Origin of the sequence: Kitasatospora sp. LaBMicrA B282 (assembly GCF_050325825.1) — a bacterium.
GTDB lineage: Bacteria > Actinomycetota > Actinomycetes > Streptomycetales > Streptomycetaceae > Kitasatospora.
Genome location: NZ_JBNQTI010000029.1, coordinates 1 through 53911, shown reverse-complemented (window position 1 = coordinate 53911; position 53911 = coordinate 1). Strand labels below are relative to the sequence as shown.

Below are 53911 nucleotides of genomic sequence, written 5' to 3'. Positions count from 1 at the left end.
GATCGTGGTGATGTCCTCGCCGCTGACCTCGCTCTGGGTGCTGACGCTCTTCACCGGCGTCTGGCTGCTGATCACCGGGGTGACCGAGATCGTCACCGCGCTGCGGATCCGCGAGCACCTCAAGCGGGGCCTGCCGCTGCGCGGCGTGGGCAGCGCCGACGACGCGCTGCGCCTGCAGTGACCAGGGCGTCTGCAGTGACCCAGGACGGCTGACCGGCCGGGGGTAGAAACGACGGAGGCCGGCCCCGACATGACGTCGGAGCCGGCCTCACCATGGTGCGCGAGGGGGGAGTTGAACCCCCACGCCCTTTCGGGCACTGGAACCTGAATCCAGCGCGTCTGCCTATTCCGCCACCCGCGCATCTGGTGATGAGGTAGATACTAGCGGATCTTTCCGGGTGCTCCGAACCACGGGTCGGGCAACAGTCCCGCGCGGACTCGACCGCGTCCTCGGCCTCCTTGCGCAGGGCCGGCGAGGGTCATGCGCCAGTCTTCTTTGTGTCATCTGCCAGTACGGTGGGCCGGATCGAGCGGAGCAGACTTTCCGCCACGACCGCAACCGGGCGAGCCTCCGGCATCCGGAGGGGCCGGTGCGGCCGCCTGCCGGACGAGTGCAAGAGGGGGAGCACGTGGGCGTGCAGCAGTACGACGAGATCGGCGAGGCGTTCGAGGGGTTCAAGTCCCTGCCGCTGATGCAGTACGGGGAGGTGCCGAGCTTCCTGGGCCTGGTCGGGGATGTGAGCGGGAAGTCGGTCCTCGACCTGGCGTGCGGCACCGGCTTCTACAGCCGTGAGTTCATCCGGCGCGGCGCCGCGGACGTGCTCGGCGTCGACATCTCGGTCGAGATGATCGCCGCCGCGCAGGGCATCGAGCAGCGCGACCCGCTGGGCGCGCGCTACGAGGTCGGTGACGTGGCCGAGTTGCGGCCGCTCGACCGGAGCTTCGACATCGCCCTGGGCGTGCAGTGCCTCAACTACGCCGAGGACATCGCCGGGCTGGAGCGGATGTGTCGCAACATCCACCGGAGCCTGGTGCCGGGCGGGGAGTTCTTCGTGCTCGCCCAGCGGCCGGACTACGCGTTCGACTGCGAGTCGCTGGAGAAGTACGGGTTCCGCTGCGAGCGCACCGGTGAGGAGACCGAGTTGGGCGCGCGGGTGCGGGTGACGGCCCTGCTCGACCCGCAGCCGATCAGCATTGTCGCCGGGGTCCCGCGCCGCGAGGTCTACGAGGGGTGCCTGCGGGCGGCCGGGTTCAGCGACCTGGAGTGGGTGCCGCTGCAGGTGTCCGCGGCCGGCATCAAGGAGTACGGCGAGGACTTCTGGGCGGACGTCCTCGCGCACCCGCCGCTGGTGATGCTGCGCTGCCGCGCCTGACCGGCCTGCTGGTCCTCCACCCCCGAACCCCCTTGGGCAGCGCGCCCAGGGGGGTTCGGCATGCCCGGCCCGGGTGCGCGCTCGGGTCACGGACCGCTGCGCCCCACGGCCACTCGTTCGGCCCACCGACAATCCTTCTTGCCTTGACAAATTTTTTTGTCGGTAGGACGCTGGAACGGTGCTCGATGTTGCTGTGATCGAAGAACCCGCCGCGGCCGAGGCGTCCCTGGACCCGATCCGGGCCCGGATCCTCGCCGCCCTGGCCGAGCCCGGCTCGGCCGCCATGCTGGCCACCCGCCTGGGGCTGCCCCGGCAGAAGGTCAACTACCACCTGAAGGAGCTGGAGCGGCACGCCCTCGTCGAACTCGTCGAGGAGCGGCGCAAGGGCAACGTCACCGAACGGGTCTACCGCGCCACGGCGGCCTCCTACGTGATCTCGCCCAGCGTCCTGGCCGGCGTGAGTCCGGACCCCGCCCGCGCGCCCGACCAGCTCTCCGCCCGTTGGCTGCTGGCGCTGGGCTCGCGGCTGGTGCAGGAGGTCGGGGCGCTGCTGACCGGTGGCTCGCGGGCCGGGCGGCGGGTCGCCACCTTCGGCATCGACGCGCAGGTGCGGTTCGCCTCCGCGGCCGACCGGACGGCCTTCGCCGAGGAGCTGGCCCAGGCCGTGGCGGCCCTCGTCAGCCGCTACCACGACGAGTCCGCCCCCGGGGGGCGCGACCACCGGGTGGTCGTCGGGCTGCACCAGATCCCGGCGAAACGGCCCGACACCCGCGCGGGCGGCGGTGCGGGCGCGGTAGCGGGCGCTGACACCGGCGCTGTCGCCGCGCCGCAGCAGGTCGAAGATGCGCGGCCGACCGTGACCGCGTCGGAGCAGGAGGACCCGCGATGACCCACCCGTTCGAGATCGAGCTGGAGACCGCCCTCCCGGCGAGCCCGGACCAGGTCTGGGAGGCGATCGCCACCGGACCGGGGATCGACTCCTGGTTCATGGGACGCAACGAGCTGGACCCGCGCGAGGGTGGGGTGCTCGTCATGGAGACCGGTGGGCACCGGGAGGAGGCGGTGATCACCGCCTACGAGCCCGGCAAGCGGCTGGCCATCCGCACCGCCACCGCCGAGGACGGCCGGTTCATGGCCTTCGAGTACCTGATCGAGGGGCGCGACGGCGCCGCCACCGTGTTCCGCGCCGTCCACAGCGGCCTGCTCGGCGACGACTGGGAGGACGAGTACGACGCGCTGCGCCGCGGCTGGCCCTTCCACCTCAACACGCTCCGCGAGTACCTCGCGCACTTCCCCGGGCGCACCGCGGTTCCCGTCTTCGCCGCGGCCCCCGCGCCCGGGCGGCCGGCGCCGGAGGTCCGGGCGGCATTCGCCGGCGCGCTGTCGCTGCCGCTGCCGGTCACCGTGGGCGCGCGGGCCCACGCCGAGCCGGCGGGCCTGCCCCCGCTGGACGGCGAGGTGGTCTGGGCGGACGACGAGCGGTTCGCGGTCCGCACCGCCGACGCGATCCACACCTTCCACCACGGCATGGGCATGGTGCTGATGTTCCATCACCTCTTCGGGCGGGACGTGGACCCGGCCGGCGCCGAGGCCGCCTGGCAGCGGTGGCTGACCGGGCTCCTCGCCTGAGGCGCCGATCCCCACCAGCCCCGCCAGCCCCATCAACCCGACCATTCGTACCAAGGAGTCACCGATGCGCACCCTGATCAGCACTGCCTTCGTCTCGCTCGACGGCGTCGTCGAGGCCCCCGGCGGCGAAACCGGTTACCGCAACGCCGGTTGGACCTTCAAGGAGGTCGAGTTCGTTCCCGAGGCGTTCGAGATCAAGGAACGGGAGCAACAGGAGGCCGCCGCGATCCTGCTCGGCCGGGTCAGCTACCAGGCGTTCAGCCCGGTGTGGCCGGACATGGCGGAGTTCGCGCGCTACAGCACCATGCCCAAGTACGTGGTCTCCAGCACCCTCACCGACGGCGACCTGGTCGGGAACTGGGGCGAGACCACCATCCTGCGCTCGCTCGACCAGGTCGCCGCCCTGAAGGAGACCGAGGGCGGCCCGATCATCGTCCACGGCAGCGCCACCCTGAACCGCGCCCTCTCGGACGCCGGCCTGATCGACCGCTACCACCTGCTCGTCTTCCCCCTGCTGCTCGGCGCGGGCAAGCGCCTGTTCAGTTCCGCGGACCAGGACGCCCGGAAGCTGAAGCTGGTCGAGCACGAGGCCTACCGGAACGGGGTGCAGAAGCAGGTCTTCGAGGTCGTCCGGTGACGGAGTCCCTGCCGCCCGGCGGCGAGGCACCCGACGAGGACGAGCTGACCGCGCGGTGGGCACACGCCTGGCGGCCGGAGCGGATCGCGCCACGGTTGGCCGACCTCACCGTGCCCTGGTGCGTGGCGGCGGGGTGGGCGCATCCCCTACCTGGCGCCGGAAAAGGTCCTGCTGTTCAAGGCGAAGGCGGCCCGGCCGAAGGACCAGGCCGACTTCGAGGGCGTGCTGCCGCTCCTGAGCCCGGCGCGGCGGGCCACCCTCGACCGGTGGCTGACCCTCGTCCACCCCGGACACGCCTGGCAGGCCCACCTGGCGGGGTAGTCCGCTCACGCGTCCGGGGTGGCGTCCGCCGCCGCGAAGGCCTGGCCGGCTGCGCGCAGGCCGGCGAGAGCCTTGGGGACGCCGACGTAGGGGGCGAGGTGGACCATGGTCTCGGCGATCTCCTCGCGGGTCATGCCGATCCGCAGGCTGGTGCGGACGTGGCCGACCAGTTGGGGTTCGACGCCGCCGAGGGCGGTGAGGGCGGCCAGGTTGAGGAGCTGTCGGTCCCGCAGGGTCAGGCCCGGGCGCTGGTAGGTGCCGCCGAACAGGGCGGTGACGATCCAGTCGACGAACCCTGGTGCCAGGCCCTCGAGTTGGGGGAGGGCGGCCTGGGTGGCGGAGTCCTGGAGTTCGTCGAGCAGTGCACGGCCGGCGTCGCGGTCGAGGCTCGTGGGGGCGAAGAGTTCCGGCACGGGGCTGCTCCGATCCGACATGTAACGGCTCGTCCGTTACTGGATGGGAAGACCGTAGCAGCCGTAACGGGTAGACCGTTACACTTTTTCGCATGCCCGCTTCCGAAGACCGCCTCGCCTTCCGCCTCGACTGCGGCGCCACCTGGCTGAACCTGCTCGCCACCGTCGGCACCGCCTTCGGTCCGGCGCCCGTGGAGCGGATCGCCACGCTCGACCGGTACGCCGAGTGGCTCGCGCTGAACGAACTGACGCCCGATCAGCCGGCAGCGGAAGCCGACCTGAGGTCGGCCCGAGAGCTGCGGGAAGTGCTGCGGGCGGTCGCGCTGGCCACGGTCGGGGAGCAACAGGCGCCCGCCGCGGCGGTGGCCGAGCTCGACCGCTTCCTGCGCACCCACGACGACCCGGTCCGGCTGACCGCCGAGGGCCGGCTGCGTCGGGCTGCACCGCCCACGGCCGCCGCCGCCCTCTCCCGGATCGCCCGGCAGGCGGTCGACCAACTGACCGGGCCGGAACGCCACACCCTCAAGTGCTGCCCCGAACAGGACTGCCGCGGGCTGTTCAGCGACCCCTCCGATCGCCGCCGCTGGTGCCCCTCGACCGCCTGCGCCAGCCGCGGCCGCGTTCGCGCCCTGCGCGCCCGGCGGGCGGCGGGGGCGACGACGGTCGAGTGAGACGAGCGGGCGGGGGGTGGTGGAGGGCGGCCAGAAGGGTCGGCTCCGGCGGCACGGCCTAGGCTGGCCGGTCTCATCCGACGCACCGAGACGAGGATCAGCCCATGCACAACAGCACCAGGATCCGCCTGATAGAGCCCGCCGATGCCGCCCCGATCGCCGCGCACCGGGTGCGGGACGTCGAGGCTTTCCGATCCTGGGAACCGGAGCAGCCGGCCGCCTTCTTCACCCCGGAGGGCCAGGCGGAGCGGATCGACAGGCTGCTGGCCGCACACCGGGCCGGCACGGTCTGGCCGGGCGTGGTGCTCGCCGACGACCAGGTGATCGGGCAGGTCACCGTCGGAGGCATCCTGCCGCAGCGACACCTGCGCCGCGGCTCCCTCGGATACTGGATCGCCAGTGTCGCCCAGAACCAAGGGCACGCCGGGCACGCCGTCGGGCTCGCACTCAAGGTGATGACGGACGAACTCGGGCTGCACCGCGCCGAGGCGTCCACCAACCTGGAGAATCTGCCGTCGCAGCGGGTGCTGCGCCGCAACGGCTTCAGCCCGTACGGCGTCGCGCACTCCTCGATCTTCCTCGACGGGAACTGGCGGGACTCGCTGCTGTGGGAGCGGGTCCTCGGCGACTGACCGACCGTTTTCACGGCGAAGTCCGGTCCGGTCCCGCACAAACGATCGGTCAGCCGAGTCGCGCCGAGCCGAACCGGTCGCCGAACCGGTCAGGAATCGAGAAGCACCGGCGACCTGGCCGAACCTAGCGTGAGGGACATGGAAATCATCGAATCCGTGATCCTCGAGGTGGCCGACCCGGACGCCGCCGCCCACTTCTACCGCACCGCCTTCGGCCTCGACGAGCAACTGCGGCTGCGGGCCGGACAGGCACCGTCGACCGGCTTCCGCGGGTACACCCTGTCGCTCACCGTGGCCCAGCCGGCCGACGTCAACGCCCTGCTCGACGCGGCCCTCGACGCCGGCGCCACGTCGCTGAAGCCCGCCGCGAAGTCGCTCTGGGGCTACGGCGGCGTCGTGCAGGCGCCGGACGGCGCGATCTGGAAGGTCGCGACCTCGGCGAAGAAGGACACCGGGCCGGCCGGCCGCCGGATCGACAGCGTGGTGCTCCTGCTGGGGGTCGCGGACGTGGCCGCCAGCAAGCGGTTCTACGTCGAGCACGGCCTCACCGTGGCGAAGAGCTTCGGCCGCGTGTACGTGGAGTTCGCAGCCGGTGCGAGCCCCGTCAAGCTGGGCCTGTACCGGCGCCGCGCCCTCGCCAAGGACGCCGGCGTCCCCGTCGAGGGCACCGGCTCGCACCGCCTCGCGATCGCCGGCGGTGCCGGACGGTTCACCGACCCGGACGGGTACGCCTGGGAGGCGGCAGCGCCGGCGCCCGTGCCGGCCGCAGGCTTCTGAGGGCCGCTCGTGCGGCTGCTGCCGCTCGCTCAGGGCAGCGGCTGCGGCAGGCTCGCCCTCGCCCAGGGCGGCAGCCGCGGCAGGCTCGCCCTGCGGTGTGCCTCCTCAGTGCTCCAGTCGAGTTGATCTAGATTGCCCGGATATGAGAGAAAACGCCGGGATCAGCCGTCGATCGGTGCTCAAGGCCCTCCCCGCCGCCGTCCTGGTGGCGGCGTCCGACGGGCTCTTCGCCCGGCAGTACGCGGAGGCGGCGACCCCCTTTCCGCAGCCGGTCGTGCGGGCCACGCGATCGGTGCCCGGCTCGGCGTCGTGGCTCGTCGAGCAGGCGCTCGACGTGCGGTTCACGGAGCTCTCCGTCCCGGGCTACGGCGCGGTCACCACGCGCACCTACAACGGGGCGATCCCGGGGCCGACCCTGCGCGTGCGCGGCGGGGACACGCTCCGGTTGACGCAGACCAACGGCCTGCCGCCCAACCAGCCCGCGGCCGGCGACCACAACAGGCCGCACCACGCCAACAGCTTCAACCTGCACACCCACGGGATGCACGTCTCCCCGGCCGGGGACGCCGACAACGTGCTGCGCGAGTTCGCGCCGCGCACCGCCGACGAGGTCGCCGCCGGGGTCCCGGAACCGCAGTACGTGACGACCGTCGACGTGCCGGCCGACCACCCCGCCGGCACCTTCTGGTACCACCCGCACCTGCACGGGGCCACGGCCGAACAGGTCGTCGGGGGCATGGCCGGGGTGATCATCGTCGAGGGCGACGTCGACGAGGTGCCGGAGCTCGCGGCGGCCGCCGACGTCGTCGTCTGCATCAACGAACTCAAGCTCAAGGACGGCAAGGTCCCCGGATTCACCTCGGGCAGCTGGATGGCCGACGTCCCGTCCGTCTTCACGGTCAACGGCACGGTCAACCCGACCCTCACGCTGCGCCCGGGCGAACTCCAGCGGTGGCGCCTGGTGGCCGCCACCGCGTTCACCGTGCTGCCGCTGCGGATCACCGGCGCCGGGGACGACAACCTGACGATGCACCAGATCGCCCAGGACGGTGTCACCTTCGGCGCGCCGGTCGCCGCGGAGCCGGTGAGCCTGGCCATGGGCAACCGTGCCGACGTGCTGGTCCGGGGTTGTACGGCCGGCAGCTACCACCTGCGGGCCGACGGGGTGGCCGAGCCGCTGATGACGATCGAGGTGGCGGGCGCGCCCGTCGAACCGCCCATGGCGCTGCCGGCCTCGCTGCCGCCCGGCAAGCCGTTCCTCGACGAGAACGACATCGCCAACCCGGATGCGGACCGCGAGGTGGTCTTCCACGTCGACCCGGGCGTCTTCGCCGGCGCCTTCCCCAACGCGTTCCGGGTCCTCGGGAGCAACCCCACCCCCGCGGCCGACCCCGCCGGTGACCCCACCCGTGACCCCGCCCGCGGCCTGTTCGACCCGGACTTCGTCAACCACACCCTGGCACTGGACACCGTCGAACGCTGGACCATCCGGACCGACGAGACCGAACCGGCCTTCAACCACCCCTTCCACCTGCACACCAACCACGTCCTCGTCACCCACCGCAACGGCGAGCGGCTCGACCCGCCGGTCTGGCACGACACCGTCGGCCTGGCCGGCGGCACCCCCGGGGACACCGTCACCTTCCTGGTCAGGTACGCGGACTTCACCGGCCGCACCGTCGCGCACTGCCACCAACTCCACCACGAGGAGCTCGGCATGATGCAGGCCGTCGACTACGTCGGACCGTGACGGAGAGACGAAGCCGGCCGACCGGCGAACGGGCCGACGAACAAGCCGACGAACGGGCCGACGCACGCCGGCCGAACGTCGGCTGTGCTCGACGGTCGGCCGGCCTCGGTGTCGGCTCCCCGGCCCCGCGTGCCTACCGCGCGGCCTGGGGCACCGGCGCCTGCGCACCGGGGTCCGCACCGCAGGTGGTGGCCGGCGCGGGAATGCGCGGTGCGGGCGCGGTGCGGACGGTGGCGATCCACTCGTCCAGGGTCTGCCACCAGTCGTCGAGCCAGGCCTCGAAGGCGGCCGGTTCGCGGGGGATCCGCTCGGCGGGGACGTGCCACCAGGCGGTGTGCAGCCGGCCGTCGGCCAGGGCCGGGTAGCCGAGGTCGACCACCGGTGCGAGCAGGTCCTCGAGGCCGGTGTGCGCGAAGAACAGGACGTCGGTGGTGGGCGCCGCGTGCAGGACGGCGCCGACGCCGCCCGGTTGTGGCGCCAGGACGTGGGGCAGCCGGCGGTAGCGGGCGGCCCGGTCGGGGCGGCCCTCGGCGTGCAGCCGGTCGATGGCGGCCCGGCGCCGCGCCGCGGTGGCGTTGGTGCCCTCCGGGAAGAGCACCAGTGCGTCCCTGGGCCCGGCGGCGCGGGCCAGGGTGAGCATCCGGCGCAGCGCACAGGCGCGACCCTGCATGGTCCACCGGTAGGGGGTGATGAAGGTGCCCTGGACCAGTGCGCCGAAGCCGGGCGCGGCGCGGACGCAGCCCTTGGTGATCGCCATCATGCGGCGGCCGAGGGTGCCGTAGACCTCGTGGGCGATGAGCTGCGCGTTGAGCAGACCTGCGTGGCGGGCGATCACCAGGACGGGTCGCTCGGGCAGCACGGGCGGCGGTGGCAGGTCGCGGCTGATGCGCAGGGCGGCGAGCGGGAAGCCGCGCCGGACGAATCGTTTGATCAGGCGCTGGAGTCGCTGCTCGGCGGGGGAGCAGGATCCGGGCTCTCCCAGGGCGGGCGGCCGGAGCCTGCGCCGGATGCGCAGGCCGGCGGCGGCCACCAGGGCCCCGCACTCGAAGGTGGCGAGGTACCCGGCGACCAGCAGGACCAGCCGCAGCACGGCCCGAACCGGCGGCGGCAACCGGTTGGTGAGCAACCGTAAGGGGACGAGCAGCGGCAGCGCGAGCGCGAGGAGGAGCGTGCCGCAGGCCGCAAGGAGCAGGAGCAGGACGGGCACCGGATCAGGCCTCGGCGGTGACGGTGGCGGGCGTGGGAGCCGGCACGGTGGCGGTGGGGACGTGCTCGGCGAGGTAGGCGCGGGTGGCCTGGTAGCCGGACTCGACGCGCCGGCGGATCTCGTCCAGCTCGGCCGCGGCGGACAGGTGGTGCTTGCGGTGCTGCGGGGTGTGCGGGTCCTCCCCGGAGGGCAGGACGTGCAGGGTGACGCCGGGCGGAGCCTCGGCGATGGCGTCGGCGAAGCCGTGGCGGCGGGAGATCTCGAAGGAGACGGAGGCGACCTCCCAGAGCGAGCGCGGCACGGTCAGCTGGTGCTCGATCCGCCCGACGTGCAGCACGTACACCGTCTCCGCCCCGAGGGCGAGGGCCCGGTGGACGGGGATGCTCTCGACCAGGCCGCCGTCGTAGTGGTGCTCACCGTCGATCTCGACCGGCGGCCACAGGCCCGGCACCGCGCAGGAGGCCAGCAGGGCGGGCACCAACGGCCCGGAGTCGAAGTAGCGCGCCGAGGCCCGCTCGATGCAGGCGGCCACGCACTGGAACGGGACCTTCAGGTCCTCGATCCGGGTGTCCTCGCCCACGATGTCGGCCAGCAGCTCGCGCAGGTGCTCGTTGGAGGCGACGTGGTTGTGGTGGTGGGCGATCGAGGAGATCGCACCCAGGGCGGAGGTGTGCATGACCTTCTTGGCGACGAACTCCGACCAGAGCCGGTCGAGCACCGTCAGGGCGTCCGCGCCGGGGTGCGCGGCGGCGATGGCGCCCTGGATGGAGCCGACGGAGGTGCCCACCACCAGGTCCGGCCGGACGCCGGCCTCGAAGAGCGCGCGCAGCATGCCGGCCTCGTAACCGCCGAGGTTGCCACCGCCGCCGAGGACGAAGGCCGTGCGGCCGGCGGGAGCAGGTGCCTGGGAATCAGTATCCGTGTACATGGCGACCGTTGTGCCACACGGCCCGGCCCGCTTGCCAGCCGCGTCGGCACCTCGCGCCGGCCGGTTGACGGGCCGGCTGATGCCCGTGAGCTGGGCGGCGAGCGCAGACGCGGCCCGGCCGCGGCCGGGTGCGGTTCACCCGTCGCGGTGACGGGATGTCGATCCCACGATGCTGGTCATGGCAGACTCTGAAGATCCACGCGCGGAAGCTCCCCGGGGCACCCGGTGGGAGACCGCGAGCGACTACGGGGTCCGCGCCGCGGTCGAGCAGCAACCCGGGCCGGGTGAAGCCCGGCCGGGCGGTGGTCAGTTCCTCCGCACGTGGTCGAGGGGGAGCTCAAGTGCGGCCTCCCGCTCGAAGACGTGGGCCACGGCCCGGACCTTGCCCGACCGGCGGTCGACCTGGGCCCGGAGGTCGACGCCGCGGTCAGGCCGGTCAGGCCGGTCAGGTCGGTCAGCGCACCCGACCCGGTGGTGATGAAGAGCATCGGACACACGGGCACGCTAGACGGCCGCACTGATAGGACGCGTTGACGGCCACTCGACTGGTGAGGGGTGGTCGACCGTCAGCAGCACGGCTAGCTTGACCGTATGGATCATGACGAACAGTCACTGCACGCCTCGTCGTTCGGCGCAGCGGCGGTCGCCTACGCCGAGCACCGTCCGGACTACGCCCAGGCCGCCGTGCGCTGGGCGCTCGAGCCCGCGCCCGGCCCGCGCGTGCTCGACCTCGGCGCCGGCACCGGCAAGTTGACCACCACGCTGGTCGCGCTCGGCGCCCAACTCATCGCGGTCGAGCCGGATCCGGCGATGCTGACCGAGCTGCGCCGCGCGCTGCCGTCCGTCCGTGCCCTGGCGGGCAGCGCCGAGGCGATACCGCTGCCGGACGCGTCGGTCGACGCCGTGCTGGCCGGCAACGCCATGCACTGGTTCGACATGGCCGTCGCGGGACCGGAGATCGCCCGGGTCCTCGCCCCCGGCGGCGTCCTGGCCGGGCTCTGGAACCTCATGGACGACCAGGTCGACTGGGTTGCCGGACTCGCGCAGGTGGGCGGGAGCGCGGCGGTCGGCCCGCGTGACACGCCCGCCAGTTGGCGTGCCGTGACGGCGGACATGCACCTGCCGAGGAGTGGTGCGGCTGCCCGGTTCGGCGCACCCGAGCAGGCCGAGTTCCCGCACGGGCAGCGCCGCACCGCCGACTCCCTCGGTGCGACCCTCGCGACGCGCGCGGGGATGCTCGTCATGCCGGAAGCGGAGCGTGAGGCCGCCCTGGGCCGGATCCGCGCCTTCCTCGCGAGCCGACCGGAGACCGCCCACGGCGAGTTCACCCTCCCGATGCTCACCGGCGTGCTGCGCGTCCGGCGGCTGTGAACGAGCGGTAGGGGTGGTTCTCCAGGCCCGAGCGCCTGGCCGGGCCGGACGCGCAACCACGAGGGCTCCTGCCCCCTGAGGACGTTGGGCGCCTGATCCTCCACCCGGGGTGCTCGCTCCTCCTGCCTCGCTCGGCCACGGCAGCATCAAGGCCACCGGGACGGCCACTGACGGCCGACCGAAGCCGGCCGTGGCCACCCGGGACGCGGGTGACCACGGTCAGGGTCGGCGGTCGGTCAGCTCAGGCCGAGCGAGGAGAGTGCGCTGGTCCAGTCGGTCGCGATCGCGTTCTGCGCGTCCGCGAGGCTGACCGTGCCGTTGCAGACCGCCTGCTTGAGCGCGTTCTCCACGTGGTCCTTCTGGTAGGAGCCGTAGCCGTTGGTGGTGGCGTGCGGCTGGGGCCACAGGTTCAGCGGGTCGGTCGGCGAGCCGCCGAGCTCCAGCGGGATGAAGTGCTGTCCGGGGTTGAGATCTGCTGCCGCTGACGACGTCGACGCTTGGCCCTGTAGCTGATTCGCACTGGTTTCGATGCGCTATCCGGTGTAGTTCGCTCGTGACGGTGACGTCGCTGACGATCGGGCACTGTCGCCTCCGGGGAGTGGCTACGGTCGGCGCCATGGCAGTGCGGCAGCGTGTTGTGATCGGCGAGGAGGCGACCTACGTCGTCCTCGACCGGCAGTGGCGGGTCGTGGAACCCGTCGAGGTCTACTTGGAGTACCTGCGGCAGGAGAAGTACTCGCCCAACACCGTGCGGCTGTACGCGTACGGCCTCGCGCAGTGGTGGTCGATGCTGGAGGACCGCGGCCTGGACTGGCGCCGGGTCGGCGTGGACGATCTCGCCTCGTTCGTGCGGCGCCTGCGCAACCGGGGCTCGGACCCCACGGTGGTTGCCCTACGGCCCGAGAAAGCTGCGGCCAGCAGCACCGTCGACGTGAGCCTGACTTCAGTGCTGAGCTTCTACCGGCACCACGCCATCGTGACCGGTGTGCCAGCGGCTCGGCAGTTCTACGAGCACGTCAAAGGCGGATCCATGGAGGCCCACCGCCGGTACGCCTCGTTCCTCGGCCATCTCGGCGGTGGGCAGGACCGCCGAGTGATCGGGCGGCGCCGTGACCCGAAGGCTCCGCCCCCGTTCCTGACTCCCAAACAGGTGGCAGTGATCAAAGACGACGCAGGGCGGTTCGAGTCCGGCGCCGGCTGGCGCGGGGACCTGCGGCTCCGGCTGTTTTGGACGCTCCTGGAGGAGACTGGCCTCCGCCTGGCCGAGGCTCTCCTGCTACGCCACCGCGACTGGCAGCCCGGCACGGGGACGACCGCGTTCCTGGAGGTACAGCCGCTTGAGGACCGGCGTCGGCGGTTGCGGGTGAAGAACCAGCGCTACCGGCGGATCTACCTCAGCGACGAACTCGACGACCTCTACGGCGAGTACCTGTTCCTCCTCGTCGAGCAGGGGCTCGATGTGCAAGACGACCTCCCGGTCTTCGTGAACCTGTACCGGGGCGAGTTCGGACGGCCGCTTCGACCGGAGACGGTCTACGACTGGATCGACGGCTTCAAGAAGCGCCACCCCCTGCTGCCGGGCGCCTGGACACCGCACTGGTTCCGCCACAGTCACGCCACCGCGCTGTTGCTGGCCGGCGTGCCGGAGCACGTCGTACAACGGAGGCTCGGGCACAGCGACATCCACACGCTGCTGACCACCTACGCCCATGTCACCGAGGATGCCGCGATGCGGGCCGCCGCCGACTGGAAGAGCCTGGTCGCCCGATGGGGAGCCGCAGCATGACCGAGCCAGCCGTCTACCAAGCCCGCAGGACGGAGAAGTCCGACCCGCGGCTGGGCCAACAGGGCCTGTTCAGTGCGGAGATCAACCAGAAACTCTCCGAGACCCTGCCGACCGAGGCCCGCGCGCGGTACTTCACGCGGGCGACGATGCCGGCGCACTGGTTGGACGCGATCCTGGAGAACCAGCCGGCCTACCGCGAGCGCGAGAAGAGCGTCGCGTTGAACTTCGCGGACCTGCCGGACGGCATGGCCGTCGAGTTCGCGTGGGCGATCGAGCGACAGGTTCAGCTGGGAATGCGCATCCAGGCACAGCAGACCGCGAAGCTGACCCGCCAGATCGCACTGGTCGTCGCCGACCCGAAATATGCGCACGTGAAGAGCTTGGTCGACCTCCCGCGTGAGGAATGGCTGCGTGCGATCCGGAAGGTCCGCACGCGTCGAGGTGACCCGCTTGCCCCTGGACAGTTCAGGCACCTTGGGCAACTACTCGGCCGGTTCCTGGACCTGCTGGTTCACGTCTACCACCAGGGCGACTGGTGGGAGCTGAACGTCTGGAACCCGCTTCTGGATACCCGCATCCCCTTGCGGGAGCACGAGCCGCAACGCAACAACCTCGCCTACTTCAGCCACCTGACCACGTCCTGGTTACAGCAGGCGGCCAAGTGGTGGCTGTCGCGGCAGCTCGAACGGGGTGTCTACACCTGGAGTACGGTTCAGGCCCGCCTGCACTCGCTGGTGTGGTTCCAGCGCTACCTTGACCTCACCGGTTGTGATGGCCCGCAGATCCGCGATGACCACCACGAGCTCGGCCAGTGGGTGCAAGGCTTCCGGCAGTGGATGGGCAGGCAGAAGGCAGCCACCGGGCCGAACAAGGGCTCCACTCTGGGTGCTATTCAGCGCCGAGCCGCGATGACCTCTCCCGAACAGCTCTACCGGTTCATGTTCGAAGAGCAGCAGGCCGCATCCGCGGAACTGGGAGAGCCACGGTGGCTGCGGCTGGGGCTGCAGCACGCCCTGCTCTTCCGGTTCGGGGACAAGCCGACGGGCCCGAAGGCTCCGCCGCCGGAATCGGTGCTGTCGGACGCGGTCGTCAGCCGCATCGCTGAGCACAGCGAACTGCTCGCCATCCCCAAGACCGAGGGCGGCTTCGGCGACGAGCAGCTGGTTCGCATCCTTGGCTTGCTGATCAAGACCGGCCGCCGAATCAGCGAGATCACCTTGCTCGACTACGACCCGCTGGTGGCCATCCCGTTCCCTGACCCGAACGGGCATGTCGCGCGGTTGCGCTACCAGCAGACGAAGATCATCACCGATGACAACACCATCCTGGTCGACCAGGAGGCCGTCGACCTGATCCACGAGCAGCAGAACTATGCCCTGGCTTTCATGACCGAGCAGGGCAAGCCCGGTGTGACACCGAAGTACCTGTTCCTTGGCCAGCTCAACAACCGCAACGGCGACCGGCACTACCCGCTCAGCGGGCTGCACAACCGGCTGACTGCCTTCTCCGAGAAGATCGACCTGCGGGACGAGCAGGGCCACCGGGTCAAGGTGTCCAAGACCCACACCTTCCGGCACACCCGCGCAACAAGCCTGCTCAACGCCGGAGTTCCGATCCACGTGGCCATGCGCTACATGGGGCACAAGACGCCGACCATGTTCATGCACTACGCGAAGACCCTGGCCACCGTCGCGGAGAGCGAGTTCCTGCGCTACAAGAAGATCACCGCCGACGGCCGCGACTACCAGCGCGACCCAGCCGAGATGTTCGAAGCCCTGGCCTTGGACAAGCGCACCGACCGCGTCCTGCCGAACGGCTACTGCACCCTCCCGCCCCGGCAGGCCTGTGACAAGGGCAACGCCTGCCTGTCCTGCACGAAGTTCGTCACCGATGCCACCTTCACCGACGCCCTCCTCCGCCAACGCGACGAGACCCGAGCACTGGTCAAGCGCCGCCAGAACGCTCACCAGGAACGCTTCGGCGAGGCCATGGGCGACGACAACGTCTGGCTGAAGGGCCGCAACGAGGAGCTCGCCGCGCTCGGCGGGATCCTGCACGCCATCGACTCCGTACGCCGTGACGACGGCACCATCGTCCCCCTGCGCGGCGCCGGGGCGCCGCAGCAGCGCGTTGAGGATCAGCCCAGCAGCGATGAGGAGAGCGCGTCGTGAACCGCAGCACCGAGGCCCTGGCCGACGCCGCCCGACGGCGGACCGAGAACGCCGAGAAGGCCGTTCAGAAGGCCCTTCGCCAAGCCCGTAAGGACGGAGGCTCGATCACGGTGAAGGGCCTGGCCGCTGCGGCCGGCGTGTCCACCGACTTCATCTACCGACACCCCGATCTGCGCGGCCAGGTCGAGGCCCTGCGGCGGGCGCGCAGATCCGGAGCGCCAGCGTCGAGCAGCAGCGTCCCGGACGTCGACGCCGCCTCCAGCACACTGGTCCGGCGGCTGAGCCAGGAACTGGCGGACGTCCGGCGCAAGCATCGTGAGGAGGTGGCCGAGCTTCGCCAGGCTCTAGAGGTCGCACATGGTGAACTCCTCGGTTTGAGGCGGCAGTTGAGAGAAGCAGCGGATAAATCTGCCTAATCAGGAGACGGTGCTTCCCTCCCGGGGCCTCAGGCCGAAGGGCCTCCGGAGAACGAGTGGTAGCCGTAGGCCACGGCGACGATCGAGGCGATGCTCCCGGTCTCCGTCCGCCCCAGCCAGATGATGCAACTCCCCTCGGCGGCGAATGTCACGAGGTCCGCTCCCCGGGCTTCGTCTCTCGCCCGCTCGAAGCGGCCGTCGGACAGGCTCTCAGTGGCACGGAGCGTTGGTTGCTGAAGGCCATCCCGGAGCCCTCGCCAGAACTCACGGAACGGAGCGGTCAACGCCGGCCAGGCAGCGGCATCGGCGAAACTTCCCTCATTTGCTTCGGAGTTGAAACCGATCCGGTCACCTGGGCGGATCATCTCGACGTCGTCATCGATGCCGAGGGCCATCTCCCAGCCAGTCACAGGGTCATCGGTGATGCAGAGGCGGACGGCGGCAACCTCCCGGCCGTCGAAATGCTCGCCCATGAACTCATACGGCGCTTCCGTCCACGCGGCCTCCACACGGAAGGTGCCGGGCGTGATTCGCTCTGCCAGTTCCCGGCCGACTGGTGTTCTCAGCTCCCGGTCGCCGTCTTCGGGCCAGGGCGAGTCCACGATGAGACGGCCGCTGGGGATCCGGAGCCTGGTGACCTCGGTCACCTCGACGACCCGGACGGACGTCGCCGGATCATCGGGACGTGTTCCAAGCCGCGCCCCCGGATTGAAGACCGACCTCAGAAACCAGTCTTCCTTGGGTCCGGCCGCCAGCCGGACATCTACCGCGCTACCCATGGCCGAACAATAAGCGGCGCTGCCGACACCGTGCACACAGGGGCACTCGTGCACTCTCAGGCGGTAGCCGTCGACGTCATGCCGCCGACACCATCACCAGCACAGATAGACATGCTTGCTCTCACAACGCCGGATCAGAAGTGGTCCTCCTCGTAGTCCGACATGTTGGTGTCGGCGTAGCCGTAGTCGGCGATGCCCTGCGCCTTCAGGCGGTTGGTGTAGCTGGTCGACGGACGGATGGTCGAGGTCCAACCGGAGACGCATATGGTGGAGTCGATGGTGTCCTGGGTGACGTCCGGGTTCAGCGCGCCGGGCGTGCAGTTGGGGTCGGGCAGCGGCAGGTAGGACTGCGAGCAGCCGGCGGTGTCGGCCGTCTGGGCCGCGGCGGCGGGGGCGGCCTGGGCGGTGGGAGCCCAGGCGAGGGCGAACGACCCGGTGGTGAGGACCAGGGCGGTGCCGGCGGTCGCGAACCGTCGCTGCAGGGAACGCATGGAGGCTCCAAAGGAGTTGGCCCGGCGTGGGGCCGCGCGGATGTGTCCATGACAGCAGCGCGGTGGTGCCCGCCGAAGGGTTCATATGATGAATAGTCGGTGACGCGCGTAGAACGTCTCTGTGGTGCCGCTGAGCTGAGGTTTGGTCAGCGCGCGGCTGGAGATGACGGCTCCTCAGCCGCTGTCAGCGGTGATCGCTACCGTGTGCGGCATGGGACTTTCGATCACCGTGGGGCTCCTGGACAGCCAGGCACGCCACGACGCCGACGGACTGGCGTACCACCGCGGCGCGTTCGCGCGCCTGAGCAAGGCCCTCGCGGTCGGCGGCATCGACTGGCACGAGCCGGAGATCAGCGATCCGCCCGCCGTTGCCGCTGTCGCGGCGGGCTTTCCGTACAGCTTCCTGACCCACCTGCGCCGCGTCTTCGTGCTCGCCGGACGCGGCGAACCGCTGACCCCCGCGGCGGAGACCGACGACCGTCAGTACGAGCGCGACTGCGAGAAGATCCAGGACGAGGCGTCCGTGCTCGCCTCCCACCTGCTGTGCCACGCCGACAACTCTGGCTACTACGTACCGGTCGACTTCGCCGCGCCGCTCTTCCTCTCCCCGGAGGCGGGCGTCGACGGGTACGGCATGGTCGGCTCCACCCAGCAGCTGCTGGCCGAACTGGCGCGCGTCGCGCCGTCGCTCGGCATCGACCTCGCCCCCGATGGCACGCTCTCCGCCGCCACGGAGTCCGCCCTCGCCGACTTCGACCCCGACACGCCCTTCGCGATGGAGCGGTTCACCTGGTACCAGCTCCACCGCGCCTGCCGAGCGAGCCTCGACGGGGGGCAGGCCATCGTCTTCCACTGACACCCGGGGTTCGGCCGCGACGGAGCGCCGCAGCTCCGTGCGCCACCCGCTTCGGTGTCGGGCGGACGGACCGTCAGGCCGCCCGGCAGGAGAGGCGGTCGTCGTCTCCGCGGACACTGCGGGCGAGCTCGGCCCGGGAGACCGGGATCCCCTCGGCGAACTCCCGGTCGATCAGCCAGCCTTCGGCTGCCCGCTCCTGCCCCCCGAGCCTGCCGGCTCCTCCACTCCGAGCCTGCCGGCCCCGCGCAGCCGGGAGCGCTCGGCTCCGGCGCTCAGGCGTCCTCGCGGACCAGGTGGTCCACGCAGACCGCCACCGCGAGGAGCAGGGCGACGTCCGCGCCGGCGGTGATGTTGACGCCGTAGTGGTCGTGGATGCGGAACCACCTGCGGGAGATCTCGGCGATCCGCTTGCCGTGCGACTCGATCCGGTAGTCCTTGCCGATCAGGTCGCCGTGGATCTCCAGCTCGTCGCCGTCCGCCAGTTCCACGTGGTACTTGTCCCGGAACGGGGTGAAGAGCTTCTTGCGCACGGTCGCCACCGCGTGGCCGCCCGCGTCCTCGATCCGCATCGCGTCCCGGACCGACAGGGCCTTGTGCCGGATCACCGCCAGGACCCGTCCGCCCGCGTCCTTCAGCTCGAAGGTCTCCCGGATCCGCAGCACCTTCCCGTCCACCAGGAACGCCTTCGCGCCGTGCTCGTCCTCGATCCAGTAGTCCTCGCCGATCCCGAAGATCCGCTCCTTGACCTGGTACTTCATTCCCGACTCCTGTTCCGTGGGCGGCGGCCCCGCCGGGCCTCCCGCCACTGTCCCACCCGGCCGCCCGCGTGCGGGGCAGGGAAACGCGGCAGCGCCGGAATCGGTGCGGCGGCCGGGCGGTCAGTCCGCTGCGGCCGCCCGGGCCACCGACCGGAGGTACCGCTCGGTCGCCAGGTGCTGCAGGACCGCGGTCAGCGGCCCACCGAGGCGGGCGTACCAGGCTGCCGGGCGGGAGAAGGCGGTCACCTCGAACCACACGTCGCCGGCCGCGTCCAGGCTCACCACGAAGGACTCCTCGCCGCACTCCGGGTGCCCGGGCAGCGTGCCGTAGGCGAAGCCGATCCGGTCGGGCTGCTCGACGGTCCAGATCACCCGGCACGGGACCACCAGTCGCGGCCGGCGCAGGTGGGGCAGGCCGACCCGCAGCAGCACGGTGTCGCCGGGTGTGATCCGGGCGGGCGGCGGGTGGATCGCGAAGCCCGTGCCCAACTGCGTGCCCCAGCGGAGGACGTACTCGCCGGCGCGGTCCAACACCGCGGGCCCGCGGCCGAGGTGGATCCGGCGGCGCAGCCAGGAGTAGCCGGGCGGCAGCGCGGCCGCCCGGGTGGCGCCGACCTCCGGGTAGCTGGGTGCGGCGGCGCAGGCCGCGCGATGGCGGCGGACGATCTCCTCGATCGCCGGGTGACCGGCCGGGTCGTGGCCTCGGGGCTTCATGACTGCCGAGTCTCTCACCGGCCGGCCCCGGTCGTCGTCGACTCCCGGGGGTCGGGTGGTTCGTCCTGCGCAGGATCGGGTGACCGCCGTACGGTTCGTGGCCGACGGAACTCGCCCGTGACGATCAGATAACATGATCGACCTTGTGGTGATCGCCATCGTCGTCGTGCGTCCTTCGCTGGCAAATCATGCCCACCCGGCGCCGCCGTCGTGGGCATGAAGCACGTCCAAGTCGACCAAAATCTCATAAAGCGGCCAATAAATTGATATCTATAGCGGCACGGGTGCTTTCGCGAATAAACAGCAAAGAGACGTCCGGCGCACGGTACTCGGCACGGAACGTGTTGTGGGCCGTCGCCGGTGTGGTGATGCTCGGGTCCCTCATCGCCCTGGAGATCGTCGCGCGTCATTACGGTATGCCGGGGCCGATCACCAACCAGGCCCGGGAGGTGATCCTCACTCCCAAGTCGGGGCCGTTGTTGTACACCGCCATGGGGCTCATGCTCGTGGTGTTCCCGTGGCGGCAACGGCTCATCGCGCTCGGCACCGCGATCGGCATCGACCTGGTGTTCTGCCTGGTGCGGTTGGCGTTCGACGTCCGGATGAACTTCGGCAACGGCGCCCTGTGGGTGATCCTGGGGTGTGCGGTGATCGCCGTCACACGCCGCACCGGCCGCGAACGCATCCTGCTGCTGAAGGGCGTCGGGCTGGGCCTGCTGCTGGTGGCCGGGCGCAAGACCGGTGACATCTGGCTGCTCATCACGTCGAAGACCCGCCCGGTGGTCCTCGACCAGTACGTGGCGACCGCGGACCACGCGCTGGGCAACCCGTCGTGGCTGGTGGGCCGGTTGGTCAGGGCCACCGGTCCGATCGGGACCCACGTGCTCGAATTCGTCTACATACAGCTCCCCGTGGCCGCGGTCGTGGTCGCGCTCTACCAGCTGCGGAACGTGGCCGTCGAGCGCCGCTTCCCGGAACACCATCTGGTGCGCACCTTCCTGGTGATCGGCCTGCTCGGGCCGGCCATCTACCTGCTGTTCCCGGTGGTCGGGCCGGTCTTCGCGTTCGGCTCCGGCGGCGGCCACTGGGCGGTGGCCGACCAGTGGCCCAACACGCCGGTGCCGATCGGCACCCCGCACCGGATGCTTTTCGACGGGGTCACCCCGCGCAACTGCATGCCCAGCCTGCACATCGCATGGGCGACCACGATCTTCGTGCACTCGCGCAAGGCGCCGAGGCTGCTGCAGATCGCGGGCGCGCTCTGGCTGTTGGCCACGCTCGGCGCGACGCTCGGATTCGGTTACCACTACGGCACGGACATCGTCGCCGGTGTGGTGTTCGCGCTCACGATCGAGGTGGCGTTGCGTGCGCTCGCCCGCGGGTGGGATCGGTCGGCAACCCGGCTGGTCGCCTACGGCACGACGGTGTTCCTCGCGTTCCTGGTGTCCTATCGCTATCTGCCGACGGAAATGGGCGGGCATCCGTGGGTGTTCGGGCCGCTGCTCGTGCTGGGGATGACCTCGGTGATCTACGGATTCGTGCGGACCACCAAGCGGTGGGAGCCGACGGCCGTGCCGGTGCGGCAGCCGGAGCGGCAGCTCGAACTGGTCTGAGCGGGGCGGGCGGGGCGGGCGGGCCGGTCCGCGTCGGGTCGGCCGGGTCGGGAGTGACGGAGGTCACCCCTCGGGGCGGGGCGGGGCGGGGCAGGGGAGGCCGGCCGGATCGGCGCCGGCGCCGGGACGATGAACAGCACCGAGTGGTGGATCGACGGCGCCGAGGCGCTCGGTCCGGACGGGACGCTCTACGCGACCTGGGACACCCAGGGCGCCACCACCGACACCGGCTGGCTGTCGGACGCAGTGGCCCGGCTAGGGCCGCCGGTCGGCTGGGCGGTGGCCCGGCTAGGGGCTGTCCGGCGGCGGGTCCGCGGCGTCCGACTGGTCGGCCGAGCTCAGCAGGGCGTGCACGGTGGCCGCCATCGTGCGGCGCGCCTGCTCGGGGTCGAGGCCGGCGGTCCGCCAGTGGTGCCAGGCGCTCCAGGTGGTGACCGCGTCCAGGCCGTTGAGCAGGTCGGTGCGGCGCTGCTCGGGCAGCCGGTCGAGTTCGGCGGCGAAGACCTCGGCCAGCCGGAGCCGGGCGAGGTCGAGCATCTGTCGCGTCAGCTCCTGGATCCGGTCGGAGGGGTCGTCCAGGCGGGCGATCGCGAGCCGGGTGGGCGTGATCCACTCCAGGATGCGGGCCCGCTGTTCGACCAGTGCCGCGACCCGGACCGCGCGCGCTCCCTGCATCGGCAGCGGCCGGGCCTGGGCGGCGAGTTGGCCCAGCCGGCGGGCGATGGCGGCGTCGGCGAGCTGGGCGATGTCCGCGAAGTGATGGAACACCAGGCGGCGGGAGACTCCGGCGCGTTCGGCGATCCGGTCCGCGGCGAACCTGGTCTCGCCCTCCTCGAGCAGGGCGAGCACGGCGTCGATGATCCGCTCACGGGTCTGCCGACCGCGCTCGGTGCGGCCGTCCACGGGCCGGCCGGATCCGCCGGTGGCCGCCGAGTTGCCGGGCATCGGGGCTCCTTCCTGACGTCGGGTTCGCGCTGCCTCGCACCCTTGCGTTGACATTATTGCACTCTCGGTGCAACTCTACGGCTGCACTCGGAGTGCAATAAGTTTGCCAGTCGAAGGGGCCGTGGGCCGATGTTCACCACCGTGGGGCGCTGGTGCGCCCGCAGACCCGGGCGGGTGGTGGCCGGGTGGCTGCTGCTGCTCGTCGCCGCCCTCGCCGCCGTCGCCTGCTACGGCCGCGTCACCAGCGAGGAGGTCTCGCTGCCCGGCAGTGACAGCCAGGCGGCCAAGAGCATCGCGGACTCCGCCTTCCCCGGCTCCGCCTCCGGCCCGCAGCCGTTCGTGCTGCACACCGCCCCGAGCGCGGCCCGGCTGGACGCCACCGCCCAGCGGGCCGCCGTCGAGCAGAGCGCCCAGGCGATCGCCCGGGTCCCGCACGTCGTCGGCGTCACCGACTTCCTGGACCCGGCCGACCAGTCCGCACTCAGCGCCGACGGCCACACCGGCTACCTCTCGATCGACCTCGACGTCCCCGCCCGCGACCTCACCGCGGTCACCACCAAGGACATCGTGGCGGCCGCGGCCCCGGCCACCGCGGCAGGCATCGCGGTCACCCCGGGCGGCAACCTGGCCGCCGGGGCCGACCGCAGGCCGACCGAGTACAGCGAGGTCGTCGGCCTCGTCGCCGCACTCCTCATCCTCGCCGTCGCCCTCCGCAACGTCGCGGCGGCGGCACTCCCGCTGCTCGCCGGGGGGATCGGGCTCGGCATCACGCTGCCCGTGATCGGGCTGCTCGGCCATGTGATGGACGTGCCGTCCGCCGGAGCGACGGTGGCGGCGATGATCGGCCTGGGCGTCGGCATCGACTACACGCTCTTCTGCCTGACCCGGTTCCGCGAACTGCGGGCCGCCGGGGTCGACGTCGAGGAGGCCGCCGTCCGCACCACCGCGGGCTCCGGCAAGGCGGTGGCCTTCGCCGGTACCTCGGTGGTCGCCGCCCTGGCCGGCCTCTGCCTGGGGCAACTGCCGATCCTCTACGCGCTGGCACTGGCACCGGCGATCGCCGTCCTGGTCGCGATGACGCTGAACCTGACCCTGCTGCCCGCCGTGCTCGCCGCGCAGGGGCACCGCCTGGGAGCCGGGCGCCGGGCTGCCGACACGGCTGGGCCTGCCGAGCGCGCCGACCGGCCGCGCGGTTGGGCCGCGATCGCCGGCTTCGTGGTGGCCCGGCCCTGGCGCTCCCTGCTCGCCGCGCTGCTCCTGCTCACCGTGCTCGCGTTGCCCGCCGGCCGGCTGACGTTCGGCCAGATCGACGGCGGTGACGACGCCGTCGGCACCGACGGCCACACCGCCTACACCCTGCTGGCCGACGCCTTCGGCCCCGGGATCAACGGCCCGCTCCAGGTCACCGACACCCTGCCCACCCCCGCCACCGGCGCCTCCGACCCGCGCCTGACCGCCATCACCTCCGCGCTGCGCCAGACCCGGCAGGTCGCCTCGGTGGGCCCCGCCCAACTCGCCGCGGGCGGGCGGCAGGTGCGCTGGCAGGTGACCCCGGCGACCGCACCCGCCGACCCGGCCACCGCCACCCTGGTGCACCGGCTGCGCGCCACCACCCTGCCCGCCGCCACCGCGGGCAGCGGCCAGGTCACCCACGTGGGCGGTACCCCGGCCGCGCTGGCCGACCTCAACGGGCGGATCGCCGGCCGGGGGCCGCTGATCATCGTCGCTGTGCTGGCCGTCGCGGCGCTCCTGCTGCTGCTCGCCTTCCGCTCCCCGCTGGTGGCGGTCAAGGCGGTGCTGATGAACCTCCTGGCGGCCGGCGCCTCCTACGGCGTCCTGACGGTCGTCTTCCAGGAGGGCCACGGCGGCCGGCTGATCGGACTGCACGGTCCGGTCCCGGTGCCGGGGTACGTGCCGCTGCTGATGTTCGCGGTCCTGTTCGGCCTGTCCATGGACTACGAGGTGTTCCTGCTGAGCGCGATCCGCGAGTCCCACCTGCGGGACGGCGACGACCGGCGGGCCGTGGTCAGCGGCCTCGGCCGGACCGGGCCGATCATCACCTCGGCTGCGTTGATCATGGTGAGCGTCTTCCTCAGTTACCTGCTCGACGACGACCCGGTGGTGAAGATGTTCGGCCTCGGCCTGGCGAGCGCCGTCCTGCTGGACGCGACCGTGGTCCGGGGCGTCCTCGTCCCGGCGAGCATGACCCTGCTGGGCACGCGCAACTGGTGGCTGCCCCGCTGGCTCGACCGGATCCTGCCCGACCTGGACATCGAGGGCGACGGCGGACCGTCCGCACCGGCCGTCGCCCAGCCCGTCACGACTCCTGCCGCGCCGCATCCAGAGCCGCGAGGTGCTCGTTGACCGGGCGCCGTGATCCGGGGAGGGCTGCTTGTTACTGCCACCGCCCGGGCCCGCGCAATCCACAATCGGCGCCGCCGCGGCCGTTTTCCGGATAGCCCGACCCCGGCCGAGTGATCATCCTTGGTGCACGCACTGCCGCACCTCTTGGAGACCCCGTGCCCGGTTGGACGTCCCTGCGCCGCCTGCTCGCCCGCCTCGCCCCGGCCACCCCCGCCCCGCCCGCCTGCGCGCTCACCACCCGGCGCCGCCGGTCGGCTGGCGCCGTCCCGGCACCCCGCCGGGGCTGAGCTGCGGATCGCCCCTTGGGTGGCCCGGTGGCCGTCGGGTGGATGTACGTGCGACGCTGCGCGCCCTAGCATGGCCTCCGAGAACCGACTAATCGTCAGTTGGCGTGTGGGGATTCCGCTACACGACAGCTCATGAGGGGCGGGGTGGCGAGCATGAGTGGCAGCAGCACGGTGTCCGACCCGGTCGACATCGACGTGGACATCGACATGGACATCGATCTCGTTCCGGACGGCGGCACCAGCGGCGTCGGTCCGGGCGTCGGGGTGGGTGCGCAGGCCCCGATGCGCACGACCGCCGCCGCCATCCTGTGGGCGGAACCCCCGGCGCCCCAGGTGATCCAGTACGCCGTCCGAGCCGATTCGGCCGTCCTGTGGAGCGAACCCCCCACGCCCGAAGGGATCCTGTCCGTCGCGGACGACGCCGCGATCCTGTGGAGCGAGCCCCCGGTGCCGCCCCAGGGGACCCTGTCCGTCGCGGACGACGCCGCGATCCTGTGGAGCGAGCCCCCATCGCCCCAGGGGATCGACTTCGTCGTGGACGCGCTCTGGGCCGAACCCCCCACGCCCGAAGGCCTCCTGTTCGTTCCGGAGGTCGCCGCCGTCCCGTCGGGCGAGCCCCCTGTGCCCGGTGCCGAAGCCCCGGTCGTGATGATCGTCGACACTCCGCCCGTGGTCGACATCGACACGGACGCCGACCTCGGCATCAGCACCGACCTCGGCATCAGCACCGACCTCGACGAGGCCTGACGCGACGTGGACGATCGCTACCAGCACCCCTTCGACGGCTTCCCCACCCGCCGCGCGCACGAGGACCGGTGGATCGAGCTCGCCGCGGCCATCACCGCCACCCGGCACCAGGTCGCGCACGAACCCGCCGCCGCCGCGGAACCGGTGTCCCGGAAGGGCGAGTTGGTCGTCCTGGGCTCCGGCATCGAGGCGGCCGGCTTCACCCGCGCCGACGAGCGGATCCTCCGCGAGGCGGACCAGGTCCTCTACTGCGTGGCCGATCCGGTGACGGTGCTGCAGATCAAGGCCTGGCGCCCGGACGCCTACGACCTCTACGTCCTCTACGACGACACCAAGGAAAGGTATCTGACCTACGTTCAGATGACCGAGGCCGTCCTGCACTTCGTCCGGGCCGGCCAGAAGGTGGCGGCGGTCTTCTACGGCCACCCGGGCCTCTTCGTCCTGTCCAGCCACCGGGCCGTCCGGATCGCCCGCCGCGAGGGCCACCGAGCGGTGATGCGCCCGGGGATCAGCGCGCTGGACGTGCTCTGCGCCGACCTCGGCGTGGACCCGAGCACCCCCGGCATGCAGACCTTCGAGGCCACCGACCTGCTGCTCCGCGGCCGGCGGATCGACCCGGGGCTGCACCTGGTGCTCTGGCAGGTCGGCCTGGTCGGCGAACTCGGCTACCAGCGCAACGGGTTCTTCAACAGCCGGCTGCCCGTCCTGCTGGACTACCTGGAGGCGGTCTACGGCTCCGACCAGACCGTGGTCAACTACACCGGCGCCCGCTACCCGGGCATCGACCCGGTCGTCGACCGCCGCACCATCGCCGAACTGCGCTCCCCGGACGCACAGTCCAGGGTGACCGGCGCCTCCACCTGGTACCTGCCCCCGGCCGTCACCGCACCGGCGGACCCGCGGATGCTCGAACGCCTGGGGCTGCTGCAACCCGGCCGGACCATCCGTGCGACCGAGGCCGCGCCGCCGCAGCGCGACGCCTACGGGCCGCGCGAGCTCGCCGCCTTCGACGACTTCGCGGACTTCCGGGTGCCCAGCGGCTACCACTGGCAGGAGGACACCGCCGCCGGCCGCTTCCTGCTCGCCCTGGGCCAGGACAGCGGGCTGCGCGACCGGTTCACCCGGGACCCGGTCGCGGCGCTGCGGGAGTGGTCGCCCGGGGAGCTCACCGAGGCCGAACGCGCGCTGCTGGCCCGGCGCGAGGACCTCGCGATGCACGCCGCCGCCAAGGGCCTGCAACGCCGGCCCGACGCCCACACCGCGCGCCTGCTGCGCACCCTGCTGTCCCGCAAGACGGTGGCGCGCAGCCTGCTGGCGGCGGTCCGCGACGGCTCGGATCCCCGACGCGGGTTCCAGGAGTGGCGGACGGCGGACGGCCAGGGCTTGGACCCGCACACGATCCGGCGCGACCTGGACGCCCTGCTCGCCGAATCGCTCTTCCCGTGGACCGGGCTGTACTGCACGGCCGACGGCGACCGCAGCCTCTACCTGCTGGGCCGGGCGGGCGACCCGCGGCGGCACCGCCTCTACCTCGACGGGCAGCAAGTCGCCAGGCCGAGCTACCAGCACGGCGTGCTGCGCTGGCGGGCCGAGGACGGCAACCCGTGCAGCGGCGAGCTGCGCTGCGAGCTCACCCGCCGTTGGGAGCGCCGGCTGATCGGCGCCGTCTGGCCCGCCGGTCAGCCGGCTGCCAAGGAGTTCGCGGTCCGCTTCCAGGAGCACCCGCTGCCGGCCGGCCCGCCGCCGGCCGACCTCGTCGGCCGCTACCGGGCGACCGACGCCGCCGGCCGCGAGGTCCTGGTCGAGGTGGCGCCGGAGGCGGACGAGCCGGCTCCCCGGGTCCGCGTCACCGTCGACGGCGCGGCGGCCACCGCGGCCGTGACGCTCGGGACCGCTGCCTTCGAAGTGGACGGCGTCACCGTGCCGTTCGCCGCGGCGGTGGCCGAGACCACGGTTCCGCCGTACCTGCACGGCACGTACCTGGTTCGCCTGTCCTCCGACGGCGGTGGCGCCGGTGCGCTGGAGCTGCGGGTGGACGGGGCCGGCCTCGCCCTCGACGGCCGGCGGATTCCGCAGGCCGAGTGCGCCGGCAAGCGCCTCGGCTGGTACGACGGCCCCGCCGTCCTGCCGCAGGCCTCGCTCACCCTGCTGCTCGACCCGGTCACGCTGCACCCGATGCTGCACGGCACGGGCAGCACCTCGGACGGCGCCCGGCTCACCCTGATGGGCATGGTGCCGGTCGCGCCCGAGGACGCCGAACGCCTGGCCGGGCGCCCGCAGTTCGCCGTGCCCGCCCGGCCGTGGTCCCAGTTGACCGCGCTGGCCGCGGCCACCAGCCGGACCGGGGGACTCTTCTGGTGGCACGGCTGGGAGCAGTCGGCGACGGCACTGCGGACCGTGCACCAGGCGCTCTGGGAGGCGGACCTGTGAGCGGCGGCCCGTCCTTGCGTTGAGCGGCGGCCCGTCATGGTGCACGTACTGCTGGCCGCCCTGCGCCCGGGTCCTGGCGGTCCGGTCAGTCGGCGGTGCAGGTGAGCATGCTGCTGACCGGGTTGTCGACGTACCCCTGCCAGAAGGCCGCGTCCCGCGTTGCGGTGGGTGGGGGTGGGGTGACCGGGCGGGTGCGGACCGACGTGAATCCGCAGTCCGCCGCCGCTGCCGCGAGGTCGGCGAGCTGCCACTCGTAGAACTCCAGCGGGGCGGCGGGGTCGCTCAGGAACTCCCCCTTCAGCAGGGGGACGTCACCGCCGGCGATCCGCTCGTGGACGTGGAAGCCGTACGGGTCCCAGTTCCCGTGCGGGTACGGGGAGGGGTTGGGGACCAGCGCGACCAGGCGACCGCCGGGCTTGAGGTTGGCGTGGATCCTCGCGAACATCGCCCGCAGGGCGTCCCCGGTGGCGGCGTAGTTGAACAGGTAGACCGCGGTCGCCAGGTCGAAGGCCCCGATCACCGGCAGGTTCGCGGCATCGGCGACCCGGTAGCTGAGGCCGAGCGGCTGGTGCTCCTCGTGCTCCCGGGCGAGGCGGACCATCTCCGGCGAGATGTCCACCCCGACCACCGGGTACGCGCCCAGCCCGGCCAGCAGGCGGGTGTTGAAGCCGAACCCGCACGCCACGTCCAGCGCCGCCGCCCCCGGCACCCGTCCCACCTCGCGCAGCAGCGTGAAGGTGTCGGCCGCCGGATACGCGGCGGTCAGCTTCAGCTGGACGAAGCGCTCACTGATCAGGTCGTACTGCTCCATGCCCCTGCTCCCTTGTCCGGGGGGGGAACCGTGCACCGCGCTCAGCGTCCGGCGGCGGCGATGGTGTGGCGCCGCTGCCACACCCCGCGCGAGATGCGCGCGAGCAGCCGTGCGGCGGGGTCCTCGACGTCGCGACCGCCGGCCAGCGGTCCGGTGTAGCAGACGGACAGCACGTAGGGCGGCGCGTCGTCCGGGTGGACCAGGGCTGCGCTGAGCCGCACCCCGGTGATCCAGCCGTTCTTGCCCGCCAGGCGGACGCCGGGCGGCAGGCCGGCGGCCAGGTCCACCCGGTGCGTGTTGTGCTCCAGCAGCGCCAGCACCTCGGGCTCCAGCGACTGCAGCAGCCGCGCCAGGTCCAGCGCGCTGACCAGGTTGTTCACCCCCGCCTTGCGGGCCGCGGCGTCCTCGATCCCGCGCGGGCTGCCGCCCTTGGCCCCGGCCCGCCGCCAGACCTCGGCCACCGCGGGATGCCCGACCTGCTGCAGGCACAGGTTGGTGGCCAGGTTGGAGGAGTGGCTGACCATCCGCTCGGCCAGCCAGCGCAGCGGCACCTGCTCGCCCAGGCGCTCCCAGGGCAGCGGGTCGCTGTCCTCGGCGCGGTCGTTGCCGTACACCGAGCCGGTCCGGGACCGGAACCGGTTCACCACCGGTACCCGCGCGTCCCAGTCCAGGTCGCTGCGGTAGAGGGCTGCCAGCACCGCCGCCTTCATCGTGCTGGCCGCATAGTGCGGCACCTGCGCGTTGCGCGTGAACACCGGAGCACCCTGGCCGGGCGCGATCACCACCGAGAGCACCCTGCCATGGTAGGGGAACGGCGGCCCGGTCGGCGTGCGTCCTCAGTCGCCTGACGACCTGTCGGCGCTGGGCACCAGGATGAGGGCGAAGCCGAGGAGGGCGGCGAACAGGTGGCCGACGGTGGTGAAGTCGGGGAGCGGCCCCGACCAGTCGAGGCCGCCGAACGGCCAGAGCAGCACGAACGCCGCCCAGGGCAGCCGGGCGCGGCGGGGGAGGGTGGCCGTGGCGAGCGCCATCACGGTCTGCGAGCCGTAGCTGATGCCGTAGTCGAGGGTGTGGCGCACGTCAGGGGAGTACCAGCCGTGGCGCAGTGCCAGCTGGATGACGCCCGCGGTGAGCAGGGTCGCCACGACGTGTCCGGTGAGGAAGGCGCCGAAGGCGGTACGGGCGCCCCGGCGGGTCTCCAGGCGGGCCAGGCACCAGCCGATGCCCAGGCCCAGGGTGATGGTGGTGCCGACGAAGCCGAGGGAGAGCACGTCGGTCAGCGTGCCGTCGAAGAAGAGTGCGCTGCCGAGCAGCGCGGCGACCGGGTGGTCACCGAGGTTGTGCAGGTTGGTGCTGACGTACTGCAGCAGGGCGGCGGCGCGGGCGCTCGGCAGGACCTGCTCGACCAGCAGGTGGGTGAGCAGCAGCAGGCAGAGGTAGCCGAAGGTCACCGGTGCTCGCCTCGGGTAGTTCCGCAGGGCGAGCAGCAGGGGACGGAGCATGGGTGAGCCTCGTGAGGGTCGTTGCCGGGAGACCGTGACGCGGGGGCGTGGCCCCGGGGTGCGGCCCCGGGGCTCGGACCGTGCGCTGATCAAATGGTGGGTCGGGCGGTCGGGCGGTCGGGCAGGTCAGGCGGTCAGCGCCGCGAGCTCCGCGTCGGCGCGCTCGGTGACCAGCGCGAGCACCCGGCCGGCGGCGGCCAGGTCCTCGGCCGGGATCCCGGCCCAGATGCGGGCGCGGTGACGGCGGCGGTGGATCCGGTGCTGGTCATGGTGTTGTCCCCCTGGACTGAGTGCTCTCATGGCTCGGTACGGGTGGCGCGAGCGGTGCGTCGAGCAGGGTCGTCAGCTCCTCGGTGAAGGCGCGCGTCCGCGGGGCGTCGAGGCCGCCGAGCGGTTCCAGCAACTGCTGCAGCAGCTCCTGGACCACCGCGATGGCCTGCCGCGTGACCGCCTGGCCCTGTTCGGTGAGGCCGAGCTGGACGGCCCGCGGGTCGCGGGGGTCGCGGGTCCGCTCGATCAGGCCGGCCGCCTCCAGGGCGCGCGCCAACTTCGAGACGTACAGCGCCTCCAGGCCGGTGTGGTCGGCGAGTCGGCGCTGGCTGGGCCGCTCGCCGGCCCGCTGCATCCCGTGCAGCGACGCGACCAGCGAGTACTGCGCGTGGGTGAGGCCCAGCGGCGCCACCGCGCGGTCGACCGCGACGCGCCACTTGTTGGCGAGCCGCCACACCAGGAAGCCGGGCGTGGCGCCCGGTGCACCCTTGCTCATGGAAATAGCGTACATGGCTACTATGTCCATGACTACTATTCGCCGCCGTGCCACAGCTCCCGCTGCGCTGTCACCAGGTCGGCGATGGAGCGCAGTTCGGCGTCCGCCGCGGCGGACGGCCCGGCCTCGGCCGGCACCCCCAGGTCCGGCCTGCGGTCGGATCCGTTGACGGTCGCTGAACGGCCGTGCGACGGTGGGGAAGTGATCCAGCTCCGAACCGCCGGCCGTGGAGGAAGACTGCTGTGACCCTCGGAAACGACGACTCCCGCCAGGCCATGGACCGGTCGCTGACCCTGGATCAGATACGCAGCTTCGAGGAGGAGTTCGCCGCCCGACCGGCGAACCGGCTGATGCAGAACGCCGTCACCGGCACACCGGTGGACGACATCGCCCTGGACCGGCGGGTCCTCACCGGGACGGACCACTCGGTCTCCCACCACCTGGACGACTGGCGGGCCACCAACCAGAAGCAGAGCGGGCGCTGCTGGCTGTTCGCCGGGCTCAACCTGCTGCGGGTCGGCGCGGCCCGCAAGCTCGGCGTGAAGGACTTCGAGTTCTCCCAGAACCACCTGCTCTGGTGGGACAAGTTCGAGCGGGCGAACCGCTTCCTGGAGGCGGTCATCGAGACCGCGGACCGGCCGGTGGACGACCGCACGGTGGCGCACCTGCTGGCCAACCCGATCGGTGACGGCGGGCAGTGGAACATGTTCGTGGCGCTGGTCGCCAAGCACGGCCTGGTCCCCAAGTCCGCGATGCCGGAGACCGACAGCTCCTCCTCGACCCGGGCGATGAACCGGGCGCTGCGGACCCTGCTCCGCCAGGGCGCCCGGGACCTGCGCGGGCAGGCCGGCGAGGGGGTCGAGGCGCAGCGGAAGACCAAGCGGGAGGTGCTGGCCGCCGTCCACCGGGTGATCAGCATCCACCTCGGCACGCCGCCGCAGCGCTTCCTGTGGCAGTGGGAGGACCGCAACCGGGAGTTCCACCGCGACGGCTGGCTCACCCCGGCGCAGTTCGCCGCCGCGTACGTGCAGCTCCCGCTGACGGAGTACGTCTGCCTGGTGCACGACCCGCGGGCGACCAGCCCGGTGGGCCGCACCTTCACCGTCGAGTACCTGGGCAACGTCGTGGACGCCCCGCCGGTGGTCTACCTCAACGTGCCGATGGAGCTGCTGAAGCGGCTGGCCATGGAGTCGATCGTCGGCGGCGAGCCGGTCTGGTTCGGCTGCGACGTGAAGAAGATGATGCGCGCGGACGCCGGCGTCTGGGACGCCGCCCTCTTCGACTACGCCGCCGTGTACGACGCCCCCTTCACCATGGACAAGGCCGACCGACTGCTGCACCACGAGACCCGGATGACCCACGCGATGCTGTTCACCGGCGTCGACCTGGTGGACGGCGCGCCGCGCCGCTGGCGGGTGGAGAACAGCTGGGGCGAGGAGAAGGCCGACCGGGGCTTCTGGACCATGAACGACTCGTGGTTCGGTGAGCACGTCTTCGAGATCGCAGTCCGGCGCTCCGCGCTGCCGCCGGACCTGGTGGCCGCCCTCGACCAGCCGCCGATCGTCCTGCCCGCCTGGGACCCGATGGGCTCCCTCGCCGACTGACCGGAGCGGCCCCGGACACCGACTGACCGGGGCCGCCCCGGAACCCCGGCGGCGGCCCGTTGTCCGACCGCCGTCCTATCGTGTCGACCATGACATCACTGATCCTGGCCCCGTGGTCCGAACAGGGGCTCGCCCTGCTCCACCGGCAGAACACCCGCGAGCTGACCGAGCACCTCGGCGGGCCGGAGACGGCCGAGCAGGTCCAGCGCCGGCACCAGCGCTACCTCGAGCTCGGCGGCGGCCAGATGTTCCTGGTGCTGCTGGAGGGGGAGGTGGTCGGCTCGGTCGGCTACTGGAGCACCGAGCACGACGGCGAGCCGTGCTACGAGACCGGGTACGGCATCCTCCCGGACCACCAGGGCCGCGGCTTCGCGGTCGAGGCGCTGCGGCTCTGCGCCGCCCGCGCGGCCCGGGACGGCGACCGTGCCTGGCTGCACGCCTTCCCGTCGATCCACCACGCGGCCTCCAACGCGGTCTGCCGCAAGGCGGGTTTCGAGCTGGTCGGCGACTGCGAGTTCGAGTACCCGCCGGGCCACTTCATCCGTTCGAACGACTGGCGGCTGGCGCTGACGGTGGAGTAGTCCGGTGCCGTTCAGCCGGCGACGGGCCGCCAGGCGGGCCCGTCCCCGTCCGGCTGGACCCGGCCGAAGACCACGTCCGCGAAGTGCACGCCAAAGCCGATCGTGCCCGGCCTGGCCAACTCGGCCACCAGCCGCCGGCGTTCTTCGGCGGCCCGGTCGGGGTCGAGGTCGGCGGCCGCCGACCACTCGGGGTGGTCCACCTGGAGCGGCGAGTGCATGGCGTCGCCGAAGGCGATCAGCCGCTCGCCGCCCCCGGTGATGACGTAGCAGGCGTGCCCGGCGGTGTGCCCGGGGGTCAGCAGGGTGCGCACCCCCGGGAAGATCTCCTCGCCGTCGACGACCGTGCGCACCTGCGGGGCCATGACCTGCAGGACCTGGTCGGTGATGCCGCGCGCCGCCAGCAGGTGGCGGTGTTCCCACTCGGTTGCGGCGACCAGCAGGTCCCGCCCGGCGAACGCGGGCAGCTCGCGGCCCGGGGCGGGCTGCCAGGCCCAGCCGATGTGGTCCAGGTGCAGGTGGGTGATGGCGACGGCCTCGATGTCGGCCGGCGGGCGGCCCAGCGCGGCCAGGTTGTCGAGCAGCGCACCGCCGTGGATGGCCCCGCGCGGATTGCCGGGCTGGGCCGGGATCGACTGCGGGCCGAAGCCGGTGTCGATCAGCAGCGCCCGGTCGCCGTGCTCCACCAGCAGGGCGCCGATGCCCGCCACCAGGTTGCCGCGGTCGTCGAGGTACTCGGGGCGGGCGGCCCAGTCCGCGTCCGTGCTGCGCGGGAACCAGCCGCGGGCGTTGAGCTCCACCGCGCCGTCCGGCACGTAGGTGACCTTGGTGTCGCCGAGTTGCAGGGATCGTGTCACCGCCGGTCGGCGCAGCCGCTCGGTCAGCGGCGTGCGGCCGGTGGCCCGGCCCGTCGTGGTGCTCGTCATGGTCGTGCTCCTGAGCTCTGGGAGTGGGGTCGGCGGTGTCGGCGGTGTGGCCTGAGCGGTGGCGGTGACCGCAGGGTCCAGTCCACTCGTTCCGCCGCCCGCGCGCCAGCAGCAGCTCGCGGTGCTGACGATCACGAATCGCGATCGTCGCGGGCCGCCGCCCGGCAGGCCGCCAGCAGTGGGTTCACGCGCTCGGGGAGGGCGGCGGCGGGCACGGCCAGCACGGTGGGCAGCGAGAGCGCCGACCCGGCGCCGCCCTCCCCGGCACCCGGTCCGCCGCCCGGGGAACGCACCGGCAGGAAGGCCACCCGACCGCTGCGCACCTGGTCGGCGTGGACCGCGTACACCACCGTCCAGCCGGCCACCCCGGCGCCCAGGGCCGCCAGGGTGTCCTGCAGCGAGCTGTAGGGAGGCCCGGGCACCGGCTCGAAACCGGCGTCCCGGCAGGCCCCCAGCACCAGGTCCACCAGCGGCGGATTGTTCCGGCGGGCCGTCAGGTGGAGCGGCAGCTCCGCCAACTGCGCGAGGTCCACGGCCGTCACCCCGGCCGGCGCGTGCCGGGCCGGCAGCGCGACCAGGAGCTCCTCCTGCCACACCGGGATCTGCCGCACCCCGTCCGGCGCCGCCACCTCCCCGCGCACGAAGGCCGCGTCCCACTCCCGCTCGGCGACCCGCCGCAGGCGCTCCTCCGGCGCCGCGGACGCCAACTCCACCCGGACGCCGGGCGCGTTCCGCTCCAGCACCTCCAACACCCGCTCCAGCCGCAGGCCCATGCCCCGGCTCGTCCCGATCCGCAGCACGGTCTCGCGGGCGGCGACGAAGCCGCCGACCAGGTCCAGCGCGCGCTGCTCGGCCGCCAACACCTCCCGCGCGCCGGGCAGGAAGGCGCCCCCCGCCGCGGTCAGCCGCACCCGGTGCGCCGAGCGGTCGAACAGCTCGACGCCCAGCTCCCGCTCCAGCCGGGCGATCTGCTGGCTGACGGCCGACTGCACGATCGTCAACCGCTCGGCCGCCCGGCCGAAGTGCAGCTCCTCGGCCACCGCCACGAAGTACCGCAACTGACGAAGTTCCATCCCTTGATCTTCGCAGGGAATCCTGGCGTTCGGGCCGGACGGGAATGCGCTCCTCGGCCCGGAGCCGCGAAACGGCGGAGTTCCCTGCGGCTTCGGGTGACAGTCGGATGGGCCGTTTCTGGTTCTCGATGTACTCCTTGACGATGCTCAGCGGTGCACCTGCACGGGCCCCGCGTGTCCGGTGGCGGTCGGCCGGTCCTGCGGGTCCTGCTGGAGCGGCGGCTGCCGATCCCGCTGGCCAGGGGCGCCCACCGGCCGGATCTCTGGCTCCCCGCGCTGGCCCCCTCGGTGGCGCTGCGCTGCTGGTACGCCGAGTGTCCCGAAGGGTTCGCCGAGTACCTGGCGCGCTACGAGCGCGAGGTGCTCGGGGCATCGGAACGGGCCGCCGAGCTCCACGGCCTGCTGGCGGCCGCCGGACAGCGGTCGCTGATCCTCCAGGTGGCCGAGCGCGACCCGGCCCGCAGTCACGCGGTGGTGGTGACCCGGCGGTTGCACGAGCTGCATGGCCTGCGCGGGTTGTGCGGGTCGCCCGAGCCGGACGGACTGCAGGCGTGGCTCGGCCTGCGGGGGAGCGGGGCCTGAGCGGGCGTCAGGGCACGAAGGGCACGTCCGTCAGCGGGTCGACGGCCGGCACGTCCGCCGCGGCGGTCAGGGCCGTCAACGCCTCCACCAGTGCGGCCCGGCGGTCCGGGGAGAGCCGGGAGACGATCTTCGCGACCTCGCGGTGCCGGTCCTCCAGCACCCGGTCCACCAGCCGCCGCCCCTCCGCGGTCAGGCTCAGCACCACCTCCCGGCGGTTGTCGGCGTTGACCTGACGGTCCACCAGGCCCATCGCCTCCAGCCGGTCGACCGACCGCATCGCACTGGACGGATTGACGCCCAGCGCCTGGGCCAGCACGGCGAGCTTGGCCGACCCCAGGTTGCGCAGCACCACCAGCGTGCGCAGCTGGGGCACGCTCAGCGAACTCTCCGTGTCGGCCAGGGCTCGGGCGGAGAGGGCGACGAAGAGCCGCGAGGCGGCCATCACCGCCGTGATCACCTCGGTCGTGTCCTGCGCGAGGTCGTCGCTCCCGTGCTCTGCCATGCGGTTCTTTATATCGCAGCCCAACACCGCAGCCGACCCCGCCGGCTGCGGCTCCGTCCCGGTGCGGATCGGTGGCTCCGTCCCGGTGCGGACCGGCGGTCAGCGCCGCGCGTAGTCGGCGAAGCCCTGCCAGTCGATCACCACGCACCGCTCGTCGCCGACGATCCACGCGTCGTGGCCGGGCGGGCAGATCATGAAGTCGCCGGGGCCGAACTCCATCTCCTCGCCGTCGTCCATGACGATCTTCATGCGGCCCGAGATGAAGTAACCCATGTGGGCCGCCTGGCAACTCTCGGTCCCCGCGATCGGCTTCACGTGCTTGGACCACTGCCACCCGGGCTCGAACACCGCCCGGCCGACCGCCCCCGCGTCGAGGTTGACCACGGCGAGCTCGCCCTTGCCGTCCTCGAACGGGCGGAGTTCCTCGGGCGAGTCCAGACTCTTGCGAACCAGACCAGCCATGTCACACACTCCAAGGTCGGTCTTCACTTACCTCCATCCTTCGCCGAAACCCCCACGCCTGCATCCGGTGCGGCCGGGCGCGTGGCTGCCACCCGCGGCCCGCGCCTGCCCGGTGGTCCGTGCGGTCTCAGTCCCGGGCGTCGTAACGCTGCCGGGCGGCCTCGATCGCCTCGAAGTTCGCCTCCGACCAGACCTTGACGGCGGCCACCAGCGGGCGCAGTCCGTGGCCCAGGTCGGTGAGCTCGTAGTCCACCCGGACCGGGACCGCGGCCGTCATGGTGCGGACCACCAGCCCGTCGCGTTCCAGGGTGCGCAGGGTCTGGGTGAGCATCTTCTGGCTCACGCCGGCGATCCGCCGGGCCAGGTCGCTGTAGCGCTGCGGGCCGTCGGCGAGGGCGACCAGCAGCAGGCTGACCCACTTGTCGCTGATCCGGTCCAGCACCTGCCGGCTGGGGCAGGCGGCGAGCATCGCGTCGTAGGCCTGCTTGGCCTCCTCGCGACGCTGGGCGGCGGTCATGGTGGTCGCCATCGCGGCTCTCCCTGCTCTCCTTGGTGCGGTCAACGCACTTTCAGGTGCCTACTTCCTGATGGAGAGTAGCACCAGCAGGATGGGGAGCACCCCGGGGGCGAGCCCCGGGGGACGGGTCCGCGGGGCGGACGAGCTGACGAACTGATGGAGCGAGAGATGCGTGCAGTGGTGGTGCGGTCGTACGGCGGTCCCGAGGTGCTGGAGCTGGCCGAGGTGGCGCTGCCCGAGCCGGGGCCGGGCGAGCTGCGGGTCCGGGTCCGCGCCGCGGTGGTCAACCCGGTGGACGAGGAGACCCGCAAGGGCGGCCTGGCGGCGCTGGGCCTGCACCGGGACCTGCCCGAGCTCGGGCTGGGCTGGGACGCGGCCGGCGAGGTGGACGCGGTCGGCGAAGGGGTCGGCGGCTACCGCGTCGGTGACCGGGTGATCGGCATGTCGGCGGGCCTGGAGCAGGCGAGCAAGGCCTACGCCGAGTACGTGGTGCTCGGGGTGGACGCGGTCGCCCCGGCGCCGGACGGTGTCGCGCCGGAGCAGGCCGCGACCGTGCCGCTGAACGGCCTGACGGCCTGGCAGGGCCTGGACCTGCTCGACCTGCCCGCCGGTGCGGCGGTGCTGATCAGCGGTGCGGCGGGCGGCGTCGGCGCCTTCGCGGTCGAACTGGCCGCCGCCCGCGGCCTGCGGGTGGTGGCGCAGGCCGGCGCAGCGGACGAGCAGCTGGTGCGCGGCCTGGGCGCCGAGTTCTTCGTGCCGCGCGGCGCGGACATCGCGGCGGCGGTCCGGGCGGTGCTGCCCGACGGCGTGGACGGGGTGCTGGACACGGCCGTGCTGGGCGCGGCGCTGCTGGCCGCGGTGCGGGACGGCGGCGCGCTGGTCGCGGTCCGCGGCGGCGCGGCACCGGAGCCGGAACGCGGCATCCGCAGCGAGAACGTCTGGGTCCGGCCGGACACGGCCCAACTGGCCGAGCTCGCCGCCCGCGCCGGGACCGGCCGGCTCACCCTGCGCGTGGCCGACACCTACCCGCTGGACCAGGCCGCGGCAGCACACCACCGCCTGGCCGAGGGCGGGGTGCGCGGGCGGCTGGTCCTGCTGCCCTGAGCCGCGCGGTGATCATCGTTCGGGTACGGTGACGGTCACCGCACGCAACACCGCGCGTGGCCGTCGGGGGACGAGGGGGAGCCAGCGTGGGGACGAGCGAGCGGGAGCGGACCGCGGGGGCGGCGATGAAACCGCTGCTCTTCCTCGACGTCGACGGCGTGCTCAACCCGGCCGACCCGCACCCGGCGACGGACTACGAGGCCCACACCGTGCTCGGCTTCCGGGTGCTGCTGCACCCGGACCACGGGCAGTGGCTGCGGGAGCTGGCCGAGGTCTACGAACTGTGTTGGGCCACCACCTGGGAGGAGGATGCCAACCAGCACCTCGCACCGCTGCTCGGCCTGCCCCGGCTGCCGGTGGTGCGGTTCGCCGGGTACCGACCGCAGCCGGGGGACCCCCGGATCCGGCTGATGGAGTTGCTCTCCGGCGCCAAGTGGGCCCCGCTGCTGCGTCAGGCGAACGGTCGGCCCTTCGCCTGGCTGGACGACGTCATGCCGTTCCGCCTGGTCCGCAACTCGCTGTTCCGGCGCGATCGGTTGCTGCTGCCCATCGACGCGACGCAGGGCCTCGAACGCCACCACGTGGACCGGCTGCTGTCGCGTCCGCCGCGCCAGGCTCCGTTGGCGGGCGCGTTGGACCGGGTACGGTACCGGCGGGTGACGGGATGACGGTGATGGGCGCGTTCGAGGCGGCGCTGGATGCCGTGGGGTGGGACGGGCTCGAGACCTCGCATCCGATGCATCCCGTCGAGGACATACCGCGGACGCTGCGCCTGCTCGCCGCCGCCGGGGCGCAGGCGACGGAGGAGGACACCTACCCCCTCTACTCCCTCGTCACGCCGGAGGGGAGCGGGACGCCGTCCGCAGCGGCGGCGGCCCTGCCGTTCGTGGTGGCGCTCGCCGCCGACCCGGCGATGGGAGTTCGGGTCACCCTGGCGGAGTTGCTGGTGGCCATGCAGGCACCGGCCCTGGCGGGCGAGGACTGGACGGGGGCCTGGGCGCTGCTCGCGGATCCGGACCCGGCGGTGCGGCGGGCGGCGATCCCCCTCGCGGCCGGGATCGTGCGGCTGCTGGAGCGGTGGTGGACGGAGACGGACCCGACGGTGCGCGTCGCACTGCTGCTCGCCCTCGGCACGGCCGCGGCCGACCCGGCGGCGGACCGGGATGCCGTCGATGCGGCACGGGCCGTGCTGGCGGCGGTGCTCGGCGGGGACGACCCGGTGCTGTGGCTCGCCGCCGTGCACGCCTCGGCGGAGTTCGACCACGACCTGCCGGTGCGGCAACTGGACCGGCTGGTCGAGGTGTACACCGAGCACGCGCTGCGGCCGCGGTTCGAGGAGGTCTGGTACACCCCGGACGTCGAGTCCCCCTTCACCCGGGAGGACCTGGTCCACTGGACGGCCCGGACCCTGGCGCACCAGCCGGAGGCCGAACTCTCCTTCGCCGTCCGGCTGATCGAGACGGCCCAGCGCACCACGGACGTGCTGCTCTGCCGGGAGGCCCTGGACCTGGCGTGGCGGCTGCTCACCGAACGGCGCTCCGTGGAAGCCGCCCTGCTGCCGCTGGCGGGCGGGCTGCTGACCGATCCGGACGGCCCCGTCCGGCTGCGCGCGGCGAACCTCCTCGCCGCGCTCGGCCCGGCGGCGGCCCCGTACGCAGACCGGCTGGTGGCGCTGCTCGACGACGACGCGGCCGCCGAACTCCTCGACGGAACGGTCGGCGCGATCGCGCGTTGGGCCCTGACCCGGATCGGCGACCCGCGCGGCCTGCCGGGCCTGATCGGGCAACTCCGCGCGCAGGAGGAGGAACCGGGCCGCGGTTACGCGAACAGCGACCCCCGGCGGCCGGACGTCACCGACGTGCTGACCCCGCTGCGAGCCCACGCGGACGTCCTGCTGCCCGAGATCCGGGAGGCGATCCGGCAGGGCGGGGCCCGGGGCGGTGCCACCCGGCCGTTCCTCGAGGCACTGAAGGCCTGGGGCGAGGACGCGGCGCCGGCCCTGCCCGACCTGCTGCCGCTGCTCGCCGACACCTGGACCTCGATGTACGTGATCGGGATCCTGCAAGCGCTCGGACCCCTCGCCGCCTCGGCCGAGCCCGCCCTGCGCACCTGCCAGGTCCTGGACTACCCCGGCAACCACCAGTCGGTGGCCTGGACCGCCGCGTACCTCAGCGCAGATCGCGCGGCGGCGCTGCGCCTGGTCGGCGACGCGGTGCTGACGGCCGAGGCCCCCGGCTACGGACCCCTCGGCACCCTGGCCCGCTTCGGTCCCGACGCGGCCCGCTACGCTGACCGGATCCGGCCCGCCCTGCAGAGCGGCGCGCCCTGGCTGCGCCTCAGCGCGGCGATCACGCTCTGGTCGATCACCGGCCGGCCCGAGGCGAGCAGGCCGGTGCTGGAGGAGTTCGTGGTGGCGGTCGCCGACGGCGGCGACGGGTTCGGCCTCTTCCGTGACGCGCTGCACGCCCTGATCGGGATGGGCGAGCCGGGCCCGGTGATCCGCCGCGCGCTGCTGACGGTGCGGCAGTCGGACCGGCGCCTGTCCACGGAGAGCGGCTACCCGATGATCCTGCAGGACCAGGAACTGCGCGCCCTGATCGACCGGGCCCTCGGGCCGGACCCCGATCACCTCTGAGGGGGATCACGTCCGACGGGCCCGCGTTCCCCGGCGGCGTCGGTCAGACCCGGCGGATGGTGGCGATCGGGAGCGCGTTGGCCTGCATGATCCGCACGTTGGCGCCGGTGTGCGGGGCGTGCACCACCTCGCCGTTGCCGATGTACATGCCCACGTGGCCCTCGTAGCCGTCCTCGGCGTTGTAGATCACCAGGTCGCCGGGCTGGGCCTGGGCGAGGCTCGGTACCGAGGTGCCCACCGACGCCTGTTCCTCGGAAGTGCGCGGCAGCTGGATGCCGGCCTGCTCGTAGGCCCACTGCATCAGACCCGAGCAGTCGAAGGAGCCCGGGCCGGTGGCACCCCACTTGTAGGGGTCGCCTATCCGGGAGAGCGCGGCCTGCACCGCGGAACCCGCCTGGCCGGAGGCCTGCGGCAGGCCGGCCAGGCTGGCCCGGGAACTGCTGCGGGAGACCTCGCCGCCGTCCTCCTGCTGCTGGGCCGCCAGCACGGCGGCCCGCTGGCTGGCGGTGAGCGAGTTGAGCAGCGCCTGCGACTGCTGGAGCTTGGACTGCACCTGGGACTTGGCGTCGTTCAGCGAGGCCGTGGTGGTGTCGAGCTGGGCGAGCGTGGTCGCAGCGTCCTGCTTCTGCTGGTTCAGGGTGCGCTCGGCCTGCTGCAGCGCCTTCAGCGCCTCGGCCTCGCTGATGCTCGCCTGGTGCTGGGTGGCGGCCTGGTCGAGGTAGCCGCCCGGGTTGGCGGTGAGCATCAGCTGGATCGACGGGTCGAGCCCGTCCTGCATGTACTGCTGACCGGCCACCGAGGCCAGCCCCTGCTCCAGCTGGTCCACCTGCGACTGGGTGCGGGCCACCTCGTCCTGGAGCTGGGAGGCCTGCTGGCGCAGCCCGTCCGACTTCTCCTTGGCGCCGTCGTACTGCTCGGTGGCCTTCTCCGCCTGCGAGTTCAGACCGTCGACCTGCGTCTTGACGTCATCGACGGACGGCGCGGGAGTGTTCGTCGACGGATCGGCCCAGGCGCTCTGCGCGGACAGCACGACCGTGGCCGCGGCAGCGAAGGTGAGCACGGCGACCCGGGCCTGACTCGGTTGCTTCGGACGGCGGTGGGTCGCCACGGCGGCTCCTTCTTCCCGATACTTCCCGAGGGGTCGCTCGGTCGAGTGAGTCGGCCGGACGAGTGACTTGACGTCCGACCATACTTCTTCTCCGAAGATCGGGCCACTCGCCCCCGGGCGGGTGACGTGCAGGTCAAGCGGATTTGTTGAGTTCGTTTCAGTGACCGGCCGCGGTACCGCTCGTGTGCCGCCGCGGTACCGGCCGTGCCCCGCCGCGGTCCCGGCCGCGCTCCGCCCCCGGACCGCGTACCGCACAGGTTTACCGCCGGCTCCACCCCAGGTTTGACGACGGCTGTCGAGGGCTGCCACCACCATGGTCGCCCGGGTGCTCCTGAACGGCCGGAACAGTGGCCCCTGCCGTATCGGCTCCGCCATCCCGATCGGAACTGCCGTCCCGGCTCCCGGAGAGGAACCCCGAGTGTCACCACTGCTGCGCCGTTGTGCCGACCTCGCCGAGAACGCCCGCGACCGGCGGCCGGCCGCCTACGCGAAGAAGGCGGACGGCGAGGCGCGGAACGCCGACGACTACTACTCGCCGCTGAACGCGATCGTCGAGTACTCGTGCGCCGCAGTGCCGGACCCCGGCGTCCTGGACCACGACTGACCAGTCGGCACGGACCGGGCGAGGGAACGAGATGAGCAGCGCACGATCGATTCTGGTCTGGGGTGCGGTCGCCGCCCAGGCCCTGTTCACGGGTTCGTGGTTGCTCGGTGGCCTCGCCGAGGAGCGGGGCTACCGGGTCTCCGCGGACGGCATCAGCGACCTGGGCGCGCTGACGGCGAGTCACCCGTGGACCGTGCTCACCGCCCAGGGCATCGCCGGCGCCCTCACCATCGCCTTCGCGATCTTCGCGCTGGGCCCGGCGCTGGCCGGCCCCGGCGGTCGGCGGCCCGCCGGGGCCTGGCTGGTGGCCGCCTCGCCGCTCGGCCTGGACAACATCTGGGACGTCTTCTTCCGGCTGGACTGCCGGGCCGCCGACCCCGGGTGCTCGCAGAGCTTCGGTTCGGGCTCCTGGCACGCGGTGGCGCACCTGGCGATCTCGACCCTCACCTTCCCGATCATGGTGATCACCCCGTCCGTCCTGGCCGTCCAGTTCCGCGCCCGCCCGGCCTGGCAGGGCCGCGCGGGCCTGGCGCTGGCCTTCAGCCCGGTGATGTTCGTCGGGGTGACCGCCTTCATGGGACTGCACGGACGCGACGGCGGCGGCTACGCGGAGCGGGTCCTCGCGCTCGCCGCCTCGACCGGTACGGTCCTGCTGGCCCTCGGAACCCGGTCCCGGACACCGCCGAGCAGCGGGCGTGGACGACGAGGCTGCTCGGCCTCTGACGGATCGTCGGTCAGAACCGCGATCGTCGGTCAGGACCGCTCCGGTCCGCGGTACGGCAGGGTCTGGCTGTAGACGACGTTGGTGGTGGTGCTGCCGAAACCGGCCAGCTCGTCCACCAGCTTCTCCAGGTGCTCCATGGAGGCCGCGGCCACCTTCAGGGTGTAGCAGTCATCGCCCGTGGTGCGCAGGCACTCCAGGATCTCCTGACGCTCGGTGAGCAGCTGGTGCAGCGGCTGGTGGCGGTTGCCCGGGTACTTCAGCCGGACGACGGCGAGCACGGGGTAGCCGACCTTGGCCAGGTCCACCACCGCGTGGTAGCCGGTGATCACGCCCGCCGACTCCAGGTTCCGCACCCGCTCCGTGGTGGCCGACGGGCTGAGGTTCACCCGTCGCCCCAGTTCGCTGAGGGAGATCCGGGCCTCCCGCTGCAGCTGTCCGATGATCGCCCAGTCGACTTCGTCGAGATTCACGGTCATACCGCGAATCTACCGGAAGAATGACGGGAGACAGCCTTCAGCACCGGGAAGATACTGTTCCATCTGCCAAGATCACCGGGATAGCCTCGGACCATGCAACTTGGCGTCAACGTACCGAACTTTGGACCGGGCACCGATCCCGGCGTGCTGCGCGACTGGGCACGGATCACCGAAGGCCTCGGCTACGACCTCCTCATGGTCTCGGACCACGTGGTCGTCACCCCGGACGTGGCCGAGCGGTACCCGGAGCCGTTCCACGAGCCGTTCACCACGCTGTCCTGGCTGGCCGGCGTCACCACCAGGGTGCGGCTGGGCACGACCGTGCTGGTCCTCCCGTACCGGCACCCACTGCTGGTGGCGCGGATGGCCGGCAACCTCAGCCGGCTCAGCGGCGGCCGGCTCGTCCTCGGCGTGGGCGTCGGCTGGGCCCGTCAGGAGTTCGACGCGCTCGGCGTGCCCTTCACCGCGCGCGGCCGGCTGACCGACGAGTACCTGGCCACCCTGCGGGACGCCTGGCGCACCGCGGCCGAGGACGGCGCCGCCCCGATCCCGCTCTGGATCGGCGGCCACAGCCCGGCCGCGCTCCGTCGGGCCGTCAGCTTCGGGGACGCCTGGCACCCGCTGCGGCTCCCGCTGGCCCGGATGAGCGAGGTCCTGGCGGACCACGCCCTGCCGGGGTTCGCGCCCCGCATCGCCCTGCGGCTGACCGGCGCCCCGGGCGACGACCCCGAACGGCCTGCCGGCGTCGGCAGCATCGACCAGATCCTCGACGACCTCGACCGACTCCGCCTGCTCGGCGCCGAGACCGTCGTCCTGGACCCCTACCACGGCGACCCGGACGAGACCCGCCGCCCGCACGCGGCCTGGCGGGCCCTCACCGAGGTGGCCACCCACTGGAGGACGGCCTCGTGATCACTACCGCCGACGAACCGCTGCTGCGCCGCGCGATCGACCTCGCGGCCCGTGCCGTCGCGCTGGGCGACGCACCGTACGGCTCGCTGCTGGCCGGCCCGGACGGCACGGTCCTCGCCGAGGCGCACAACACGGTGCGGCGCGACGACGACATCACGGCCCACCCGGAACTGAAACTGGCCCGCTGGGCGGCCCGCGAACTCGACCCGCGGACGGCCGCGGGAACCACCCTCTACACCAGCTGCCAGCCGTGCGGAATGTGCGCCGGCGGCATCGTCCGCTCCGGCATCGGCCGGGTCGTCTACGCGCTCTCCACGGAGCAACTCGTCGAGCTCAACCCGCCGTCGGGTGCCTGGCCGACGGTCCCGCAGGACGGCCCGGCCCTGTTCGACGAGGCCCGCGTCCCCATCGACGGCTACTACCACCCGAGTTGAGGACCGCTCGGGGTGCTGCCGGACGCCCCGCCGGACGACGAACGGCCGGGGCCGGGCCCTGGAGCGGGCACGACCCCGGCGCGCTGGGGTGCTGAGCTGCTGAGGCGCTGGGTCGATCAGGAGGCGTTCAGCGCGGTGTCGTCGACGACGAAGCTGGTCTGGTCGGGGGAGGAGTTCTCCACGCCGGTGAAGGTCAGCGTGACGCTCGTGCCGGCGTAGGCCGACAGGTCGAGGTTCTCCTGCGTGTAGCCGTTGTTGGCGTCGAGGTTGGAGTAGGTGGCCAGGGTGCTGCCGTTGGCCGTGACGGTGAGCGTGTCATCGGCGGTGCCGGTGGTCTTGGCCGTGTCGACGTGCAGCCAGAAGCTGAACGCGGCCTTGCAGCCGGCCGGGATGGTGACGGTCTGGGCGAGCGTGTCGGTGTGCGAGGAGCCGTAACCGTCCAGCCAGGCGTCCCAGTTGCCGCTGTGCGAGGGCTCGCTGGTCATGTCGTTGTTGATCACGCCGGCGGTGGCGGTCCAGGGTGCGGCGCTGCCGGTCTCGAAGCCGGGGTTGCCGAGCAGCTGACCGGGTGAGGGGCAGCCTGTGGCGACCGGGTTGACGGTCCAGCCGAACGTGGTGCTGCCGCTCGCGCCGGTGCTGTCGGTGGCGGTGACCGTGACGTTGGCGGTGCCGGCGGTGGTCGGGGTGCCGCTGATCAGGCCGGTGGCGGCGTTGATCGACAGGCCGGCCGGCAGGCCGCTCGCCGCGTAGCTCAGGGTCTGGCCGCTCGCCGAGTCCGTGGCGCTGATCTGCAGGCTGGCGGCGGTGCCGGCGGTGCCGGTCTGCTTGCCCGGGTTGGCCACGGTGACCGTGTTGCCCGTGCTGACCGGGTTGACGGTCCAGCCGAACGTGGTGCTGCCGGACGGGCCGGTGCTGTCGGTGGCGGTGACCGTGACGTTGGCGGTGCCGGCGGTGGTCGGGGTGCCGCTGATCAGGCCGGTGGAGGCGTTGATCGACAGGCCGGCCGGCAGGCCGCTCGCCGCGTAGCTCAGGGTGCCGCCGGCGGTGTCGGTGGCGTGCATCTGGAGGGAGGCGGCGGTGCCGACGGTGCCGGTCTGGTTACCGGGCGCGGTGACGCTGACGCTGCCGGTGGTGCCGGTGTTCCAGGCGTCGGTGATGGGCGTGGCCTGGGCGGCGGCACCGGCGTACGGCAGCCCGTACATGTCCTCGATGGTGCGCAGCACGGTGAAGTGGTTGATCTGCTCGTTGTAGGCGCCCGGCTTGACCTGCTGCCCGTCGAAGAAGGTGGCGATCTGGTTGGGGCCGGTGCTGTCGTCCTCGTCGAAGGTGGTGATCAGCAGGCTGTTGTGGGTCTTGGCCCACTGCACGTAGGCGTCCAGGTGGGTCTTCAGCCAGGTGTCACCGGTGGAGATCGAGCAGTCGTGGATGTCGTCGCAGAGGTTGGGGATCACCCAGGAGACCGTGGGCAGCTGGGTGAAGTCGGTCGGGAAGCTGCTGAACGGCACGCTGTCCGAGGCGGGCACGTTGGTGAAGTTGGTCCACGGCACGTGCTTGCGCGCGTACTCTCCCGAGGTGCAGACGGTCGAGCCGACCGAGGGCAGGCCCTCCGAGTAGCCCTTGAAGGTCAGGCCCTTGGCGAGCAGCTCGGCGCCCTCGTTGTCGGTGCTGAAGCTGTGCGGGCAGGAGTCGTCGGTGACCCCCTGGTTGGAGCCGGAGAACAGGTCCAGGTAGTTCGGTTCGCTGGGGTGCTCGATCGCGAACGAGTTGGTGAAGTTCGCGCCGGAGCCGGCCAGCTGGTTGAAGTACGGGGCCTGGGAGTTGCCCACGATGGAGCTCTGGGAGGTGTTCTCGAAGAGCACCACCACGACGTGGTCGGGACGCGGTACGGAGGCCGTGGCAGTGGACTGCAGCGCGGCGGACTGCACCGCGGCGGGTTGCACCGCCGCGGTGGTGGCGGCGCTTGCGGGACTGACGGTGCCGGCGAGCCCGCAGAGCAGGCCGATGGTGGCGGCGAGACCGGTGGCGAGGCGTGGCAGACGCACGGATTCTCCTCGGAGGGGCGGGTGGTGGTCGTCACTGTCCCGCAGTTGACGATGTCCACACAAGACGTCTGTCGCCGAATGGCGGATGAACTTCCCTTTTCCTCACGGGGGTTGACAGTACGTGGACGTCTCGGCGTGGCAGGTGGTCACCTGGGTGCGCCCTCGTTCACCTCTGCTCACCGCGGCCCGTCGCTGCCGGCCGCGGTCCGTTCGGCTCTGCGGTGGCGATGGTGGGATCATTCAGGTAGGTCCCGAAATGAGGGAGCTGCAATGTCCGCGATCATGTCAAGCATCGAGATCTCGCGTCCCCCCGAGGACGTCTTCGCCTACGTGACCGACCCGACGCACATGGCCGAGTGGCAGGAGAGCGTCGTCTCGGTCCGCCCGGAGGACCGGGCCGCGCCGCACGTCGGCTCCAAGACGGCCGTCACCCGCCGGGTCGGCAACCGGCAGATCACCATGACCACCCAGATCGACGAGCTGAGCCCGCCGCGCAGTTTCCGGGCGCACGGCCTCGACGGGCCGGTCCGCCCGAAGGCGGTGACCACGATCGAGCCGTTGGACGACGGGCGGCGCTCGCGGGTGACGATGTCGCTCGACTTCGAGACCCACGGCATCGGCAAGGTGCTGGCCCCGCTGGTGGTCCGGCCCTCGGTGCGCAAGGAACTGCCGAAGAACCACCTGCGGCTGAAGCAGCTGCTGGAGGGCGATGCGGCAGGCGGCGGCGACGCGGCCGTCCGGTAGGCGCACTCGCCGCGGGCGGGTCGACCGGGCGGGTCGACGGGGGCTCCGCGCGTCCGGTGCGGGGCCCGGGGGTCAGGCCTCCGTGGGCCCCGGCAGGGCGAGCCAGTCGGACCAGGAGATCTCGCGGCCGAGGAAGCGCGGCCGCGCGAACGGCCAGTCGGCGGCGATCCACTGCGGCACCAGCGCGTCCAGGGCCTGCTCGACCTCGCTGCCCACCAGCTCGTCCACCACCCACCAGGAGATCTCGCCGTCCGCACCGGCCCGCTCCGGCGGGTCGACGTACACGCAGCCGAGCAGCGCCGTCTCCGCCGCGTCGAACAGCGCGTAGTTGAAGGACTGGTGCGCGGCGATCTCCTTCTCGTGCCGCAACAGGTCGGCCTGGTCGGCCTCGTAGGTCATGGTGGCCGCCGGCCAGCCCCAGGCCGGGCCGAAGATGGTCCACAGCCGCTCGCGCGAGCCCATCACGGCCGGGTAGTCGAGCGGGGTGTCCGCCTCCCGGATCGGCCGCAGGTGATGGCCGCCGCCGGGCAGCGGCACCAGGACGGGGTGGACGAAGTCATCGGGGAGCCAGCTCATGGCGCCCGACCGTAGCACCGCACGAGCGCCTGGTCCTCGGATTTTCCGCGGCGGCGGGCCCGGCCAGGGCGGTGCGGTCATCCGTCGTCGAACGACACCATGGTGGATATCTCCTGCCGCACGTTGTTGTGGGCGGTCTCGGCGGTGGGTCCGTCCGTCGAACAGGCGCGTCCCCGGTGTGCGCTGTCCGGGCGGCCGGCGCAGCGCCGGCCGTGGTGATCAGTCCCCGGCGGCCGCGCGCAGGCGCCTCCTGATGTGACGAGGGGTCAGCAGGTCCTGGTCCGCGAGGATGTCGAGGAAGGCGGCCGCCACGGGGTCGGGGGTCGTGCGGGTGTAGGCGGTCAGCGGGCGGGTGACCGGGGGGTCGGGGCGCAGCACGACGCCGGTGTAGTGGGGCGGGATGGTGTTGGCGGGGACCAGGGTGGGCCCGAGGCCGGTGGCGGCGTAGTTGGCCGCGGCGGGGGCCTGTTCGGTGCGGACCGACACCTGCGGGCGGAAGCCGGCGGCGGCGCAGGCCTGGTCGAGGATGGCGGCCAAGCCGCTGTCGGGGGTGTAGTGCACCCATTCGCGCTCGGCGAGGTCGGCCAGGCGGACGCGGGGCGCGTCGGCGCAGGCACCCGCGGGGTCGTCGGCGTGGCTCACGACGAGGAACTCCTCGGTGCCGAGGTGGCGGACCTGCCCCTCCCAGCCGGGCGGCGGCGGTCCGACGGCGATGTCGGCCTGCCCGGCGCTCATGGCTGCCGCCAGGTCCTCGGTGCGGCGGTGCTCGAAGAGGCGGACCCGCACGCCCGGGTGGCGCCGGCGCCAGCTGCCCAGGGCGGCGGGCAGCAGGCCGTGGCTGATGGAGTAGAGGGTGGCGAGGTGGAGCTCGCCGGTGGCGAGGCCGGCGGCGCGGCGGGCCGCGGTGGTGGCGCGCTGGGCCTCGGCGAGTGCCGCGCGGGCGTGCGGGAGCATCGCCCGCCCGGCGGGGGTGGGGCGCACGGTGCGGGGCAGGCGCTCCAGCAGCGGGCCGCCGATCTCCCGCTCCAGCGCCTGGAACTGGTGGGAGAGGCCGGGCTGGGTGATGTGCAGGCGTTCGGCGGCGCGGGTGAAGGAGCCCTCGTCGACGATCGTCACCAGGTACTCGAGCTGTCGCAGCGTGGGCATGCGCTCAGCTTATCTGTTTCATAGGAAACAGTCCTTGGACGCATGACCGGCCCGGCTCGCAGGATGGGGGCACGCCCGGCGAGGGCGATACCGAGCCCTCGCCGACCCGAGCAAGGAGCTGTCCCATGTCGAACGAGTCCTGCGCCGTTCTCGCGGTGTTCAAGGCGGCGCCGCACGCCACCGAGGAGGACTTCGCGAAGGTCATCGACGCCGAGCTGGCCCGGGCCGCCGAGCTGGTCGACCAGGGAGTGATCGTGCACGGCTACCACCGCGCGGACCTGGTCGGTGCGGCGTTGGTCCTGGACGCCCCGACGGTCGAGGCCGCGCGCGGGATCATCGAGACCTTCCCCGCGGTCGCGGCCGGACTGATCGAGACCGAGTCGGTCATCCCGCTGGTTCCGCTGCAGCTGCCGCAGCACTGACGAACCGCCGCACGGCCGGGCACCGCCGATCCCGGGTGCCCGGCCGTGCGGCGGACGCCCACCGACCCAGACCCTCAGAAGCCCGGAGGAGCCTCCCATGCCCCATCCGTCCGAGCCGGCGGCCCCGGTCCTCGACCCGGCCGCCCGGGCGCTCGCCGACCAGGTGGCGGTCGGGCCCGACCCGCGCGGGCTGCCGCTCACGGAGCTGCGCGCCCGGCTGGACCTGGCCCAGTCCGGCCCGGTCCAGCGCCCCGACGCCCAGGTGGAGGACCTGTGCCTGCCCCAGGCCTACGGTGCGGTCCGGATCCGGCTGGTCCGTCCCGTCGCCCCCGGCCCGGCTGCGCTGCCGGTGGTCCTCTACCTGCACGGCGGCGGTTGGGTCGCCGGCAGCACGGTCAGCCACGACCGGCTGGTCCGGGAGCTGGCCGTGGGAGCGGGCGCGGCCGTGGTCTTCGTGGACTACGACCTCGCCCCCGAGGCGCCCTACCCCACCGCCCTGCGGCAGGCCCTCGCGGCGACCCGCTGGGTGGTCGACCGCGGCCGCGCCCACGGGCTGGACCCGAGCCGCACGGCGGTGGCGGGCGACAGCGCGGGCGGCAACCTGGCCGCGGCGCTGACCCTGCTGGCCGCGGAGCACGGCGTCCGCCCCTTCCGTCACCAGGTGCTGCTCCACCCGCCGTTGTCGGCGGACTGCGACACCGCCTCCTACCGGCAGTTCGCCCGGGGCTACTTCCAGAGCGCCGAGTACCTGCGCTGGCTGTGGCAGCAGTACGTGCCCGACCCCGCTCGGCGGCTGGAGCCCACCGCCGCACCGCTGAACGCCGAACCCCACCAACTGGCCGGTCTGCCACCGGCGCTGGTGATCACCGCCGAGGCGGACCCGCTGCGGGACGAGGCGGAGGCCTACGCCGCGAAGCTGCGCGCGGCCGGCGTGCCGGTCACCTGCGTGCGCTACCAGGGCACGATCCATGCCTTCGCCGTCCTCGACGCGCTGCGCGAGACCGGTGCCGCCCGGGCCGCCCTCGCACAGCTCGTCTCGACGCTGCGCGAGGCGCTCCATCCGTCGAAGGAGACCCCGTGAACACGCCCACCGCCGGTCCGACCATCACCGTCGGCACCATCGCCCTGTCCTTCCACCGCGCCACCGCGGCCGTCATCCGACGCGTCCTGGAGGCCCACGGCCACCGGGTCGAGAGCGTCGAGGCGCCGCACGAGCAGCTCTTCCGGCTCCAGGCCGAGGGCGAGGTCGACGTGCTGGTCTCGGCCTGGCTGCCCTCCAGCCACGGCGGCTACCTGTCCGCCTACCGGGACCGGGCGCACCTGCTCGCACCGCACTACCACCCCTACTGCGTGTGGGCGGTGCCGCCCTACGTGCCGGTCGACGCGGTGCGCGAGGTCGCCGACCTCGCCCGCCCCGAGGTGGCCGCCCGGATGACGCGCACCATCGACGGCATCAACCCCGGCGCCGGGATCAGCCGCTTCTCCGCCCGGATGGTCACCGCCTACGGACTCGACCGCGCCGGCTATTCCTTCACCCCCGGCACCGAGGCGGGCTTCATCGCCCGCGTCGAGCGGGGGATCGCCGAGCGCGAGTGGTTCGTGATCCCGCTGTGGCGCCCGCAGTACCTCAACCGCCGCCACGACCTGCGCGCGCTGACCGAGCCCGAAGGCCTGCTCGGCACCGTCGACGCGGCCGCGCCCGTCATCCACCGACCGAGCCTCGCACGCATCCACCCGCAGGCACTCGCCCGCCTGGACGCCCTCCGGTTGGGCAACGACGGCGTCGAGGAACTCGACGGCTGGATCAACGCCGACGGCCTCACCCCCTTGGCCGCCGCCGACCGCTACCTCGCCGCCCACCCGCAGTTGGTCCGGTAGCCCGCCCCCGCCCCACCCTGCACACCAACCGATCCGACGCCCCTCCCGGAGCCACCATGAGCCCGCACCCGGCCACCACGATGCCCGCCGTCGCCTACCGCAGCAGCCTCCCGATCGACGACCCCGCCAGCCTGGAGGACGTCGAACTGCCGGTCCCCGAGCCCGCTCCCCACGACCTGCTCGTCCGGGTGGCGGCCGTCGCCGTCAACCCCGTGGACTACAAGGTCCGGCAGAACGCCGACCCGGGCGGCGAGCCGCGGGTGCTCGGCTGGGACGCCGCGGGCACCGTGGTCGGGGTCGGCGACCGGGTGACCCTGTTCCGGCCGGGCGACGAGGTCTACTACGCCGGGGCGTTGGACCGGCCCGGCGCCAACTCCCGCTTCCACGTGGTCGACGAGCGACTGGTCGGCCCCAAGCCGGCCACCCTCTCCCACACCGAGGCCGCCGCCCTGCCGCTGACCTCGCTCACCGCCTGGGAGGGTCTCTTCGAACGCCTGGGCCTGCAGCACGGCGTCCTGGCGCCGTCCGGCACCCTGCTGGTCACCGCCGCCGCGGGAGGGGTCGGAGCCATCGTCACCCAACTCGCCAGGGCGCTGACCGGTCTGACCGTGATCGGCACCGCGTCCCGACCCGAGAGCGCCGAGTTCGCCCGCCGGATGGGCGCCCACCACGTGGTCGACCACCGGCAGGCGCTGGTGCCGCAGCTCGCGCAGGTCGCGCCGGAAGGGGTGGACCACGTCTTCGGCACCGCCGGCACCGATCGCCACCTGGCCGCCTACGCCGAGGTGCTCAACCCGTTCGGGCAGATCGTCGCCATCGACGACTTCGACGCCCTCGACGTGGGTGCGCTCAAGGCCAAGAGCATCTCGTTCCACTGGGAGTTCATGTACACCCGCTCGATGTTCCGCACGCCCGACCAGGTCATGCAGCACCGCATCCTCACCGAGGTCGCACGGCTGGTCGACGCCGGACTGATCAGCACCACGGCGACCCAGGACCTCGGGCCGATCAACGCCGCCAACCTCCGCGCGGCCCACCGCGTCCTGGAGTCCGGCACCGCCATCGGCAAGACCACCCTGACCGGTTTCTGACCGCCCGCCCCACCCCGGGTCCGAGACCTACACCGGCTGCCCGAGGTGGTCCTCGTACACCGCCACCTTGTACCGCACGATGTCCAGGCACCGCTGCAGGTCCGCGATCTGTCCCAGGACGCGCTCCTCGTGCTCGCGCAGCAGCGCCAGGCGATCGGGTTCGGTGCCCGCGCCGCTGCGGGCCAGTTCGGTGTAGCGGCGGATCTCCGGTACGGGCATGCCGGAGGCCCGCAGCACGATGCAGAGGTTGAGCCACTCGACGTCCCCCTCGGTGTAGCGGCGCCGGCCGCCGACCTCGCGCTGGACGGGATTGGCCAGGATGCCCTCGCGCTCGTAGAAGCGCAGTGCGTGGACGCTCAGGCCGGTGCGGGCGGCGACCTGACCGATGCTCAGGGTCGCGGTGGCCAGGGTTTCCGGTGATTCCATCCGATCAGCGTATGACGTGGTCCGGAGTCGGCTCCAGTCTCCACGGGCCCCGACCCCCGGGGGGACGGTAGGACCCACGGCGGGGGGGGGGGGGGGGGGGGGGGGGGGGGGGGGGGGGGGGGGGGGGGGGGGGGGGGGGGGGGGGGGGGGGGGGGGGGGGGGGGGGGGGGGGGGGGGGGGGGGGGGGGGGGGGGGGGGGG

56 protein-coding genes, 1 tRNA gene and 1 pseudogene (1 of these 58 cut by a window edge) are annotated in these 53911 nt (G+C 72.7%); 33 read left to right on the top strand and 25 right to left on the bottom strand.

Features of this window, described 5'->3' with window-relative positions; all coding sequences use genetic code 11:
- Positions 1 to 181 carry the 3' end of an HdeD family acid-resistance protein gene (locus ACQRUO_RS11220; protein WP_428315652.1) on the top strand. 440 nt of this gene lie to the left of the window's left edge, so only the last 181 of its 621 coding nucleotides appear in the window; the start codon falls outside the window, past its left edge; the stop codon is at positions 179 to 181.
- A 93-nt stretch (positions 182 to 274) separates the two neighbouring features.
- On the opposite strand, the gene ACQRUO_RS11215 is transcribed toward ACQRUO_RS11220, so the two are convergent.
- Positions 275 to 361: transfer RNA gene (locus tag ACQRUO_RS11215), tRNA-Leu, on the bottom strand.
- Positions 362 to 629: 268 nt separating this feature from the next.
- On the opposite strand from ACQRUO_RS11215, the gene ACQRUO_RS11210 reads away from it, so the two are divergent.
- From ACQRUO_RS11210 to ACQRUO_RS11195, 4 genes are all read left to right on the top strand, one after another.
- Positions 630 to 1373 carry a class I SAM-dependent methyltransferase gene (locus ACQRUO_RS11210; RefSeq protein WP_428315651.1) on the top strand — a complete coding sequence of 248 codons (744 nt, stop codon included), beginning with the start codon at positions 630 to 632 and terminating at the stop codon, positions 1371 to 1373.
- Positions 1374 to 1551: 178 nt separating this feature from the next.
- Positions 1552 to 2262 carry an ArsR/SmtB family transcription factor gene (locus ACQRUO_RS11205; RefSeq protein ID WP_428315650.1) on the top strand — a complete coding sequence of 237 codons (711 nt, stop codon included), beginning with the start codon at positions 1552 to 1554 and terminating at the stop codon, positions 2260 to 2262.
- Positions 2259 to 3002 (top strand): SRPBCC family protein, encoded by a 744-nt coding sequence (locus ACQRUO_RS11200; protein WP_428315649.1) that lies wholly within the window; start codon positions 2259 to 2261, stop codon positions 3000 to 3002. Before ACQRUO_RS11205 ends, ACQRUO_RS11200 begins: the two co-directional genes overlap by 4 nt.
- A gap of 64 nt (positions 3003 to 3066) precedes the next feature.
- On the top strand, positions 3067 to 3639 hold the full coding sequence (locus ACQRUO_RS11195) for a dihydrofolate reductase family protein (protein WP_428315648.1): 573 nt from the start codon (positions 3067 to 3069) through the stop codon (positions 3637 to 3639).
- 326 nt (positions 3640 to 3965) lie between these two features.
- Here ACQRUO_RS11195 and ACQRUO_RS11190 read toward each other — a convergent pair whose 3' ends face one another.
- Complete coding sequence (locus ACQRUO_RS11190; RefSeq protein ID WP_428315647.1) at positions 3966 to 4394, bottom strand: carboxymuconolactone decarboxylase family protein; 429 nt, start codon at positions 4392 to 4394, stop codon at positions 3966 to 3968.
- A gap of 71 nt (positions 4395 to 4465) precedes the next feature.
- On the opposite strand from ACQRUO_RS11190, the gene ACQRUO_RS11185 reads away from it, so the two are divergent.
- From ACQRUO_RS11185 to ACQRUO_RS11170, 4 genes are all read left to right on the top strand, one after another.
- Complete coding sequence (locus ACQRUO_RS11185; protein WP_428315646.1) at positions 4466 to 5044, top strand: CGNR zinc finger domain-containing protein; 579 nt, start codon at positions 4466 to 4468, stop codon at positions 5042 to 5044.
- A gap of 104 nt (positions 5045 to 5148) precedes the next feature.
- Positions 5149 to 5676 carry a GNAT family N-acetyltransferase gene (locus ACQRUO_RS11180; RefSeq protein WP_428315645.1) on the top strand — a complete coding sequence of 176 codons (528 nt, stop codon included), beginning with the start codon at positions 5149 to 5151 and terminating at the stop codon, positions 5674 to 5676.
- 138 nt (positions 5677 to 5814) lie between these two features.
- Positions 5815 to 6453 (top strand): glyoxalase, encoded by a 639-nt coding sequence (locus ACQRUO_RS11175; RefSeq protein ID WP_428315644.1) that lies wholly within the window; start codon positions 5815 to 5817, stop codon positions 6451 to 6453.
- Positions 6454 to 6595: 142 nt separating this feature from the next.
- Positions 6596 to 8203 (top strand): multicopper oxidase family protein, encoded by a 1608-nt coding sequence (locus tag ACQRUO_RS11170; protein ID WP_428315643.1) that lies wholly within the window; start codon positions 6596 to 6598, stop codon positions 8201 to 8203.
- Between the two features lie 133 nt (positions 8204 to 8336).
- On the opposite strand, the gene ACQRUO_RS11165 is transcribed toward ACQRUO_RS11170, so the two are convergent.
- Both ACQRUO_RS11165 and ACQRUO_RS11160 read right to left on the bottom strand, forming a co-directional pair.
- Positions 8337 to 9410, bottom strand: coding sequence for a hypothetical protein (locus tag ACQRUO_RS11165; protein ID WP_428315642.1), 1074 nt, complete (start codon positions 9408 to 9410; stop codon positions 8337 to 8339).
- 4 nt (positions 9411 to 9414) lie between these two features.
- Positions 9415 to 10338, bottom strand: a complete 924-nt coding sequence (locus ACQRUO_RS11160) for a patatin-like phospholipase family protein (RefSeq protein ID WP_428315641.1) — start codon at positions 10336 to 10338, stop codon at positions 9415 to 9417.
- 591 nt (positions 10339 to 10929) lie between these two features.
- Between ACQRUO_RS11160 and ACQRUO_RS11155 the strand changes: the two genes are divergently transcribed.
- The 4 genes from ACQRUO_RS11155 (at position 10930) to ACQRUO_RS11140 (ending at position 16082) form a co-directional block, all read left to right on the top strand.
- Entirely contained in the window at positions 10930 to 11709 is a 780-nt protein-coding gene (locus tag ACQRUO_RS11155; RefSeq protein ID WP_428315640.1) for a class I SAM-dependent methyltransferase, read from the top strand.
- Positions 11710 to 12325: 616 nt separating this feature from the next.
- Positions 12326 to 13495 carry a tyrosine-type recombinase/integrase gene (locus ACQRUO_RS11150; RefSeq protein ID WP_428315639.1) on the top strand — a complete coding sequence of 390 codons (1170 nt, stop codon included), beginning with the start codon at positions 12326 to 12328 and terminating at the stop codon, positions 13493 to 13495.
- Positions 13492 to 15666, top strand: coding sequence for a tyrosine-type recombinase/integrase (locus tag ACQRUO_RS11145; protein ID WP_428315638.1), 2175 nt, complete (start codon positions 13492 to 13494; stop codon positions 15664 to 15666). Before ACQRUO_RS11150 ends, ACQRUO_RS11145 begins: the two co-directional genes overlap by 4 nt.
- Entirely contained in the window at positions 15663 to 16082 is a 420-nt protein-coding gene (locus ACQRUO_RS11140) for a DUF6262 family protein (RefSeq protein ID WP_428315637.1), read from the top strand. Before ACQRUO_RS11145 ends, ACQRUO_RS11140 begins: the two co-directional genes overlap by 4 nt.
- A 29-nt stretch (positions 16083 to 16111) precedes the next feature.
- Here ACQRUO_RS11140 and ACQRUO_RS11135 read toward each other — a convergent pair whose 3' ends face one another.
- Both ACQRUO_RS11135 and ACQRUO_RS11130 read right to left on the bottom strand, forming a co-directional pair.
- A complete protein-coding gene (locus tag ACQRUO_RS11135) occupies positions 16112 to 16861 on the bottom strand; it encodes a DUF4241 domain-containing protein (RefSeq protein WP_428315636.1) in 750 nt (249 codons plus the stop codon).
- 134 nt (positions 16862 to 16995) lie between these two features.
- Positions 16996 to 17352, bottom strand: coding sequence for a hypothetical protein (locus tag ACQRUO_RS11130; protein WP_428315635.1), 357 nt, complete (start codon positions 17350 to 17352; stop codon positions 16996 to 16998).
- Positions 17353 to 17563: 211 nt separating this feature from the next.
- On the opposite strand from ACQRUO_RS11130, the gene ACQRUO_RS11125 reads away from it, so the two are divergent.
- Positions 17564 to 18208, top strand: coding sequence for a hypothetical protein (locus tag ACQRUO_RS11125; protein WP_428315634.1), 645 nt, complete (start codon positions 17564 to 17566; stop codon positions 18206 to 18208).
- Positions 18209 to 18480: 272 nt separating this feature from the next.
- On the opposite strand, the gene ACQRUO_RS11120 is transcribed toward ACQRUO_RS11125, so the two are convergent.
- Both ACQRUO_RS11120 and ACQRUO_RS11115 read right to left on the bottom strand, forming a co-directional pair.
- Positions 18481 to 18966 carry an LURP-one-related/scramblase family protein gene (locus tag ACQRUO_RS11120; RefSeq protein ID WP_428315633.1) on the bottom strand — a complete coding sequence of 162 codons (486 nt, stop codon included), beginning with the start codon at positions 18964 to 18966 and terminating at the stop codon, positions 18481 to 18483.
- Between the two features lie 120 nt (positions 18967 to 19086).
- Complete coding sequence (locus ACQRUO_RS11115; protein WP_428315632.1) at positions 19087 to 19680, bottom strand: DUF1990 family protein; 594 nt, start codon at positions 19678 to 19680, stop codon at positions 19087 to 19089.
- A gap of 341 nt (positions 19681 to 20021) precedes the next feature.
- Between ACQRUO_RS11115 and ACQRUO_RS11110 the strand changes: the two genes are divergently transcribed.
- A complete protein-coding gene (locus ACQRUO_RS11110) occupies positions 20022 to 21293 on the top strand; it encodes a phosphatase PAP2 family protein (protein ID WP_428315661.1) in 1272 nt (423 codons plus the stop codon).
- A 288-nt stretch (positions 21294 to 21581) separates the two neighbouring features.
- On the opposite strand, the gene ACQRUO_RS11105 is transcribed toward ACQRUO_RS11110, so the two are convergent.
- The gene (locus ACQRUO_RS11105) at positions 21582 to 22238 is read right to left on the bottom strand and encodes a TetR/AcrR family transcriptional regulator (protein ID WP_428315631.1); all 657 of its coding nucleotides are present in this window, start codon (positions 22236 to 22238) and stop codon (positions 21582 to 21584) included.
- A 129-nt stretch (positions 22239 to 22367) separates the two neighbouring features.
- On the opposite strand from ACQRUO_RS11105, the gene ACQRUO_RS11100 reads away from it, so the two are divergent.
- The 3 genes from ACQRUO_RS11100 (at position 22368) to ACQRUO_RS11090 (ending at position 28066) form a co-directional block, all read left to right on the top strand.
- Positions 22368 to 24602 (top strand): MMPL family transporter, encoded by a 2235-nt coding sequence (locus tag ACQRUO_RS11100; RefSeq protein WP_428315630.1) that lies wholly within the window; start codon positions 22368 to 22370, stop codon positions 24600 to 24602.
- Between the two features lie 440 nt (positions 24603 to 25042).
- Positions 25043 to 25636 carry a hypothetical protein gene (locus ACQRUO_RS11095; RefSeq protein WP_428315629.1) on the top strand — a complete coding sequence of 198 codons (594 nt, stop codon included), beginning with the start codon at positions 25043 to 25045 and terminating at the stop codon, positions 25634 to 25636.
- Positions 25637 to 25642: 6 nt separating this feature from the next.
- A complete protein-coding gene (locus ACQRUO_RS11090; protein WP_428315628.1) occupies positions 25643 to 28066 on the top strand; it encodes an SAM-dependent methyltransferase in 2424 nt (807 codons plus the stop codon).
- 85 nt (positions 28067 to 28151) lie between these two features.
- Here the strand turns inward: ACQRUO_RS11090 and ACQRUO_RS11085 are convergent, their stop codons facing one another.
- The 5 genes and pseudogenes from ACQRUO_RS11085 to ACQRUO_RS11065 all read right to left on the bottom strand — a co-directional run bounded on the left by ACQRUO_RS11085 (position 28152) and on the right by ACQRUO_RS11065 (position 31145).
- Positions 28152 to 28877 (bottom strand): class I SAM-dependent methyltransferase, encoded by a 726-nt coding sequence (locus ACQRUO_RS11085; RefSeq protein WP_428315627.1) that lies wholly within the window; start codon positions 28875 to 28877, stop codon positions 28152 to 28154.
- 41 nt (positions 28878 to 28918) lie between these two features.
- Complete coding sequence (locus ACQRUO_RS11080) at positions 28919 to 29671, bottom strand: serine hydrolase (RefSeq protein WP_428315626.1); 753 nt, start codon at positions 29669 to 29671, stop codon at positions 28919 to 28921.
- Positions 29672 to 29713: 42 nt separating this feature from the next.
- A complete protein-coding gene (locus ACQRUO_RS11075) occupies positions 29714 to 30379 on the bottom strand; it encodes a rhomboid-like protein (RefSeq protein ID WP_428315625.1) in 666 nt (221 codons plus the stop codon).
- A 126-nt stretch (positions 30380 to 30505) separates the two neighbouring features.
- Positions 30506 to 30613 (bottom strand): annotated as a pseudogene (locus ACQRUO_RS11070) (MarR family transcriptional regulator); the annotation flags it as partial.
- Positions 30614 to 30644: 31 nt separating this feature from the next.
- A complete protein-coding gene (locus ACQRUO_RS11065) occupies positions 30645 to 31145 on the bottom strand; it encodes a MarR family winged helix-turn-helix transcriptional regulator (RefSeq protein WP_428315624.1) in 501 nt (166 codons plus the stop codon).
- Positions 31146 to 31387: 242 nt separating this feature from the next.
- On the opposite strand from ACQRUO_RS11065, the gene ACQRUO_RS11060 reads away from it, so the two are divergent.
- Complete coding sequence (locus ACQRUO_RS11060) at positions 31388 to 32749, top strand: aminopeptidase C (RefSeq protein ID WP_428315623.1); 1362 nt, start codon at positions 31388 to 31390, stop codon at positions 32747 to 32749.
- A gap of 89 nt (positions 32750 to 32838) precedes the next feature.
- Positions 32839 to 33330 carry a GNAT family N-acetyltransferase gene (locus tag ACQRUO_RS11055; RefSeq protein ID WP_428315622.1) on the top strand — a complete coding sequence of 164 codons (492 nt, stop codon included), beginning with the start codon at positions 32839 to 32841 and terminating at the stop codon, positions 33328 to 33330.
- Between the two features lie 11 nt (positions 33331 to 33341).
- Here the strand turns inward: ACQRUO_RS11055 and ACQRUO_RS11050 are convergent, their stop codons facing one another.
- Complete coding sequence (locus tag ACQRUO_RS11050) at positions 33342 to 34253, bottom strand: MBL fold metallo-hydrolase (RefSeq protein ID WP_428315621.1); 912 nt, start codon at positions 34251 to 34253, stop codon at positions 33342 to 33344.
- A 131-nt stretch (positions 34254 to 34384) separates the two neighbouring features.
- Positions 34385 to 35326, bottom strand: coding sequence for a LysR family transcriptional regulator (locus tag ACQRUO_RS11045; RefSeq protein ID WP_428315620.1), 942 nt, complete (start codon positions 35324 to 35326; stop codon positions 34385 to 34387).
- A gap of 174 nt (positions 35327 to 35500) precedes the next feature.
- Between ACQRUO_RS11045 and ACQRUO_RS11040 the strand changes: the two genes are divergently transcribed.
- Complete coding sequence (locus ACQRUO_RS11040) at positions 35501 to 35908, top strand: DUF488 family protein (RefSeq protein WP_428315619.1); 408 nt, start codon at positions 35501 to 35503, stop codon at positions 35906 to 35908.
- Between the two features lie 7 nt (positions 35909 to 35915).
- On the opposite strand, the gene ACQRUO_RS11035 is transcribed toward ACQRUO_RS11040, so the two are convergent.
- From ACQRUO_RS11035 to ACQRUO_RS11025, 3 genes are all read right to left on the bottom strand, one after another.
- On the bottom strand, positions 35916 to 36410 hold the full coding sequence (locus ACQRUO_RS11035) for a MarR family winged helix-turn-helix transcriptional regulator (protein ID WP_428315618.1): 495 nt from the start codon (positions 36408 to 36410) through the stop codon (positions 35916 to 35918).
- Between the two features lie 99 nt (positions 36411 to 36509).
- On the bottom strand, positions 36510 to 36872 hold the full coding sequence (locus ACQRUO_RS11030) for a cupin domain-containing protein (protein ID WP_428315617.1): 363 nt from the start codon (positions 36870 to 36872) through the stop codon (positions 36510 to 36512).
- Between the two features lie 127 nt (positions 36873 to 36999).
- Positions 37000 to 37401, bottom strand: coding sequence for a winged helix-turn-helix transcriptional regulator (locus ACQRUO_RS11025; RefSeq protein ID WP_428315616.1), 402 nt, complete (start codon positions 37399 to 37401; stop codon positions 37000 to 37002).
- Positions 37402 to 37557: 156 nt separating this feature from the next.
- On the opposite strand from ACQRUO_RS11025, the gene ACQRUO_RS11020 reads away from it, so the two are divergent.
- The 3 genes from ACQRUO_RS11020 (at position 37558) to ACQRUO_RS11010 (ending at position 41128) form a co-directional block, all read left to right on the top strand.
- The gene (locus tag ACQRUO_RS11020) at positions 37558 to 38493 is read left to right on the top strand and encodes an NADP-dependent oxidoreductase (protein ID WP_428315615.1); all 936 of its coding nucleotides are present in this window, start codon (positions 37558 to 37560) and stop codon (positions 38491 to 38493) included.
- 86 nt (positions 38494 to 38579) lie between these two features.
- Positions 38580 to 39161: an HAD domain-containing protein gene (locus ACQRUO_RS11015; RefSeq protein WP_428315614.1), complete on the top strand. Its 582-nt coding sequence runs from the start codon at positions 38580 to 38582 to the stop codon at positions 39159 to 39161.
- On the top strand, positions 39158 to 41128 hold the full coding sequence (locus ACQRUO_RS11010) for a hypothetical protein (protein WP_428315613.1): 1971 nt from the start codon (positions 39158 to 39160) through the stop codon (positions 41126 to 41128). Before ACQRUO_RS11015 ends, ACQRUO_RS11010 begins: the two co-directional genes overlap by 4 nt.
- A 43-nt stretch (positions 41129 to 41171) precedes the next feature.
- On the opposite strand, the gene ACQRUO_RS11005 is transcribed toward ACQRUO_RS11010, so the two are convergent.
- Positions 41172 to 42236, bottom strand: a complete 1065-nt coding sequence (locus tag ACQRUO_RS11005; RefSeq protein WP_428315612.1) for an NlpC/P60 family protein — start codon at positions 42234 to 42236, stop codon at positions 41172 to 41174.
- Between the two features lie 418 nt (positions 42237 to 42654).
- Here ACQRUO_RS11005 and ACQRUO_RS11000 point away from each other — a divergent pair, with 418 nt between their 5' ends.
- Both ACQRUO_RS11000 and ACQRUO_RS10995 read left to right on the top strand, forming a co-directional pair.
- Positions 42655 to 42840 carry a hypothetical protein gene (locus tag ACQRUO_RS11000; RefSeq protein WP_428315611.1) on the top strand — a complete coding sequence of 62 codons (186 nt, stop codon included), beginning with the start codon at positions 42655 to 42657 and terminating at the stop codon, positions 42838 to 42840.
- Positions 42841 to 42871: 31 nt separating this feature from the next.
- Complete coding sequence (locus ACQRUO_RS10995; protein WP_428315610.1) at positions 42872 to 43636, top strand: DUF998 domain-containing protein; 765 nt, start codon at positions 42872 to 42874, stop codon at positions 43634 to 43636.
- On the opposite strand, the gene ACQRUO_RS10990 is transcribed toward ACQRUO_RS10995, so the two are convergent.
- The gene (locus ACQRUO_RS10990) at positions 43594 to 44040 is read right to left on the bottom strand and encodes an Lrp/AsnC family transcriptional regulator (protein ID WP_428315609.1); all 447 of its coding nucleotides are present in this window, start codon (positions 44038 to 44040) and stop codon (positions 43594 to 43596) included. The genes ACQRUO_RS10995 and ACQRUO_RS10990 overlap by 43 nt on opposite strands.
- A 93-nt stretch (positions 44041 to 44133) precedes the next feature.
- Here ACQRUO_RS10990 and ACQRUO_RS10985 point away from each other — a divergent pair, with 93 nt between their 5' ends.
- The gene (locus tag ACQRUO_RS10985; RefSeq protein ID WP_428315608.1) at positions 44134 to 44952 is read left to right on the top strand and encodes a TIGR03619 family F420-dependent LLM class oxidoreductase; all 819 of its coding nucleotides are present in this window, start codon (positions 44134 to 44136) and stop codon (positions 44950 to 44952) included.
- On the top strand, positions 44949 to 45386 hold the full coding sequence (locus ACQRUO_RS10980) for a nucleoside deaminase (protein WP_428315607.1): 438 nt from the start codon (positions 44949 to 44951) through the stop codon (positions 45384 to 45386). The genes ACQRUO_RS10985 and ACQRUO_RS10980 overlap by 4 nt, the downstream gene beginning before the upstream one ends.
- Before the next feature lie 116 nt (positions 45387 to 45502).
- Here the strand turns inward: ACQRUO_RS10980 and ACQRUO_RS10975 are convergent, their stop codons facing one another.
- Positions 45503 to 47428, bottom strand: coding sequence for a putative Ig domain-containing protein (locus ACQRUO_RS10975; protein ID WP_428315606.1), 1926 nt, complete (start codon positions 47426 to 47428; stop codon positions 45503 to 45505).
- 282 nt (positions 47429 to 47710) lie between these two features.
- Here ACQRUO_RS10975 and ACQRUO_RS10970 point away from each other — a divergent pair, with 282 nt between their 5' ends.
- Positions 47711 to 48172 (top strand): SRPBCC family protein, encoded by a 462-nt coding sequence (locus ACQRUO_RS10970; RefSeq protein ID WP_428315605.1) that lies wholly within the window; start codon positions 47711 to 47713, stop codon positions 48170 to 48172.
- A 72-nt stretch (positions 48173 to 48244) separates the two neighbouring features.
- Here ACQRUO_RS10970 and ACQRUO_RS10965 read toward each other — a convergent pair whose 3' ends face one another.
- A complete protein-coding gene (locus ACQRUO_RS10965) occupies positions 48245 to 48748 on the bottom strand; it encodes an N-acetyltransferase (protein ID WP_428315604.1) in 504 nt (167 codons plus the stop codon).
- A 219-nt stretch (positions 48749 to 48967) separates the two neighbouring features.
- On the bottom strand, positions 48968 to 49894 hold the full coding sequence (locus ACQRUO_RS10960) for a LysR family transcriptional regulator (RefSeq protein ID WP_428315603.1): 927 nt from the start codon (positions 49892 to 49894) through the stop codon (positions 48968 to 48970).
- Positions 49895 to 50019: 125 nt separating this feature from the next.
- On the opposite strand from ACQRUO_RS10960, the gene ACQRUO_RS10955 reads away from it, so the two are divergent.
- The 4 genes from ACQRUO_RS10955 to ACQRUO_RS10940 all read left to right on the top strand — a co-directional run bounded on the left by ACQRUO_RS10955 (position 50020) and on the right by ACQRUO_RS10940 (position 53285).
- Positions 50020 to 50316, top strand: coding sequence for a hypothetical protein (locus ACQRUO_RS10955; RefSeq protein ID WP_428315602.1), 297 nt, complete (start codon positions 50020 to 50022; stop codon positions 50314 to 50316).
- Between the two features lie 97 nt (positions 50317 to 50413).
- Positions 50414 to 51397, top strand: a complete 984-nt coding sequence (locus tag ACQRUO_RS10950) for an alpha/beta hydrolase (RefSeq protein WP_428315601.1) — start codon at positions 50414 to 50416, stop codon at positions 51395 to 51397.
- Positions 51394 to 52194 carry a glycine betaine ABC transporter substrate-binding protein gene (locus tag ACQRUO_RS10945; protein WP_428315600.1) on the top strand — a complete coding sequence of 267 codons (801 nt, stop codon included), beginning with the start codon at positions 51394 to 51396 and terminating at the stop codon, positions 52192 to 52194. Before ACQRUO_RS10950 ends, ACQRUO_RS10945 begins: the two co-directional genes overlap by 4 nt.
- Before the next feature lie 56 nt (positions 52195 to 52250).
- Positions 52251 to 53285, top strand: coding sequence for a zinc-binding alcohol dehydrogenase family protein (locus ACQRUO_RS10940; RefSeq protein ID WP_428315599.1), 1035 nt, complete (start codon positions 52251 to 52253; stop codon positions 53283 to 53285).
- Between the two features lie 27 nt (positions 53286 to 53312).
- Here ACQRUO_RS10940 and ACQRUO_RS10935 read toward each other — a convergent pair whose 3' ends face one another.
- Positions 53313 to 53711, bottom strand: coding sequence for a MerR family transcriptional regulator (locus ACQRUO_RS10935; protein ID WP_428315598.1), 399 nt, complete (start codon positions 53709 to 53711; stop codon positions 53313 to 53315).
- Between the last annotated feature and the right edge of the window lie 200 nt (positions 53712 to 53911).

Excerpts from the sequence above, each read along its gene's own strand:
- ACQRUO_RS11200 (WP_428315649.1), top strand. The coding sequence starts at position 2,259 with ATGACCCACCCGTTCGAGATCGAGCTGGAGACCGCCCTCCCGGCGAGC.
- ACQRUO_RS11195 (WP_428315648.1), top strand. The coding sequence starts at position 3,067 with ATGCGCACCCTGATCAGCACTGCCTTCGTCTCGCTCGACGGCGTCGTC.
- ACQRUO_RS11190 (WP_428315647.1), bottom strand. The coding sequence starts at position 4,394 with ATGTCGGATCGGAGCAGCCCCGTGCCGGAACTCTTCGCCCCCACGAGC.
- ACQRUO_RS11185 (WP_428315646.1), top strand. The coding sequence starts at position 4,466 with ATGCCCGCTTCCGAAGACCGCCTCGCCTTCCGCCTCGACTGCGGCGCC.
- ACQRUO_RS11180 (WP_428315645.1), top strand. The coding sequence starts at position 5,149 with ATGCACAACAGCACCAGGATCCGCCTGATAGAGCCCGCCGATGCCGCC.
- ACQRUO_RS11175 (WP_428315644.1), top strand. The coding sequence starts at position 5,815 with ATGGAAATCATCGAATCCGTGATCCTCGAGGTGGCCGACCCGGACGCC.
- ACQRUO_RS11170 (WP_428315643.1), top strand. The coding sequence starts at position 6,596 with ATGAGAGAAAACGCCGGGATCAGCCGTCGATCGGTGCTCAAGGCCCTC.
- ACQRUO_RS11160 (WP_428315641.1), bottom strand. The coding sequence starts at position 10,338 with ATGTACACGGATACTGATTCCCAGGCACCTGCTCCCGCCGGCCGCACG.
- ACQRUO_RS11155 (WP_428315640.1), top strand. The coding sequence starts at position 10,930 with ATGGATCATGACGAACAGTCACTGCACGCCTCGTCGTTCGGCGCAGCG.
- ACQRUO_RS11150 (WP_428315639.1), top strand. The coding sequence starts at position 12,326 with ATGGCAGTGCGGCAGCGTGTTGTGATCGGCGAGGAGGCGACCTACGTC.
- ACQRUO_RS11145 (WP_428315638.1), top strand. The coding sequence starts at position 13,492 with ATGACCGAGCCAGCCGTCTACCAAGCCCGCAGGACGGAGAAGTCCGAC.
- ACQRUO_RS11135 (WP_428315636.1), bottom strand. The coding sequence starts at position 16,861 with ATGGGTAGCGCGGTAGATGTCCGGCTGGCGGCCGGACCCAAGGAAGAC.
- ACQRUO_RS11130 (WP_428315635.1), bottom strand. The coding sequence starts at position 17,352 with ATGCGTTCCCTGCAGCGACGGTTCGCGACCGCCGGCACCGCCCTGGTC.
- ACQRUO_RS11125 (WP_428315634.1), top strand. The coding sequence starts at position 17,564 with ATGGGACTTTCGATCACCGTGGGGCTCCTGGACAGCCAGGCACGCCAC.
- ACQRUO_RS11120 (WP_428315633.1), bottom strand. The coding sequence starts at position 18,966 with ATGAAGTACCAGGTCAAGGAGCGGATCTTCGGGATCGGCGAGGACTAC.
- ACQRUO_RS11115 (WP_428315632.1), bottom strand. The coding sequence starts at position 19,680 with ATGAAGCCCCGAGGCCACGACCCGGCCGGTCACCCGGCGATCGAGGAG.
- ACQRUO_RS11105 (WP_428315631.1), bottom strand. The coding sequence starts at position 22,238 with ATGCCCGGCAACTCGGCGGCCACCGGCGGATCCGGCCGGCCCGTGGAC.
- ACQRUO_RS11100 (WP_428315630.1), top strand. The coding sequence starts at position 22,368 with ATGTTCACCACCGTGGGGCGCTGGTGCGCCCGCAGACCCGGGCGGGTG.
- ACQRUO_RS11095 (WP_428315629.1), top strand. The coding sequence starts at position 25,043 with ATGAGTGGCAGCAGCACGGTGTCCGACCCGGTCGACATCGACGTGGAC.
- ACQRUO_RS11085 (WP_428315627.1), bottom strand. The coding sequence starts at position 28,877 with ATGGAGCAGTACGACCTGATCAGTGAGCGCTTCGTCCAGCTGAAGCTG.
- ACQRUO_RS11075 (WP_428315625.1), bottom strand. The coding sequence starts at position 30,379 with ATGCTCCGTCCCCTGCTGCTCGCCCTGCGGAACTACCCGAGGCGAGCA.
- ACQRUO_RS11065 (WP_428315624.1), bottom strand. The coding sequence starts at position 31,145 with ATGAGCAAGGGTGCACCGGGCGCCACGCCCGGCTTCCTGGTGTGGCGG.
- ACQRUO_RS11055 (WP_428315622.1), top strand. The coding sequence starts at position 32,839 with ATGACATCACTGATCCTGGCCCCGTGGTCCGAACAGGGGCTCGCCCTG.
- ACQRUO_RS11050 (WP_428315621.1), bottom strand. The coding sequence starts at position 34,253 with ATGACGAGCACCACGACGGGCCGGGCCACCGGCCGCACGCCGCTGACC.
- ACQRUO_RS11045 (WP_428315620.1), bottom strand. The coding sequence starts at position 35,326 with ATGGAACTTCGTCAGTTGCGGTACTTCGTGGCGGTGGCCGAGGAGCTG.
- ACQRUO_RS11035 (WP_428315618.1), bottom strand. The coding sequence starts at position 36,410 with ATGGCAGAGCACGGGAGCGACGACCTCGCGCAGGACACGACCGAGGTG.
- ACQRUO_RS11030 (WP_428315617.1), bottom strand. The coding sequence starts at position 36,872 with ATGGCTGGTCTGGTTCGCAAGAGTCTGGACTCGCCCGAGGAACTCCGC.
- ACQRUO_RS11025 (WP_428315616.1), bottom strand. The coding sequence starts at position 37,401 with ATGGCGACCACCATGACCGCCGCCCAGCGTCGCGAGGAGGCCAAGCAG.
- ACQRUO_RS11020 (WP_428315615.1), top strand. The coding sequence starts at position 37,558 with ATGCGTGCAGTGGTGGTGCGGTCGTACGGCGGTCCCGAGGTGCTGGAG.
- ACQRUO_RS11010 (WP_428315613.1), top strand. The coding sequence starts at position 39,158 with ATGACGGTGATGGGCGCGTTCGAGGCGGCGCTGGATGCCGTGGGGTGG.
- ACQRUO_RS10995 (WP_428315610.1), top strand. The coding sequence starts at position 42,872 with ATGAGCAGCGCACGATCGATTCTGGTCTGGGGTGCGGTCGCCGCCCAG.
- ACQRUO_RS10990 (WP_428315609.1), bottom strand. The coding sequence starts at position 44,040 with ATGACCGTGAATCTCGACGAAGTCGACTGGGCGATCATCGGACAGCTG.
- ACQRUO_RS10985 (WP_428315608.1), top strand. The coding sequence starts at position 44,134 with ATGCAACTTGGCGTCAACGTACCGAACTTTGGACCGGGCACCGATCCC.
- ACQRUO_RS10970 (WP_428315605.1), top strand. The coding sequence starts at position 47,711 with ATGTCAAGCATCGAGATCTCGCGTCCCCCCGAGGACGTCTTCGCCTAC.
- ACQRUO_RS10965 (WP_428315604.1), bottom strand. The coding sequence starts at position 48,748 with ATGAGCTGGCTCCCCGATGACTTCGTCCACCCCGTCCTGGTGCCGCTG.
- ACQRUO_RS10960 (WP_428315603.1), bottom strand. The coding sequence starts at position 49,894 with ATGCCCACGCTGCGACAGCTCGAGTACCTGGTGACGATCGTCGACGAG.
- ACQRUO_RS10955 (WP_428315602.1), top strand. The coding sequence starts at position 50,020 with ATGTCGAACGAGTCCTGCGCCGTTCTCGCGGTGTTCAAGGCGGCGCCG.
- ACQRUO_RS10950 (WP_428315601.1), top strand. The coding sequence starts at position 50,414 with ATGCCCCATCCGTCCGAGCCGGCGGCCCCGGTCCTCGACCCGGCCGCC.
- ACQRUO_RS10940 (WP_428315599.1), top strand. The coding sequence starts at position 52,251 with ATGAGCCCGCACCCGGCCACCACGATGCCCGCCGTCGCCTACCGCAGC.
- ACQRUO_RS10935 (WP_428315598.1), bottom strand. The coding sequence starts at position 53,711 with ATGGAATCACCGGAAACCCTGGCCACCGCGACCCTGAGCATCGGTCAG.